Origin of the sequence: Paeniglutamicibacter sulfureus (genome assembly GCF_030512175.1) — a bacterium.
GTDB lineage: Bacteria > Actinomycetota > Actinomycetes > Actinomycetales > Micrococcaceae > Paeniglutamicibacter > Paeniglutamicibacter sulfureus.
Genome location: NZ_JAULBL010000001.1, coordinates 631997 through 688688 on the forward strand (window position 1 = coordinate 631997; position 56692 = coordinate 688688).

Below are 56692 nucleotides of genomic sequence, written 5' to 3' on the forward strand. Positions count from 1 at the left end.
CTGGTTGGCAAAACAGCCCGGTGCGGTCCTCTTAGCGGCAAAGTAGACCTCGTTGACCCGGCGGTCCAGGAATTCTCTCGATGCCTCGGCGAAGCACAATTGGTCATAGTTTTGTGTGAACAAGAACGACAAAACCTTGAGACTGCCCCATCGATTTTTTACGCCAAGAACTTCCAGCATTTGCTCATCTTGTTATTTTCGACTTGCGACAAGTTGCGCGTTTTCGCATTATTCCCGGTGACTCGAAACACTTAAGTTGCACCTAACAACCAATAGTGCAAAACTGCACTCTATGAAGAATAGTGCAATTGGGGTTGTCGGCGAGCCGGGCACCCCGCCGGGCCTCAGCGCCCGCATGCTGAAAACCCGGCTGTCCATCTCGCGGAACGCACGCGAGCTGACGGCGGAAAACGGCTTTGCGGGGTTCACCGTCGAGGAACTCTGCGCCCGCGTGGGGATCTCGCGGCGCACCTTCTTCAACTACTTCGCCACCAAGCTCGACGCCGTCTTCGGGCACGCCGAGGACGGGCTGCCAGCCGAGGCGCTCGAGCGGTTCATGAACGCCCGGCCCATCGGCACCGTGGGCATCTCCCCCACCCTGCTGGCCGACCTGGTGGCCTTGGTGCGGGAACAGCTGCGCATCGACGACGCCGAGATCCGCGGTGTCCACGGCTTCTTCACGATCCTGCACCGCGAGCCGGAACTGCTGGCACGCATGATCAAGGTCGGCCCGGAACGCCAGGCCGAATTCACCGCCATGGTGGCCAGGCGCGAAGGAGTCGAAGCCGACCACAGCGGCATCGGCATGCTGGCGCACGCCCTGCAGTTCGCCACCCACCGTGCCATCGAACGCTACCTGGCTTCACCCGACGGGCCATCGCTGGAGGAAGAATTCCTCTCCGTCATGCGCCAGACCCGGGAATTGTTCGGCCAGCCCCTGCTTCACGGGGAGCATCCCCCCGCCCCCTGACCTGATGGTCCGACCCGCCACTCATCTTTCCCATCACACCCAAGGAACCACCATGTCCACCACCACCGCGCCCCGGACACCCCCGGGCCCGGCGCCGTTGCTGCTGACGCAACGGCGCATCTGGATCATCTTCTCCGCGCTGATCGCCGGCATGATGCTCTCCTCCCTCGACCAGACCATCGTCTCCACCGCAATGCCCACCATCGTGGGCCAACTCGGCGGCGTCGAGCACCAGGCCTGGATCACCACCGCCTACCTGCTGGCCACCACCATCGTCATGCCGATCTACGGCAAGTTCGGCGACGTCTTGGGCCGGCGCAACCTCTTCCTGATCGCGATCGCCCTGTTCACCCTGGCCTCCGTCGGCGCGGCCTTTGCCGGGAGCTTCTGGATGTTCGTGTTCTTCCGCGCCATGCAGGGGTTGGGTGGCGGCGGCCTGATGATCCTCTCGCAGGCCATCATCGCCGACATCGTCCCAGCCTCTGAGCGCGGGAAGTATATGGGCCCGCTGGGTGCCATCTTCGGCCTTTCGGCCGTGGCCGGTCCGCTGCTGGGCGGATTCTTCGTCGACCACCTCACCTGGCAGTGGGCGTTCTACATCAACATCCCCATCGGCATCGGCGCCTTCCTGATCGCCTGGTTCGCCCTCACCATTCCGAACAAGAAGTCCACCAAGAAGATCGACGTGCTCGGGGTGCTGCTGCTCTCCATCGCCACCACCTGCCTGATCTTCTTCACCGACTTCGGCGGGAACAAGAACCACGGCTGGGCGGCCCCCGAGACCTGGGCCTGGGGCGTGGGAATGCTCGCGGCCATCGTGCTCTTCGTGATCACCGAGGCACGTGCCGAGGACCCGATCATCCCGCTCTCACTGTTCAAGAACCGGATCTTCGTCAACGCCACGGCCATCGGTTTCACCCTGGGCCTTGGCATGTTCGCGGCCATCGCCTTCGTGCCGACGTTCCTGCAGATGTCCTCGGGCACCTCGGCCGCCGTTTCCGGGCTGCTGATGCTCCCGATGATGCTTGGCCTGATGGGCACCAGCATCTGGTCGGGCATCGCGATCACCAAGACCGGCAAGTACAAGGGATACCCGATCGCCGGTGCCCTGGTCACAGCGCTGGCGATGCTCGCTTTCACCACGCTCTCGGCAACCACCCCGCTGTGGCTGATCTGCGTGTACCTGTTCGTGTTCGGTGCCGGCCTGGGGCTGATCATGCAGGTAGTGGTGTTGGTGGTGCAGAACGCCGTGGATCCCGCCATGGTCGGCACGGCGACCTCCACGAACAACTACTTCCGCGAGGTCGGTGCGTCCCTGGGCGTGGCGATCTTCGGTGCCATGTTCACCAACCGGCTCTCCGAGAAGCTCACCGACGTCTTCACCGGCGCCGGGGCCAGCACCGCGGATGCGGGCAACGCCACCGCAACCCTGGACCCGCAGACCATGGCGCAGCTGCCCGAGGGCGTGCGCGAGGGCATCGTCAATGCCTACGCCGACTCGCTGGCACCGGTGTTCTGGTACCTGATCCCGTTCATCCTCATCGCCTTCGTGCTGGCGCTGTTCCTCAAGCAGGTCAAGCTCTCGGACACCGCCGGCATGGTGGCCCGCGGCGAGGCCATCGGCGGCCAGGAAGCCAAGGCGCTGGAGGACGCGGCACGGTTCGGCGACAAGCTGCCCGCCGGCGCCTCCGGCAGCCCGGCAGAAACCGACGGGACCTTCGAGACGAAGCGTTAAGGTTCTTTCCCCGCCAAACAATGGTGCCCCGCAAGATCCTGCATTCCTTCCCGCGCGGGGGGATGCAGGGTCTTGCTGGGCGCTTTTTGCGTTCGTCGGGACGGCAGTGGATCAGGCGGTGCCCTGGGTGCCGGTGATGAAGTGGCCGGCTTCCTTCGGCTCGAGGGTCCAGTCGATGGCACGTTGGTGCTTGGGCGGCAGTGCCGGCAGCTGGCCCAGCACGAACCATCCGACCTCGAGGTTCTCGTCGTCGTTGACCTTTGCCTCCCCGCCCAGGTACTCGCCGGCCAGGATGATGTCCAGGTATTGGGCGCGGTCCCCGTTGGGATACACCGCCTCGTCGGTGGTTGCCACCCCGACCAGCCGGATGACGGCGCAGTGCACCGCGGTCTCCTCAAGCACCTCGCGCACCGCCGCGATGGCGGGCTCCTCGCCCGGCTCCAGGATGCCGGCCGGAAGCGTCCAGCGCCCGTTGTCGGCCCGGCGGACCAACAGCACGCGGCCCTCGTGGATCACCACGACCTTGACTCCGGGCAGCCACAGCGGATCGTTTCCGATCTTCCGACGCATTTGGACGATGAATTCTGGTGTGGGCATGGCGGTGTTCCGGTGTCTTTCGTGTCTCGTGGATTCCGGGCGCGGGCCTGGCTAGCCCGCCACGGCCAGGGCAAGGGCCGCGCCCGCCAGCATGAAGGGGCCGAAGGCAACGGAGGACCGCAGCGTGACCTTGCGCGCCAATAGCAACACCATCGACCAGAGGGCCCCGATGATAAAGGCAAAGGCGGTGGCCCACAACAGGTGGGTGTAGGAGAGGAAACCGAGGTAGAGTCCCAGCACGGCGGCGAGCTTCACGTCCCCCAGCCCCATGCCCGCGGGCGCAATCAGGTGCAGCACCAGGTAACCGGCGAACAGGATCACCGCTCCCAGCACCATGCGCAGCAGGATCATGGGTTCCCCGGCCAACAATGCGGCAGCGCCCAGCAGCGCCAGGGCGGCGATGAACCACGGGCCCAGGATGCGGTTGGGCAGCAGGTGCGACTTGAAGTCGATGATGGTCAGGCGCACGGCGTTGAACAGGTACAGCGCCAGGGCCAGCGTTGCCAGGATTCCCGCCACCGTGGCCAGGGCCGGGTCGGCGGCAAACCACTGCAGGATGAGTTGCGGCATGGGCCAAACCTTACGCGGTGCCCGCCGCCGCCGTCCGCGGCGGCACGCCACCGGCGGGACAATCCCCCGCAATGTGACTCCTCGCTACACTGAAGGCATGGACCAGCACCGTGGCGCCGACGTATTCCCCGACCCCGACAGGGCCCCGGGCAAGGAGCTCATGGGCCATTTTCGTCGGCTCGCCCGGTCCTCCCCCTGGCTGTGGAACACCCTCCAAATCCGGATCGGCGTCACCGACAAGGAACGGCATGCGCTGGCCTTTGCCGCCCCGAGCCTGCCCACGCACCTCACGGTGCTGATCAGGCGCCCCGACGCCATCCGTGTCGAGGACGCGGACGGTGCGGTGCTCTTCCGCACCGAGCACATCTACGATTCGCGCGATGCCGGCTTCGTGGCGGCCACCCGCAAAAGCTGGTTGTTGCCGCCTCAACTATTGGCCCCGGTATACGGGGACGACGGCCTGGTCTCCCGGCGGCCGGAGGCCGCCTATGGCAACGCATTGATGCCCGTGGGCCTGTGGAGTGCATTCCTCGATCCAGTCGAGATCGCCGGCTTCGCACCCGGTCCTGCCGACGTGGCCTTCCCCCATCCCAGCACCATCCACTCGCTGCGGGTGTTCAAGGACGAATCGGGCCGCGAATGCCTTGAGGCAGAACTCTCCCGCGGCCATTCCTACGCCCCGGTCATCGACGATGCGCCGCTGCTGGGCACCGGCCTCACGCTGATCCGCCTCGACCGGGCCACCGGCGTCTGCGTGCTGCGCCGGGTGCTCGACGGGCCGGATGCCGGGCTCGAACACCGGGCGGTCATCATCGCCGTGGACGAGTACATGATCGACGGGCTTTTCACCCAGCCACTGGCCTCGCTCAGCGACGTGCGGCATGCACCGGTGTGGCCCATCCCGGGGCTGGCCGACACCCCCGGGCCGCAGACTCCGGGCAGCGCACGGCACCGGGGCGGGCCGGCGGTCTAGGACCGCGGGCCCGCCCCGGAGTTGCACCCGGCTAGTGGATGCGGTCCTCAAGCAGCTCGGTGACCAGCGCGGCGATCTCGGAGCGCTCGGAGCGGGTCAGGGTCACGTGCCCGAAGAGGTGGTGGCCCTTGAGCTGCTCGACCACTGCCGCGACGCCGTCGTGCCGTCCCACCCGCAGGTTGTCGCGCTGGGCCACGTCGTGGGTGAGGATGACCTTGGAGTTCTGCCCGATGCGCGAGAGCACCGTGAGCAGCACGTTGCGCTCCAGCGATTGCGCCTCGTCGACGATCACGAACGCGTCGTGCAGCGAGCGCCCGCGGATGTGGGTCAGCGGCAGCACTTCGAGCATGCCCCGGCTCATGACCTCGTCGATGGCGTTCTTGGAGACGACCGAGCCCAGGGTGTCGAACACGGCCTGCGCCCAGGGGTTCATCTTCTCCGCCTCGGCGCCGGGGAGGTAGCCCAGCTCCTGGCCGCCGACCGCGTAGAGCGGGCGGAAGACCATGATCTTGCGGTGCTCGCGGCGTTCCATCACCGCTTCGAGCCCTGCACACAGTGCGAGCGCCGATTTGCCGGTGCCGGCGCGGCCGCCGAGCGAGACGATGCCGACTTCCTTGTCGAGCAGCAGGTCCAGGGCCAGGCGCTGTTCGGCGGAGCGGCCGCGCAGCCCGAAGGCCTCGCGGTCTCCTCGCACCAGGCGCACCAGGTGGTTGCGGTCAACCCTGCCCAGCGCCGAGCCGCGCGGGGAGTGCAGGATCAGCCCGGTGTTCACCGGCTGCTCGGCTGCTTCCTCAAGCTCAAGGGATTCATCGGAGTAGAGCGCGGACATGTCCTCCTGGCTCACGTCCATCTCGTGCACGCCGGTCCAACCGGAATCGGCGATCAGCTCATTGCGGTATTCCTCGGCGGTCAGGCCCATGGCCGAGGCCTTGATGCGCATGGGAGTGTCCTTGGACACCAGCGTGACGTCCAGGCCGCCGTCGAGCATGGCCTTGGCGACAGAGAGGATGCGGGTGTCGTTGTCCGCGTTGCGGAACCCCACCGGCAAGACGTTGGACGCAATGTGGTTCAGTTCGACCCGCAGGGTGCCACCCTGCTTGCCAACCTCCATGTCATTGGCCAGCCCGCCGTTCTTGCGGCCCAGCTCCTCAAGGGTCCGCAGTGCCTCGCGGGCAAAATAGCCCAGCGTGGGGTCGTTGCGCTTGTGCTCGAGTTCGGTGATCACTGTCAACGGCAGGACCACATGGTGTTCGGCAAAGCGCAACATGGCGTGGGGGTCTGCGATCAACACCGAGGTGTCCAGGACGAATGTCCGGGTACCTGCCGCCGATGCCGCCTGGGTGGCAGTCTCTGCCGAGACGGCGGGGGCGGTTGATGGGATTTCCTGTTTCGCTACCACTGTGGCTCCTCGCGGGGAGTGCTGCCCCGTTCAGCGGGCAATGACGGCTTCATCACCCGTTACGCTCAACATACGCCGAATGCTTCGGCCATACCTACGGTTTGGACAGTGCCGCGGTGAAGAGAAGATGAAGATTTGGCATCGCCCGGATGTCAGCGTGGGACGCGCCCCGGAAACCACGGATCAGGAGCCGAAGCGGCGTTGCCTGTCGGCGAAGTCGCGCAGGGCGCGCAGGAAGTCCACGCGCCTGAAATCGGGCCACAGCGCCTCGCAGAAGTAGAACTCGCTGTAGGCACTCTGCCAGGTCAGGAACCCTGAAAGGCGCTGTTCGCCCGAGGTGCGAATGACCAGGTCAGGGTCCGGCTGGCCCTTGGTGTAGAGGTGGGTGGCCAGTTGGTCGGGATCCAGGTCCGCGGCGATCTGCGCGGCGTCCAGCCCGTTGGCATGTCCCTGGAGCAGCAGCGCCTTGACGGCATCGACGATCTCCTGCCGGCCGCCGTAGCCGACGGCGACGTTGACGTGGATCCCGGTGACACCGGCGGTGGAGGCTTCCAGCTCGCGCAGTTTGTTGGCCAGGTAGTCCGGCAACAGGTCCAGCGCGCCCACCGGCTTTACGCGAACGGTCTTGGTCTCGCCCAACCGGTCCAGGGTGTTGGCAATGATCCCCATCAGGGCATCGAGTTCATCGCTGGAGCGGCTCATGTTGTCCGTGGAAAGCATGTAGAGCGTGACCAGGTTGATGTCCAGCTCCTGGCACCAGCCCAGGAATTCCAGGATCTTGTCCGCGCCGGCCTGGTGCCCGCTGGCCGTGGTTTGCCCTGACAGCTTGGCCCAGCGCCGGTTCCCGTCCACGAGCACGCCAATATGTGCCGGCAGTTTTTCCGGGGTCAACATACCCCGCAACTGCCGCTCATAGAGCCGGTAGACGAATCCCGGAAGTTCCACGGCGATACTCCTGCATAAAAATAGGGGGCCAACATGCGACCGCCCTCGGGTCGCGTGCATGGCTTAACGCTACCGGGTTCCGTCCCCGGTGGTGCGCCAAGACGCGGGCATGGCACGGTGCAATACCCCATACAACGGCCCGGTCCCCGGCGATCCCTGCGTTTTCCTCGGCACTCCGGCCACCGCTGCCACCTTGGCCTCGATCCATCGATGGTGATCACGGCAGGCGCCGGGGGGATTGAACCGGGAATGCCCGTCTTGTCAGCAAGGTGGGGCTTGCCACAGGGGCTATTCGCCTCTGCCACGAAGGGCACGACGCCCCGGCGAGCGCTGCCTCCGCAGGGGCGTCTGGTGAGGATGCGGGTTAGTTCTCCTGCATTTTTACCGTAGTCGCGGTTCCCAATGCGTTGACCTGGAAGACGATGGTGTCACCGGCATGCGCGAACCCTTTATTGTCGTCGGTTGATGCCAGAATCGCGGAACCAGCCGACGCAGCATCCCGCTGTGAAGTCCACGTGTACGACCTATTCTCTTCGGTCGGAGCCTCGAAGGTCCCGCCCAATAGATAGACGCCGTATCGCCGCCGCCAAAGCTACCGCGCGGTAGTTTAGGCTGGGGTCATGAGCCAAGCATCCGGGACCCCGTCACATCCCATGGTTCCAGCGCACCCGGCCAAGCCGTTGCTGCGCGGCTGGATCCATGCAGTCACCGCACCACTGGCCCTGGTCGCCGGTATCGTGCTGATCGTTCTGGCCCCTGCGGGCGCCGGCAAGATCGCCAGTGCCGTGTTCGCGTTCACCGGGGTTCTGCTCTTCACGGTTTCGGCTTTCTACCATCGCGGAAATTGGTCGCCGACCACCACTCGCGTGCTCAAGCGGATCGACCACACCAACATCATGCTGCTGATCGCCGGCTCCTACACGCCGCTGGCCTGGGCCCTGCTTCCGGCCAAGTCGGCCACCATTCTGTTGGTCTCGATCTGGATCGGGGCCCTTGCAGGGGTCGGCTTCCGGGTGTTCTACACCGACGCACCGCGTTGGCTTTACACCCCCGTCTACGTATTGCTCGGCCTGGCGTCCCTGCTGTTCATCGGGGAATTCTTCACCGCCAGCCCGGCCGCGGCAATCCTCATATGCGCCGGCGGTGCCTTTTACATTGCCGGTGCGGTGTTCTACGCGTTGAAGGCCCCGAACCCCATTCCGGAAATCCTGGGATTCCACGAGCTGTTCCATGCCTTCACGCTGATCGGTTTCTCCTGCCACTTCGCAGCCATTGCCATCGCGGTGCTCGGCGCCACCTAGTTCACCGGTCCGCTCACCGAAAGTCCCGGTGCGATGAGCGCGGCCAGCGCCGGCAGGTTACCGACCGGTGCGTGGCAAACCCCTCCGCGGCACACATAGAGCCGCAATTGCCCCTCGGGTCCCGCCGGGTAGACAGTGTCCCTGGTGCCCGCGTCGCCGGTCGGGCCCAGTTGGGCCACTGCCGCCAATACGCCGAGACGCACCGCTTCCCGGCGCTCGGGCTCGGTTCCTCCCGCCACGACCAGCTCCGTCGTGGAACCGTGGACGAATCGGGCAACCACTCCCAAGGCGCTCCCGGTGCCATGGGGTGCGCGCTCGGCAAGGGCCGGCACGAATCCCAGCAACATGCGCACCAACCCGAGGTCTTCTTCGCTGCTTTCGAACGCCGCCTCGGGGGCGCCCGCTCCCATGTCCAGCTGCTTGCGTCCGGCCCGGTTCAGCAGCGCGGCGGCCAGCAGCGAGGTCGCCGAGGGCACCGCGTCATCCAGTGCCTCGGCGCTGCCCATTCCCCCGCGCATGGCCTGGACTCGGGGGTCGTTCGCTGCGCTGTCCAGTGGCAATCCGCCGTCAAGGAAAAGTTCCAGGGCCGCGCTGAGCACTTCGTCGGCTCTGGCGAACCAGACCTGGTCCCCCGAGGCGGTACCCAGCTGCTGGAATCCCAGTGCCACGCCCGCATAGTCCTCAAGCACCGCGGAGATGGATGTGCTGGCCCGGCCCTGGTGGCTGATGCGGTGGAGCATTGCCCCGGCGCCACCGCTCGCCGTCACCCAATGCACCCGGTACAGGTACTCGGCCGTCTTCGTGGCGAGGTCAAGCATGAGCGGTTCGCGCACAAGCACCGCGGCCTCGGCCAGCGAGGCAATGGCCAGGCCGTTCCACCCGGCGACGACCTTCTCGTCGCGGCCCGGCTGCACCCGCGTCGCACGCTCGGCGGCCAGTTTCCCCAGGGCATCTGCGAGCCCCGGCCATTCGGCGAGCGTCGGGGTGCGGGACAGCGCAACGGTCATCGGCACGTCCCGCGGAAGGAGATCACCTTGCCCGGCGCCCTCGCCCGGCAGCGATGCGCCTGCCCACAATTGCAGGAAAACATTGCCGGAGGCCCGAAGCCCTTCCGTTCCCTGTTCCCCCAGGATCCTAGCGACCTCGCCCCGGCTAAAGGTGTAGGTGGCGCCCTCGTGGTGGGATCCGTCCGGCATGACGGTGTCGGCGTCAAGGGATGAGGCGAATCCCCCGCCGGGAAGCTGCATGTCTTCCTCCAGCCACTTGTGGATGCCGCGGGCGGATACGCGGCAGAGTTCGGCGACGTCCGCATCGGGCAACTGCACCGCCGCGCGGGCGTACAGTCCCAGCAGCTGTGCGTTGTCGTAGAGCATCTTTTCAAAGTGCGGGATCTTCCATTCAGGATCCACGCAATAACGCGCAAAGCCGCCGCCCACGTGGTCTGCCAGTGCACTGCAGGCCATGATCCGCAGCGTCTCCGATGCCAGCGCGGTGGCCTGCGACGCCTCGGGCCCCGAGCCCAGTGAAGCCCGCAGAAGGAAGTCCAACACGGAACTCGGCGGGAACTTGGGTGCCGGTGAAAAGCCTCCGGTGGGATCCTCCATGGCCGCCAACTTTCGCACGGCGGTGCCGATCACCTCGGCCAGCCCCGGTTCATTGCCGGCAGTGGGCAACGGCAGGGACCGGGAGAACATCTTGGCCTGTCCGCCGGCGACCGAACCCAGGTGGTCGGCGAGCGTCGCTGCCTGCAGTTCCAAGGCGTCTCGGCGGTTGTCCCAGGCGTCGGTGACGGCTTCGAGCACTTGCATGAAGGCGGGCATGCCCGGCCGGGGCACCGGCGGGAAATAGGTCCCGGCATGGATGGCGCGGCCGTCGGGGAGCGTGAATACGCTCATGGGCCAGCCACCGGCACCGGTGAGTGTTTGGGTTGCGGCCATGTAGGCACTGTCGACGGCAGGATGTTCCTCGCGGTCGACCTTGATCGGCACGAAGTGTTCGTTGAGGTAGGCGGCGATCCCGGGGTCGTCGAAGGATTCGCGGGCCATCACGTGGCACCAGTGGCAGGCTGCGTATCCGATGGACAGGAAGACCGGGACGTCGCGGGACGCGGCCTCGGCGAATGCCTCGTCCCCGTAGGGCCACCAGTCAACCTGCTGGTGGGCATGCTGCCTGAGGTAGGCGGAGGCGCTCGAGGCGATTCGTTGTCCCATGTTTCCAGTCTCCCCCACGAGCGTCCTTCATGGCAGAGCCCGGGACATCGAGCGCAGGCCAATCCCGACGACCGTCGTGTCTGGAGGTTCCAAGGCGGAGACATGTGGAACGTAGACATCGAGCTGACTGCCCAGTGGTTCGCTTCGTGGGACGCCAGCAGCAGCCGACTTCAGCTGTCCCGGCCCCGCAATGCCACATACCCGGCACCGAGGAACACCGTCGTCCAGGCTGCCAGAACGGCAACCGCGGTGACCGGGCCGTAGGGATGTTCCACTGCGGTGCCCAACACCGCCGCGGCATTGGTCGGCAGATAGGAGGCGGCTTCCTGCACCGCCTCCGCGGCGAACAGCGGCAGGATCTGCGGCAGCCCGAAGAGCAGCACGAACGCCGCGGTCACGGCCCCGGCGCTGCTACGCAGCACCGATCCGAGGCCCACCATCATCATGGCCAGCAGCCCCAGGTAGGCGCCGGCGCCGAGCATGGCCGTGGCCAGCTGGCCGGGCGTGAACTCTCCGTAGGATCCCGCGGCCGGTGCCGCCACCAGAGTGCCGACCCCCACCAGGGCGGCCCCGGAAACGAATCCGACCGCACCCAGCACCGCGGCCTTGGACCCCAGGAAGCTCAAGCGCACCGGGACCGCCTGCAGGGAGGTGGTGATGGTGCCGGAACCGTACTCGGAGGTGACGGACAGCGCCGCAAGAACGGCGATGAACAGCTGGGACAGCTGCAATGACACGAAGGCGACGAAAGGTGCCGGCATCGTCGTGTCATAGCCGTTCTCCCCGCTGGCCTGCGCCGAGGCGCCCAGCAGCCAGGCCAGGCCGACCTGCCCGAGCAGCGCCAGTGACAGGATGATCCAGGTGGAGCGCAGGGAGGCCAGCTTGGTGGCCTCAAAGGCCGCGGCCCGGCGGCCGCGGCCGCGGCGGATGGCGGCGGGCGGGGTTCCCTGGATGGCTCTCATGATGCTTTCCTTTCATTTTCGGTTGGCACGTATTCGAGGCTGGAGGAAGTCAATTCGGCGTAGGCCTGTTCCAGCGAGGCCTTGCGCAGGCTCAGTTCGTTGATCCTCAGCCCCAGCCCGTGGGCAATTCCCCCGACATCCTCCAGCGAGGCGCCGGTGACCCGCAGCGTCCCGGAATCCGTCAAGGTGACAGGGTACCCGGCGCGGGACAGCGCCTCGGCGAGCAGCGCGGCATCGGGGGTGGCGACGGTGATGGAGTTCAGCGCGCTTTCGGCGATGACGTTGTCGATGGAATCATCCGCGATCAGCCTGCCCCGCCCGATGACCACCAGGTGGTCGGCCGTGGACTGCATCTCGCTCATCAGGTGGCTGGAGACGAACACCGTCGCCCCGGCGGCCGCCTTGGCACGCATGAGCTCTCGGATCCACACCACCCCGTCGGCGTCCAGGCCGTTGACCGGCTCGTCGAAGATGAGCACCTGCGGATCGCCCAGCAGCGCACCGGCAATGCCCAGACGTTGGCGCATGCCCAGCGAAAAGGTGCCGATGCGTTGGTGCCCCGCCTCGGCGAGCCCGACCTCCTCCAGCACCGTCCCCACCCGGCGGGCGGGGATGGAGTTGCTGCGGGCCAGGCCCAGCAGGTGGGATGCGGCACGCTGCCCCGGATGCCCGATGCGCGAGTCGACCACGGCCCCCACGGTGCGCAGCGGGGTGTGCAGGGCCGCATAGGGTTTCCCGTTGATCAGCGCTGCCCCGGAGTCGGGGGTGTCGAGCCCCAGCAGCATGCGCATGGTGGTGGTCTTCCCTGCCCCGTTGGGACCCAGGAAGCCGGTGACTTTCCCCGCTTCGATGGCCACCGACAGCCCGTCCACCGCCCGCTTGCGTCCAAAGTCCTTGGTGAGATCCTCAAGCACGATCATGGTCCTGCTCCTTGCCCGGTTGGTGTTGCTTCCTTGCCTTCAACGCTAGGTTGGGTCCCGGGCCCACCGACACCGGCGTTCGTCGGGTCTTGGGCAGCGAACACCCCTGACTTTCGTCGGTGTTCCGGCGGGCGGCGGCTCGGTAGCATGGGGTGAATGAGGATCCGTTCCGGAGTCCGTTTCCGTCCGCAGCAGGCCGGCTGGGCCGTCGTGCTGTTGCTGGCCGCGCTCGTGATGCCTGCCCTGGGCCCGGGCAATGCCCTGGCCGCGGCGCTGGCGGTGGTTGCCGCCTATCTGGCCGGGCGCAGGCTGGATTCCCTCTCCGGTTCGGTGTCCATGTTGGGGGCCGGGATCCTGGTCGCCGGTGCGCTGCGGCTTGCCGCCGATCCTTCCGGGGCCGCCTCGAGGTGGCTGTTGGACGTGCTGCTGGTCTTTGCCGCGGTGGTGCTGCCATGGTGGTGGGGCCGCTACCGTATGCTGCGCACCGCCCAACGCCGACGCGAACACGAGGTCGTTGCCGCCAACGCCAGGCTGCTCGAACGCACCCGCATTGCCCAGGACATGCACGATGAGCTCGGGCACGAGCTGGCGCTCATTGCCCTGGGCGCCGGCGCGCTGGAGGTCGACGCAAACTCCACGGAGCACGGACGCCGCGCGGCGGCCGACATCCGCGAGCGAGCTGCCCAGGCCATCGATTCGCTGCACGCGATCGTGGCGATGTTGCGCCAGGACACGTCCAACGGCGCTGCCCCGCTGGTACCTGCCGGCGAATCGATCCAGGCACTGGTTGCCCGGGTGCGAACCTCCGGGCTTCAGACGGACCTCGAACAGGTGCCGGCCCCGCCCGGAACACCGAATCCTCCACGGGAGGTGCAGGCCGCCATGCACCGGGTGGTCCAGGAGGGGCTGACCAATGCGGCCAGGCATGCCCCCGGCGCCGAGGTGCACATCGGGATCGACGAAGGCAAGGACCCGGTGACCATCAAGATCGAAAACCGACGCACCTCACCGGCCCCGGCCGTGGGCACCGGAGGTTCCGGGCTCGCCGGGGTCGCCGAACGGCTGCGCATGCTCGGCGGCACCCTGGAGGCCGGAGTTCACGGGCAGGATTTTCGCCTGGTCGCACGCATCCCCCGGTCATCCCGGCTTCCCGAACCCGGACCCGGCACGCTGGCGCTCGGTCCTGCGCCGGTGGATGGGTCGGTGGCCACGGAGCTTGCCGATGTTCGTCGCACCACGCGCTCGCGGCAATGGGCCACCGCGTTGCTGCCGCTGGGGCTGGCGACGCTGTTGGCCGGCATCCTGGTGACGGTGCAGGTGCTCACGGTGGTGGACAACGCCCTGGCGCCGTCCGCCTACGCGCAGCTGCGGGTGGGGCAGGCCCGCGCAGAGATCGTACCGTTGCTGCCCGCCGGCGGCCTGGACGGCCCCACCCCGATGATTGCCGAGACCCCGGCACCAGGGAACACGACATGCATCTACTACCAGGCACGCAACGGCTTCCTGGATTTCAGCACCGACATGTACCGGCTGTGTTTCGGCCACGGGGTGCTCGTGTCCAAGGACCATCTGTTGCCGCGAAACGAAGGATGAGCCCTGTGCCCCTGCCCGAAGTTCCACGACCCGCCTCCGGCCCCGGGGACAGGCCCATCACGGTGTTGTTGGCCGATGACGAGGCGCTGGTCCGCGCCGGGGTCCGGGCGATCCTGTCCTCGGATCCGGGCATCGAAGTAGTGGCCGAGGCGGCCGACGGGCGCCAGGCCCTGGAACTTGCCGCCAGGTTCCGGCCTTCGGTGGCGCTACTGGATATCCGCATGCCGGTGCTCGACGGGCTCGCCGCGGCCCGCGAACTGGCCGTGCGCCTGCCCGGCACCGCCGTCGCCATGCTCACGGTCTTCGGCGAAGACGAGTACATCGACGCGGCGCTGAAGGTGGGAGTCAGCGGCTTTTTACTCAAGGCCTCGGCGCCGCAGGAGCTGATTGCCGGGGTCAAGGCGGTTGCCTCGGGCGCCGCCTATCTTTCACCGCGCGTGGCACGGCGGGTGGTGGACCGGCTGCGCGCCGTCGACGTCGGTGCCCCTCAGGTGGCCCGCGCGGCCGTGGCGCAGCTAAGTGCCAGGGAAACGGATGTGCTCATCCTGCTGGGGGCCGGTTATTCAAATGCACAGATCGGTGCTCGGCTGCACCTGACAGAGGGAACCGTCAAGGGGCATGTCTCGGCAATCCTGCTCAAGCTGGGGGCAGTGAACCGGGTGCAGGCCGCGGTGTTGGCCCACCATGCCGGGTTGGTTCCGCCCGGTTCCTGAACCCAGGGCCGCGGTCACTTCAAAGGCCCCCGTGAAGAAATTCTCAATTTCACGGGGGCCTTTGCAGGATGATGGTGAGCCTAACGCGCGGGCTTGTCGCCCGGCTCGTCGGGCTGGATGTCTTTACCCTTGTCCACCAGCTCCTGCTGACGTGCCTCGGGTCATGTCACGGATCAGGAAGATGGTCACAATGACGAGCACCGCCGTGGCCACAAACCCACGAATCCCCGGCCAATGCTCTGTGCCGCATCTCCGACGGGCGCTCCGTGAACCGGCGATGGACTAACGGAGGCGGTGTAAAGCAGGAACGAATACACGCGCGGGGCGCATTCTGAAAAAGTTGGCGGCCGGAATCATCGGCACATTACACCGGCAAACTGGTCGGCCTCTGGGAGTGTGGTGGGAACCGCGGATTCGATCAGGGTGCAGTCCTCCCATGGCCATGCCTTGGCGTAGATCGCCTCGGGCACGGCAAAGAAGAGTCCTGTCGGATCGATTTGGGTCCGGTGGGCCAGCAGCGCCCGGTCTCGGTGCTTGAAGAAGTCTGCGCAGTGGACCTGCGTGGTGGTTTCGTGCGGCGAAACCCGCCCGAATCGCTATTCGTCCGGGTGTTGCTCCCAGGCGGCAATTCGTTCGGCATAGGGCGATTCGATGCCGCCGTCCACCATGGCGTAGTGCAGTGTCTTGAATCGCTCGTCGGCAAAGGCGCGATCGTAGTAGAGCTTGGAGGTTTCCCAGGGCTCGCCAAGTTCCGGAGAGCTGGTGGACTTGGCAACTTCTGCAACGGCGTGCATGGCGATCTTGTGCGCCTAGACGTGGTCTGGGTGCGGGTAGCCGCCGTTTTCGTCGTACGCAATGATCACGTGCGGCTTGAATTCGCGGATCAACTTGATCAACGGGGCTGCTGCCCGGTCAAGGCCTCGTCCCCATAGGGCCACCAGTCCACCTGCTGGTGGGCATGCTGGCGCAAGTAGGCGGAAGCGCTTGAGGCGATTCGTTGTCCCATGTTTGCGGTCTCCCCCAAGATGGTTCTTTGGGTCACGGCCTGGGAATTTCGCGCATGCCAGCCCCTCCTGGTGACTCACGGGAGCATCCGCACTAGAATGCGGACATGAGCGGCTTGCATGTTTCGGTGCGGGCGTCAGCGGGCTCGCCGGCGGTGAGCGAATTCGTCATGGCGGTCGGATTTCCATGGCATGCCAGTACCGAAAACCCTCCCGTAGACAGGATGGTACGAGGCCGCGGGGCCGTGGACCGCGCTTCACGCACGTCTCGTCTTGATACTCATCCCGGTTCCCGACACTGCCGACCAAGTTGCTCTCCACGGGAGTTGACTCGTGCGCGTTGGTCAGGCCGCGCGGATCGTGACGCTCGCCGGAGCGGTCGGTACGCACGGACCATTTCTACCCGACATCGTGTTCCCTGCGCTTGCGGACAGAGCTCCGGGGCCTCTTGCGCCGGACAGTTCATTGGCGACTTGACCGCGGAACGACGCGGGCATCGTCGTGTTCGACTTGTGTTCGACTGCCGGCGTATCTGCCTGGCAATACCGGGTGCCGCTGGTGGACGCGGGGGCGCCTTCGGCCGTGCTCCCTGAAACTTGCTCGCGGTCAGTAGGCCGGCGTTCCCTCGAGCTACTTCTAACGTGAACCGACTCCAATTCCGAGCGAGAAAAGAAAAAGTCATGAAGACAACCAAAGGCAGGCCACCTATCGCCGGCAACCGAATGGCCTTGGCGGGCGCCGTGCTCTACCTCTTGGAGTGGGTCGCCATTTTTGGATCTGGTCTGGTGGGGGTAGAGATGATCGGCGGCGAGATCGGCGCCTCACCGCAAGAGGTCGTGGCCACCTATGCCGGATCCGAGAACGGAATGGCACTCATCGCCGGTTGGATGTGCCTCGTGCTCACCGGCCGGGTGTTGCTGCTCGTCGGCCTTCGGGCCGGCCTCCGAGACTCCGGCCGGGACCACCCCTTGATGGGATTTGCAGTATCGATCATGACCATCAGCGTCGCGCTGGAAATCGCAATCACCGCGATTTATGCCGGCGCCGCAACACTTGCAGCCGATTCGTCCGAGCAAGCGGTCCTGGCTCTGGACCGAGCCGGTACCGCCTTGTACCCTATGGTTTACGGCTCTGCAGGTCTGTCAGTCCTCTGCGCTGCTTGGTGTCTGTCGCGCTCAGGCCTCTTCCCCGTCGCACTGAATGTCCTCGGGTTCATAGGCGGTGCCGGCATGGTTCTGATACCGTTCTTTGCTGCTCCGGCCTTCAATGCGGTACTAATAGTCCTGGGTTTCATCCCGCTTTTCGTCTGGGTCTGGATGATCTGGGCCGGCATCCTCTTCTGGCGGAACGCACCCAGCCGGGCCGTCGAACCAGTCGACGCCGTGAACATGTCGGGCGGGCGACGAAACCGCTCGAAGCCTCCACTTTTGTGAAGTAGCTGCCGGAGCGCTCTTCCAACCGGTGTCTCGCGAGGTCTCGCAGATGGTAGGCGGAACGAGACGACGCACAACGCGGGACAATTCTGTGCTTCATCCCAACACGGTCCCGCTTAACCGATAAGCCCCGGTGCTGTTTCCCGATCCCAGTCTCACGACAGATATCCTTTGCACCGGACATCCTCGTCATCCGACACTCCGGCTCTCCGTCGCACGTTCAGAACAGATCTGTTCCACGAAGAGTACTCGACAGCGAGCTAGTGGAGTCCCATTGCCTGGGACCGTCGATCAAGGTCCGCCCGTGAATGCGGCCCGGGTCCAGGTCCGCCGATCAGACCGACCTGCCGACAGGGCACAGGGACACCTACGCTCAAGGCGACTTCAGGGTGCGGATTCACGCCAAGCGCCGAGTCCCAATGGCCAAGCCCACGGCGGCGGAGCCCCGAAAGCGACACCTGACACAAGAATCCATCCAAGCCATACTTTCAGGAGTCCGAGACGATTAACGCGCGGGCTTGTCGCCCGGCTCGTCGGGCTGGATGTCTTTGCCCTTTTCCACCAGCTCCTGCTGGCGGGCTTGGGCCTCGCCCTGGTAACGGACCCGGCGGATGCGGCGGGTCATGTCACGGATCAGGAAGATGGTCACAATGACGAGCGCCGCGGTGGCCACAAAACCCACGAATCCCGGGCCAATGGATTGTGCCGCGTCACCGACGGGCGCGCCGGGAACCGGCGAAGGACTAACTGATGCTGCGTACAGCAGGAACGAATACACGCGCGGGGCTCTTTCTGAAAAAGTTGGCGGCCGGTTTCACCGGCACGTTACCTATCTTAGACCGGCAAACAGGTCGGTCTCTGGGAGTGTGGTGGGAACCGAGGATTCGATCAGCGTGAAGTCCTCCCACGGCCATGACTTGGCGTAGATCGCCTCGGGCACCGCAAAGAAGAAACCGGCCGGATCGATCTGGGTCCGGTGGGCCAGCAGCGCCCGGTCGCGGTGCTTGAAGAAGACGGCGCAGTGGATCTGCGTGGTGGTCTCGTGCGGGGAGACCCAACCGAAGAGCTGCTCGTCAGGGTGTTGCTCCCAGGCGGCAATTCGTTCGGCATACGGCGACTCGATGCCGGCGTCCACCATCGCATAGTGCAGTGTCTTGAAACGCTCGGGGGCGAAGGCGCGGTCGTAGTACAGCTTGGAGGTTTCCCAGGGCTCGCCGAGTTCCGGGGAGCTGTCGGCCTTGGCCGCTTCCGTAAAGGCGTGCACCGCGACCTTGTGAGCCTGGATGTGGTCCGGGTGCGGGTAGCCGCCGTTTTCGTCGTACGCGATGATCACGTGGGGCTTGAACTCGCGGATCAACTTGATCAACGGTGCAGCTGCCCGGTCCAGCGGCTGCAGGGCGAAGGCGCCGAAGGGAAGTTCCGGCAGCGGGTCGCCCTCGGGCAGGCCGGAATCCACGAAACCCAGCCAGCGGTGCTCGATGCCCAGCACGGCAGCGGCCTCGGCCATTTCCGTGCGCCGCACCCCGGCCAGGTCCCGGTGTGCGTGGGCAAGTTCACCAACGGCCGCGTTGAGGATGTCTCCGCGTTCCCCCCCGGTGCAGGTTGCCACCATCACCGAAGCGCCGGCCGCAATGTACGCGGCCATCGTGGCCGAGCCCTTCGATGATTCGTCGTCGGGGTGTGCATGGACCGCCAGCAAACGCAGCCCCGTTGAATCAGCGATCTGCTCCACGTTTCGTTCTTCCACCTAGGTAGCTCCAACTTCTCATGCTCGGTGAAGGGTTCCCCTTGCCAAGGCTTAGACTGGTAGGGATGATTTCCCGGCCGCGACGCCCACGAATCGAAAGAGGCGCCAATGTCCAGCTTAACTAATAGGTACGGTTCGCCCAAGCGGGCCCTTCCCAAAAAGACCCGCAAGACGTTGATCATCGGGTCCCTGGGCGTTGGCATGCTGGCCGCACTCTACTTGGCCACGGCAACTCATTCGAACGTGCAGTTCAAGGACAATTCGTTCATCGTCCACTCACCCACGATGGCGACCGCGATTGTGGACATTTCCAAGGAGGCCAGCGCGACCGTGCAGTGCGAGGTGCGCGCCATGAGCGATTCCTACGCCATTGTCGGATGGAAGACGCTGACCGTGGGACCCAGCGAGGGCCAGGGCATGACAACCACGCGCTTTGATGTCGATCTGCGCACCGAATCGTTGGCGACCACCGCCGGCATCGAGGAATGCAGAGTCCTCAAGACCGCCTAGATTCCACACGCCCCGAGTGTCTCGGCCATTGTGAAGTCTCCGAGACGCGCCGATACGCCAAAAGCTCAAACCTTGGGCAATTAGCCAAATGACGGCTAATATCTTTCTAATACGTTAATGCCCCGCTACAGAACGTGACGGACAAAGTTCTTCACCCACTGTGCGGGGTCTTTGCTTGCAAGTTGTTCGTCGCATCATCGGGCGGGACCATCTCGGCCTGTTGTTCCCCTGGGGAGCAGCGGCCCTGATTACACAAGGAGTACCACGTGACCACGACCAATCATGAACCAGTAATCTGGCTGACCCAAGAGGCGTTTGACCGCCTGACCGTCGAGCTTGAGCACCTCGCTGGGCCGGGCCGCGCGGAAATCGTGGACCGCATTGAACAGGCACGTTCCGAGGGCGACCTCAAGGAAAACGGCGGCTACCACGCAGCCAAGGAAGAACAGGGCAAGGCCGAGGCACGCATCGCGTACCTCAAGGACCTTTTGCGCCGAGCCCACGTGGGCGAGGCACCTGCCGATGACGGAGTCGTCGAGCCGGGCATGCTGGTTCAGGCCATCATCGCAGGCGACAAGACCACCTTCCTGTTTGGCAGCCGCGAGGTTGCCGGGGACACCGACCTGGAGGTCTACTCCGAGCGGTCCCCGATTGGTGCCGCCGTGCACGGCGCAAAGTCCGGTGACACGATTAGCTACACCGCACCCAACGGCAAGGAAATCACCGTCGAAATCGTTTCCTGCAAGCCGTACAGCGCATAGTTACCTTCACCCGCGCCTTGGCGTGATCGGTGGCCCGGTGGCCGCCAATGCTTCACCCGTTTGGATGCCCATCTCCCCCTCGGGGGCGATGGCCCGGCGGGTTTCAGCATTGGCGGCCATCTGCTTTTGGCCAGTGTTTCCCGTTCGCCCGGGCAAAGGCAAGGCCCCCTTGTTCCATCCACCGCGCCGGTGGATGGAACAAGGGGGCCTTGATGCGGGGGTGTGGAGTTAGCCGATGATCATCGGCTGGAAGCCCTCGGCCCGCAAGTTGTTCAGCACGTATTCCGAATGCGCGTGCCCCTTGGTTTCCATGTCGATGGTGATCGCCACGTCGCCCATGGACAGTGAACCGCCGACGCGGGTGTGGTCCAGTCGGGTGACGTTGGCATCGGATTCGGCGATGACACGGGAGATCGTTGCGAGCTCGCCGGGACGGTCGTCCAGCATCATCCGCACGGTGAGGTAGCGTCCCGCCGCGGAAAGGCCGCGTTGGATGACCTTGAGCATCAGCAACGGGTCGATGTTGCCGCCGGAGAGGATCACCGCGGTCTTCGTCGGCTTCAGCCCCAGCTCCTCCAGCTTCCCTTCCAGCAGCGCCGCCACGCCCACCGCACCGGCAGGCTCGACGACCAGCTTTGAGCGTTCCATGAGGAACACCAGGGCGCGCGCCAGCGCGTCCTCGGAGACTGTGACGACCTCGTCGACGAGTTCACGGATGATCTGGAAGGGAAGTTGGCCGGGTCGTCCCACGGCAATTCCGTCGGCGATGGTGCGCACGGTGTCCAACGGGACCAGCGCGTCGGCGGCCAGCGAGGGCGGATAGGCGGCGGCATTCTCGGCCTGCACGCCGATGATCTTGATGTCGCGTCCCAGCTCCTTGGCGCGTGACTTGATGGCCACCGCGACCCCGGCCAGCAGTCCCCCGCCGCCCACGCCCATCAACACGGTGTCGACGTCTGGCAGCTGATCGAGGATTTCCAGGCCGATGGTTCCCTGGCCGGCAATGATGTCGGGGTTGTCGAAGGGATGAACGAAGACGGCACCGGTTGCGGTGGCGTAGCGTTCGGCCTCGGCAAGCGCCTCGTCGACGTTGTGACCGTGCAGGATGACCTCGGCGCCGTGGTCGCGAGTGGCGGTGAGCTTGGGCAGCGCCACTCCCAGCGGCATATAGATGCGGGCCTTGATGCCGAGCCGGCGGGCTGCCTGGGCGACGCCCTGGGCGTGGTTTCCGGCAGAGGCCGCGACGACGCCGCGGGCACGTTCCTCCGCGGTCAGCTTCGCCATCCGGACGTAGGCGCCGCGGACCTTGAAGGACCCGGCACGTTGCAGGTTCTCACACTTGAGGTAGACCTCGGAGCCGATGTCCAGCGACAGTGCGCGCGAGTGCTCCATCGGGGTTTGGACGCTGACGCCCTCAAGCAGGGTCCGGGCCTCTTCGATGTCGGACAGGCTCACCGGGAGTGTGGTCTTCTGGATCATGGGAGCGGCTTTCTTCTGGGCGTGTATGGACACGCAAATGCAATCGGGTCGGGAAGTCTTTCGGGCCAGGACCTTGTGCCGGGCAACTTGGGCGGCGTGCGGGATCAGGAACCTGGGTCTGGTTCTTCTCCGTCAAGGTCTGCGGGAGCCGGTTCCGTGGTGCGGACCGGCTTGGTAATTCGGGATTCTCCCACCGCGGCCATGGCCGCTGTCTGGGCACCGAACGGGTTCTCGTGTTCCCAGCCCCGGTTGGCGATGTACTTGACCACGGTGTTGGCCACTGCCAGCACGGGAACCGCGAAGAGCGCCCCGGCGATGCCGGCGACGATGGAACCGCCGGCCACGGCCATGACGACAGCCAGCGGGTGGAGGCTCACCGCCTTGCCCATGATCAGCGGCTGCAGGATGTGGGATTCGGCCTGCTGCACGAACAGCACCACCAGGAGCATGATCAGGGCATTGACCGGGCCGTTGGCCACCAGTGCCAGCAGCACGGCAACCGCGCCGGTGACCAAGGCGCCCACGACCGGGATGAAGGACCCGATGAAGACGAGCACGCCCAGCGGCAGTGCCAGCGGCACTCCGAGGATCAGCGCGCCGACGCCGATGCCCACTGCGTCGATGAAGGCGACGAAGAGCTGGACGCGAACGTACACGACCATCGAGGCCCAGCCCCGTCGGCCGGCTCCGTGGGCGGCCGCGCGGGCACGGCGCGGCAGGATGTTCACGAAGAAGCGCCCGATCCGCTGCCCGTCGAGCAACAGGAAAATCAGCGAGAAGAGCACCAGCAGCACACCGGTAATCAGGTGTCCCACCGTGGTGCCCCAGGACAGCGCGCCGGAAAGGATCGAGGAGGAATTGCTCCTGAGCTCGTTCAGGGCGTCCTGGACCAGCTGGTCGACATCCTGGTTGCTCAGGGCCAGCGGGCCGGTGGAGAGCCAATGCTGGATCTGGCCGATGCCGGTGAGGGCCTGGGACCACAGCGAGGCGAATCCAGTGGCCAGGCGCCGCCCGACGATCGACAGGCCGCCGACGACCAGGCCCAGGAACGCGATCATGGTCACCCCGACGGAAAGCCCCTTGGGGAAGCGCAGGGTGCGGTTCAGGAAGTTCACCACGGGACTCAGCAGCCCCGCCAGCAGGGCCGCGATCATCAGCGGGATCAGCAGCAGGGACACATGGGACAGCAGCCAGACGGCGATGCCCACGGCGATCACGATGACGATCAGCCGCCAAGACCACGACGCCGCAATCCGCACGCCGTAGGGCAGGTCGTCGGCGTGGGCATGTTCGGCGTAGGAGAGTGCGCTGGCCTCATCGATCACGGGATCGGCGGCCAGGCGATGGCGCGTGGCCTGGGCACTCTGTTGAACAGCTTCGGTGGCGTCAGCCAGGCGCTTGAGGGCACGCGACAGCTTCATGCCGCTCCCCCGCGGGAACCGGACCGGGGCTTCGCGTCCAAGCACGCATGCTTTCCGGTCAAATCCATGCTGCCTGAAAATGCCATGAACATACGTTATCCCTTGAGAGTTGCCTGTGCGGAATAGATGACGCACATATTGCAGAAAAACCGCGGGGCAGTACCCAAATCATAGGTACTGCCCCGCGGTCACACAGCAGATTGACTAGTCGTCGCCACGCAGGATGGCCAGAATGCGCAGAATCTCCACGTAGAGCCAGATGAGCGTCACTGTCAGGCCGAATGCAGCTGCCCACGCCATCTTGGCCGGTGCGCCCTGGCGCACGCCCTCGCTAATGTTGGTGAAGTCCAATACCAGCGCGTAAGTGGCCAGCAGCACGGCAAGCACGCCAATGCCCAGGCCGAGCAGGCCGCTGCGCATGCCGAACATGCCGTCAATGACGCCGAACATCATCAGGCCGAAGTTAAGCAGCGAGAACAGGCCGTAGCCGATCATCGCAATCATGAACATGCGGGTCATCTTCGGGGTGGCACGGTACTTGCCGGAGCGGTACAGCATCAGGGTCACGCCGAAGACCGAGAAGGTCGCAAGCACGGCCTGGACGGCGATGCCCGGGTACATGTTCTCAAAGACGCCCGACAGGCCGCCGAGGAAGATGCCCTCGAAGCCCGCGTAGAGCATGATCAGGATCGGCGAAGGCTGGCGCTTGAAGGCATTGACCAACCCCAGGACCAGGCCGACAAGTGCGCCGACAAGCATGAGCCCCGGGAACTGCCAGCCAATTGCGGCACCGATGACGACAAGGCCCAGCGTCAGCATGGTCTTGTTGATGACATCGGCATAGGTCATGCGGCCGGTGTCCTGCGGCGATGCGGACGGCTGCGTGTACAGGTCCTGCAGGGCTTGAGCGCTCATCGGCTGAGCATAGGTCGCGGACGCGGCACCCGTTGCGCCGGCCGCACGGGTCTGCTCGCGGTAGTTCTTGGACTTGAAGACCGGGTTTCCGCCCAGGGCCATGGTGTTTCTCCTCCGTAGGGTTGTTAGTAAATAGCCTACGTTGGTAGAACGCTCGATGCGGACCAATAAATCCCCAATTCACCACCTTTTTGCCGCAAAACGAGTGGTTTCAGATTTTTTGCCCGGAAAGCGGCAGCTCAGTTCATGCGCGCCGCCGCAATCCGTTAACCAGACCGTTATCAAATCCGGCAATCGGGGGAAGCCCAGTCATAGGACTTCAACCTGTCATGGCACTACGATGAGCACACGTGAGTGACATGTATCACACGCGGGCCCGGCGCTGGTGGTCGCGGGGCGGATAGCGACGAGAGGGCTCGTAACGTGCTTCGTCAAGGCAACGCAGCGTTGACCCACTTGGTGGGGGTCGCCGGATTCATCGTCTTTTTTGCGTGGCTGGCCATGGGCTCCGCAGCGCCCGCGCTGGCACAGTACGCGGCCCAGCCCGCCGGTCACATCCAGGTACCGCTGCAGCAACAGGAACTGACCATCCGCGGCACCCTCCGTGCCGCGTCTGAGCCGATCGCCGGCGTGCGCATTGTGGCCACCACCTCCGACGGATTCAGCGCCGAGGTGACCAGCGACGAGAATGGCCGCTGGGTCATCGTGGTTCCGGAAAAGGGAACCTACGAGGTCCTGCTGGATGTCGCCACGCTGCCGGCGGACAAGCCATTGGGCGAGGGAGAAGAGAATCCGCGCATCGTGGAGTTCGGCACCTCCTCGAATATGGGAGTCATTTTCAAGGTCGGTGAGAGCGCCGCGGTTGAAACCGCTAGCTTTGGTTCGATCCTGGCCGAGCGTGCCGTGGCCGGCCTGAGCTTCGGCCTGCTTCTGGCCCTGACCGCGGTCGGCTTGTCCCTGGTCTTCGGCACCACCGGCCTGACGAACTTTGCCCACGGTGAAATGGTCACCTTTGGTGCCGTCGCCACGTTCGCGCTCGCTGCGTGGGGGTTTCCGCTCTGGGCCGCGCTGGCGGTTGCCGTCCTGTTGGGCGGCGCGCTTGGATGGGTACAGGATTGGGGCCTCTGGAAACCGCTGCGGCACCGCGGCTCGGCGCTGGTGCCCATGATGATCGTCTCCATCGGGCTTGCCCTGGCCATGCGGTACATCATCCTGTTCTTCTTTGGCGGAACCACCGAGCAGCTGCCCTCGGCGCAAAGCCCGATCGTTGAGGTGCTGGGCGTCTCCACCTCCCGCAATACCCTGGTGTCCCTGGTGGTCTCGCTGGCGGTCATCATCGTGGTCGCGTTGCTGTTGCTCAAGACCCGGTTCGGCAAGGCGACCCGTGCCGTCGCGGACAATCCGGCGCTGGCCTCCGCCTCCGGCATCGACGTCGACCACGTCATTCGCATGGTGTGGGTGGTCGGCAGCATGCTTGCGGCGCTGGGCGGGATCCTGTGGGCCTACTACCGCCCCGGCGTCGCCTTCAACATGGGCCAGCAGATCCTGCTGATGATCTTCGCGGGCGTCACCCTGGGCGGCCTCGGCACGGTGTTCGGGGCGCTGCTTGGATCGGTGCTGGTCGGGCTCATGGTGGAGATCTCGACGATCTGGCTGGAAGCTGACCTGAAATACGTCGGAGCCCTGGCCGTCATGATCCTGGTGCTGCTGTTCAAGCCCCAGGGACTGCTGGGACGCCGCGAGCGTGTGGGCTAGGGGAAGGAACGAATCATGGACTTCGCCGCGATCTTCACCAATGCGCTGACGGAAATCGTCAGCCCAATCACCGCGTCCTACGCGCTGGCCGCGCTGGGGCTCGCCGTCCATTTTGGCTATTCGGGGCTGCTGAACTTCGGCCAGGCCGGCTTCATGGCGGTCGGCGCCTACGGCTTCTCGATCTCGACCCTGAGCTTTGGGGCCCCCTTGCCGGTTGCCGTGCTGACGGCGCTCGTGGCCTCGGTGCTGTTCGCCCTGCTGCTGGGCATACCCACGCTGCGCCTGCGCGCCGACTACCTGGCCATCGTGACGATCGCGGCAGCCGAGATCGTGCGCTACATCGTCACCACGAACTCGCTAACCAGCGTCACCGGTTCGGCCAACGGCCTGGCCACGTTCGAGCGCGGATTCTACGAGCTGAACCCCTTCCCGCCGGGCGACTACCCGATCGGCCCGCTGAACTTCAACGACCGCAGCCTTTGGGTGACGATCGTTGCCTGGTGCCTCGTGGTGCTCTGCGCCCTGATCGTGTGGGCGCTCATGCGAAGCCCGTGGGGCCGGGTGCTCAAGGGCATCCGCGAGGACGAGAACGCGGTCCTCTCGCTGGGCAAAAATGTCTTCGTGTACAAGATGCAGGCACTGATCATCGGCGGCCTGTTCGGTTCGCTCGCCGGCATCCTGTTCACCCTGCCCACGGGGGCGGTCCAGCCGGCCAACTACGGTTCCGAATTGACCTTCTTCTTGTGGACGGTGCTGCTGCTGGGCGGCATGGCCACGGTCTTCGGCTCGGTGCTCGGAGCCATGATCTTCTGGGTCGTGCTCTCGCTGACGCAGGGCATCCTGCTCGGACTCATCGAGTCCGGATACATCACCATCCTCTCAAGCGCCCAGGCCGGGCAATTGCGCTACATCCTGGTGGGGGTGGCCCTCATGCTGCTCATGATCTTCCGCCCGCAGGGAATCCTGGGCAACAAGAAGGAGCTGGCGTTCTCATGAATGATCCGCAGCAAATTCCGCCGGTGCAGGTCACCGGCCAGGGACCCGGATCCGTCCCGGCCACCATTGAAGGGCCCATCTCCGTGGGTGCGGCCACGCCCGGCTGCAAGAAGGTCGACCCCATCGTCGTCGCCGACGGCGTGCGCCGCACCTATGGAGCGCTCAAGGCGGTGGATGTGGACCATGTCGAGATCCCGCGACACCGGATCACCGCCCTCATCGGCCCCAACGGCGCGGGAAAAACCACGTTCTTCAACCTTCTCACGGGCTTCGACACCCCCGATTCGGGATCCTGGACCTTTGACGGGCATGCCCTCGCCGGCGTCAGGTCCCACCGGGTGGCCAGGATGGGCATGGTGCGCACCTTCCAGCTCACCAAGGTCATGGGCAAGCTCACCGTCCTGGAAAACATGCGCCTCGGCGGTGCCGAACAGCCCGGCGAGGCGCTGTGGCGGGCCATGTTCCCGTGGCTGTGGCGGACGCGCGAGGCCGAACTCACCCGCACCGCCGATTCCTTGTTGGCCATGTTCAAGCTGGGCGAGAAGCGTGAAGACTACGCGGCATCGCTCTCCGGCGGCCAGCGCAAGCTCCTGGAAATGGCCAGGGCGCTGATGGCGGACCCGAAACTCATCATGCTCGACGAACCCATGGCGGGGGTCAACCCCGCGCTGACCCAGTCGCTGCTCGACCACATCAAGAACCTCAAGTCCACGGGCATGAGCGTCCTGTTCGTGGAACACGACATGCACATGGTCAGGCACATCGCCGACTGGGTCATCGTGATGGCCGAGGGCCGCGTCGTGGCCGAGGGGCCGCCGCACGAGGTCATGCAGGACCAGGCCGTCATCGATGCCTACCTGGGGGCGCACCACGATGTCGACCTGGGATCGCCCGAGGGAGCCGCACGGCTGGAGGACGTCCTGAGCGAGGACGCCGAGTCCGTGGTGGGCACCGCGGACGCCGGGGAGCTTCTGACGGTGCACGAGGAACCGGACACCCCGGAACCGGGCGGGAGGGAATCATGAGTGTCGAGGCGGAGGTCGCGGTAGTCAGCGTCACCGATCTGGTCGCGGGCTACTTGCCCGGGGTCAACATCCTCAATGGCTGTAACCTGGAGGCGCGCCCGGGCGAACTCATCGGCATTATCGGCCCCAACGGGGCGGGTAAGTCGACGCTGCTCAAGGCAATGTTCGGCCTGGTGAAGGTCCATTCCGGACGCGTGGTCGTCCACGGGGCGGACTTGACCGGGCTGAAGGCCAACAAGCTGGTCTCCCGTGGGTTGGGTTTCGTGCCGCAGAACGACAACGTCTTCCCGACGCTGAGCGTGCAGGAAAACCTCGAGATGGGCATCTTCCAGCGACCCAAGGACTTCGCGTCGCGGTTCGAGTTTGTCACCTCTCTCTTTCCGGAACTGGGCAAGCGTCGGGGCCAACGTGCGGGTTCCCTTTCCGGCGGCGAGCGGCAAATGGTGGCCATGGGACGGGCGCTGATGATGGAGCCGGCAGTGCTGCTGCTCGACGAGCCGTCCGCCGGCCTATCCCCCGTGCGCCAGGATGAGACGTTCCTGCGCGTGCACGAGATCAACCGCGCCGGCGTGTGCGTGATCATGGTTGAGCAGAACGCCCGGCGCTGCCTGCAGATCTGCGACCGCGCCTACGTCCTGGACCAGGGCAGGAACGCGCACACGGGAACCGGACGCGAATTGCTGCACGACCCGAAGGTCATCCAGCTCTATCTGGGGAACCTGGCCGAAACCGTGGAACGCGAGGAAGCGGACCGCGAGACGCCGCCGCCGGCGGTATAGCGTGCTCCCTGCAAGGTTCCGGCATGGAAGAGGACCGGAGCGGGCGTCTTGCCGGCTTCGGTCCTCTTCACGATCCCTGCCGGGGCGGGTCGCTAGACGGCCCCGGACTCCTCGCGCAGCGGCTTGGGAACGTTGTTGCCGTCGTACTGGTAGACGCCCATGATCCCCTCGGTGATGTCACCCTTCTCGTCGTAGGTCACCGGACCGGCAATGCCGTCGTAGTCGATGTCCTTGCCTTCGTCGAGCAGCTTCTTGCACGCGGCAAAGTCGGCGCACTTCTCGCCGTCGCGGGAGACCGCCTGCAATTGCGCGGCGATTGCCGCGCCGTCATTCGACTTCGCTACCGTGGAGGCCAGCGCGATCAAGGTGGCGGCGTCGTAGGATTCCGCCGCGTAGTTCCAGTCCTTGAGCGAGTCGTTCACGGATTCAAGGCGACCCTTGAAGTCGTCCTTCGCGAAGGAGCCCGGTTGGGTTCCCATGGCGCCCTCGAGGGTTCCCTTGTCGAAGTCCTTCGAGTAATCAAGGATGTTGCCGTCCACGAAGTACACCGTGGAGGGATCCACGCCCTTTTGGATCAACAAGGGAATGATGGAACGCGCCTGGTCGAAACTGAGGACGGCGATGGCATCGGGATTGGCGCCCACCACCTCGTCGACCTGGGATGAGAACTGAGAGTCCCCTTCGTTGAACATCGATTCCGCGACGATTTCCCCGTTTGCCCCTTCGACGGCCGTCCGGATGTTCTTGGCCAGGCCGGTGCCGTAGGCATCGTTGAGTACGATCATCCCCACCGTTGCGGCGCCCTGGCCCACCATGACGTTGCCGAGGATCCTGCCCTGCATGACATCCGAGGGAGCGGTGCGCCAGTACAGGCCCTTGTCGTCCCAGGTGCTGAAGTCCGGGGAGGTGTTGGCCGGAGACATCATGAGTGTTCCGGATCCGGTGACCTGGTTGATGACCGTCTTGGTGACGCCGGAGGAAGCCGCGCCAATGATCGCGGCGACGTCCTGGCCGAGCATTTCATTGACCGATTGAGTGGCGATGTTGGTCGTGGTGTCGCCGGAGTCGCGGTGAATGACGGTGACGTCCTCGCCGTTCACTCCGCCGGCCTCGTTGATTTCCTTGACGGCAAGGTCAACGCCGGCGGTCATGGGCGGACCAAAGAAGGAGAGGTTGCCGGTGTTGGGCAGCAGCGTTCCCAGCTTGAGCGGCCCCTCCGCGGCGGGCGCCGCTCCGGTGGCCGTGGGCGAAGCGCTGGGCGCGTCGCCGCCCCCGCCGGCGCATGCGGTGGCGGTCAGTGCCAGCGCTGCTCCGACGGCCAGATATCGGCTTCCTCGAGTAAAACGCGACCGTGCAAGTGCGATCATGTTAATTCTCCTCAAAAGTGTGCCCGCAAGGCAGCGGCCCGATGGGCGGCCAAGGTACCTCGGCTATTAAGGAACGTAGCCCAAAAGACCCGAGAATATAAGGAGAAAACCATTACATCAAGATAACGGAGGCACCGGGAAGGCCACCCGATTAACGACCGAGGGGTGTGCCCGGACCTTCCGGTCCGGGCACACCCCTCGGTGTCATTTGTTGTACCCCCAGTGGGACTCGAACCCACAAGCCTTTCGGCAGCTGATTTTAAGTCAGCCGTGTATGCCAATTCCACCATGGGGGCCTACTGGACCAAGCGTACAAGATCGTTCCCTCGGTTGAGAAACGACTGGGTACGCGCCCCGGCATGAGGAAGGGCGGCGACATCGACATTCTCGGTTCCCGGGCCGTGGGCCTATCACTTCTGCGGCCCGGATCCGCGACGCGTTGTCACCGCCCCCCACTCGCTGTTGCTAGGCGCGCGGCTTTGGCGTGGCTGCCTCGACGAAGGTGGCGCGCGGGGTTTCGAGGTTGCTCAGCTGCAGGGTGTCGCGCTGGAAGAACAGTGCCACCATCCAATCACCCAGGACGCGGAACTTGCGCTCGAAGGTCGGCATGGCCATGCCGTGGTAGCCACGGTGTGCCATCCATGCCGGCCAGCCCTTGAGCTTGATGCCCATGACCTTGGCGACGCCCTTGTTGGCACCGAACCCGGCAACCGCGCCGAGGTTCTTGTGCTTGTAGTTCTTGACCTGGCCCACGCCGTAGCGGGTGGAGTACAGGTTGTGTGCCAGCAACTTGGCTTGGCGAACGGCGTGCTGGGCGTTGGGCACGCAGGTGCCGTCTGGCAGTCCACCGGTTACGTCGGGCACGGCCGAGACGTCACCCGCGGCCCAGGCGCCCTCGATGGCGATTCCGTCTTCACCGGTGATGCGCAGGTCGGTGCCGGTCATGACACGGCCGCGGGGCTCGATCGGGAAGTCGGTGGAGCGCACCATCGGGTTGGCCATGACGCCTGCGGTCCAGATCAGCGTGTCGGTCTCGAAGGTCCCGGCGTCGGACTTGTCCGGCATGTTGATCAGCGCCATGACACCTTCTTCGGCGTTGGCCAGCGAGGTGTTCAGCAGGACCTCAATGCCGCGGCTGCGCAGGTGGTCGACAACCCACAGCGCCTGGTCCTCGGTGACCTCGGGCATGATGCGGCCCATCGCCTCGACCAGCACGAAGCGCAGCTCGTCCTTGCCGATGCGGCCGTTCAGGTCCGCGGCGTGGCGGGCCATGTCCTCGATCTCGGCGATGGTCTCAATGCCGGCGAAGCCGCCACCGACCACAACAAAGGTCAAGGCGCGCTTGCGCTGAGTGGCGTTGGTCATCAGCGATGCGGATTCGATGCGCTCGAGGATCTTGTTGCGCAGGGCGACGGCTTCCTCGATGGACTTCAGGCCGATGCCGGAATCGGCAAGGCCCGGGATCGGGAAGGTGCGGGTGACGGCACCGGCGGCCAAGACGACGTCGCGGTACTCGAGCTCGAACGGCTCACCAACAGCCGGCACGACGACGGCCTTGTTGTTCTTGTGGTCAATGGCCGAGACACGGCCGGTGATCAGTTCGGCGTGCTTGAGGTGCTGGCGGTGCGAGACCACGGCATGGCGCGGTTCGATCTGGCCGCCGGCAACCTCGGGAAGGAAGGGCTGGTAGGTCATGTAGGGAAGCGGGTCCACCACGGTGACGATGCCGCCATGGTCCTTGACCTTCTTCTGCAGCTTCATTGCGACGTAAAGTCCAACGTAGCCGCCACCCACGACAAGGATGCGCGGGCGATCGGAAAATTGTTCAGTGATAGGCATGTAACCCATCCTATCCCCAGAAACGCTGTTTGTGAAAGTCTTCACTAGCTCGAAACGGGGTGGCAATTGCCACTTTTTGCCGGGAGTTGCTAGACGTCCCTGCCCGACTCCGGGAGCTCATCGAAAATATCCTTGGCCCCCGAGCGGTCATTGAGTTTCAGCGCCGCAACGGGTGCGCTCTTGGCCGATTCCGCCATTGCCGCGCGGTTCCGGATGCGGGTGACGTGCATGATCCCGCCCAGTATCGTGAGCACCAGCAAACCGCCGAAGCCAAGCACCAACAACGGGGGCAAGAAGCCGGCCTCGTCACCCGGAGCCACCGGAGCAGGTGCGGCAATGGGCTTGATGCTGGATTTCTCCGTGGAGATGCCGGGGTCCGCGGTGGGCCCGGTGAGGACCTCGGGGCCGCGGCGGTGCACCCGGATCCATTCGGTGATGGTGTTCATGGGGTTGGCCTTGACCTCGGAAACCGGTGCCGTGAGCGCCGCGTAAGCATCGAGGATGCCATGTCCGTACAGGTTGTCGACGCCAGCTGGCCCGGCGGGGCGCGCGGTGGACAGGATCCGGTTGATGACCTGTGGCGCCTTCATCTCCGGGTACTTGGAGCGGATCATTGCCGCGACGCCGGCAACCAGCGGCGCTGCGCCGGAAGTGCCCGACCAGTCGGCATATCCGCCGCCGGGCAGTCCACCCACCAGCGGGTCCGCGGGTGCGGCAACACCGATGCTGATGCCCTCTGTCGAGGAATCGACGCTTGCCTTGCCGTTGCGGTCGATTCCTGCCACCGTGAGCACGCCGGGGATTGTTGCCGGTGCCCCGACCTGCTTCATGCCGCCGGCACGGTTGCCGGCCGCCGCGACCACGACCACGTCGTTGTCCTCCGCGTACTTGAACGCGGTGTCCCAGCTGACCGGCCAGTCCGGCTGGGTGGAGCCCAGGGAGATGTTGATGACCGAGGCGCCGCTGTCCACCGCCCACTTCACGGCCGCGGGAACCTGGTCCTCCACGGAGATCCCCGCGGGGTTTTCGGTGCCCATCCACAACGACACCGAGAGCACCTCGGCCTCCGGTGCGACTCCCAGCACGCCGTCGGGCCCGGGACCCGGCTTCGGGATCTCGATCGCCTCCGGTGCCTTGGGCGGATCCTCCTTGGCCTCCTTCGCCGACTTGACTGCCCTGTCATAGGCGATCTTCTGGGCCGCCGCATCGGCCTTGGCCGCGGCGATCGCCGCCTTGTTGTTTCCGCGGCCGGCCAGCAGCGTTGCCACGAGGGTGCCGTGCTCGGGCAGGGTTCCCAGCGGCTTCGAACCGTCCGGATTTCCGGAACCGGAAACGTCCTTGCCGCCGGTCACCACGCCGCGCAAATCCGGGTGGCTGGTGTCAATGCCGGTGTCAATGACGGCGACCTTGACCCCCGCGCCCTTGGAAACCTCCCAGGCATTGGAAATGCCGGAGGCCTTGAGCCACCATTCCCCGTCGCGGGCCGCATCGGCCTGCGCGGCCCCGGCGGTGCCCAACACCGCGGAGAAGCAGAGTGCCAGGCTCAGGAGCATGGCGGCGGCGCGGCGCAGTCTGTGGCTCAAGTGTTCTCCTAGCGTGGTGCGTTCAGGGGGGTCCGGCGGTGGTTCTCAGTGGCCGGTGCCAAGCCCCAGGGCAATTCCGTCAAGAATATCGTGTTCAGAGGCCGTGGCGGTGGTGATCCGTCCCGAGCTCGCCTGCGCGACGCGTTCCAGGATGCATCCGTAGATGAGCGCCCCCGCGGCAATGACGTCCACCCGACCCGGGTGCATGAACCCAAGTGAAGCGCGGGTTTCCCGTTCAGCCTCGAGCATGAACGCGACGGTGGATTCGAGTTTGTCGATGTCGACCTCGGAACCGTGGATGAGTGTCGAGTCATACTTGTCCAGGCCCAGCGCGGCGGCGGTGAGCGTGGTGATGGTTCCGGCGACACCCACGATCCGGTCCACCAGTGAAAAGTCGACGTCTCGTTGGACCTCGTCGAGCACCGCGTTGACCTGGGCGCGGGCAGCTGCGATCGATTCGGGTGTCGGCTTTTCCAGGCGCCAGAACCGCTCGGTCAGCCTGACGCAACCCATGTCCATGCTGCGCGAGGCCACCGGGCCAAGCCCGTTGCCCAGGACGAACTCGGTGGATCCCCCACCCAGGTCAACGACCAGGATGTGGGTTCCGGGGGCTGCCGGTGCCACGGAGGAGGCACCGGCATAGGACAGCGCAGCCTCGACCTCGCCGGGCACGACCTCCGGGTCGACGCCCAGGCGCTGACGCACGCCGGCGGCAAATTCGTTCCTGTTTTTCGCATCCCGCGTCGCGGAGGTGGCAACGAAGCGGATCGAGGTGGCCCCGTGTTCGCGGATCAGCTGCGCGTATTCGTCGATGGCGGCGAAGGTGCGCGTCAGTGCCTCCGGCGCAAATTCACCGGTGGCGTCGACGTCCTGGCCCAGGCGCACCACGCGCATCTGGCGCAGCACGTCGGTGAGCGACGGCCCGTTGGGGGTTTCCACCAGGTCGGCAATGAGCAGGCGGATGGAGTTGGTTCCGCAGTCGATGGCGGCGACGCGTGTCATGCTCCCGGGGCTTCCTTCGTGTCGGCGGAACCGTCGTTTGCTGCGGCCTCGCGGGCGGCACGGGCGGCTGCGCGTTCGGCCTTCTTGATGGCCGGGTCCACGGCCTGGGTCTTCACGTGCCGCGAGCGGTCCTGGCTCGGCGCCGGGGCCTGCGTGTCCCAGGCTCCGGCGCAACGGCAGGTGTCCTTGGTCCACCATTCGGCGATGGCTTCCAGTGCCCTGTCCCCCAGCGGGTTCACGCCCGGGCCGGCGGCCAGCGAGTGGCCGACCAGCACGTGCAGGCACTTGACGCGGGTGGGCATGCCGCCGGCGGAGACACCGGCGATTTCCGGCACAGCGCCGGTCCCGGAGCGCTCGCCAATGGCGTCGCGCACGGCAAGGTAGTGTTCGTGGGCCTGGACGTACTCGGCGGCCAGCGCCGGGTCCTGCTCCAGTTCGGCGTTCATCTCATTCATCACGCCGCCGGCCTCGAGGCGCGACACCGCGGCGGTGATCACCGGGTGGGTCAGGTAGTACGTGGTCGGGAACGGGATGCCCGAGGACAGCCGCGGCGCGGTGGTGGCCACAAGCGGGTTCCCGCAGACGCAGCGCGCGCCGATTTCCACGACATCGCGCACCGGGCGGTTCAGTTGGCGGGAAAGCGTCTCCAGGTCGGCGGCGCTGGGCACCCGGGCGGCAGCATCGAGTGCTTCGTGGTTTTGGTTCGCGGCGTCCACGGTTGGGAGCATCTCCTCGCGTCGGTGGGTCAGGTGGTGTGTGTGGAGCAGGCTCAGTCGGTGGCGGCGCGCTGCACCGAGTCAAAGAGTGCATCGACCCAGGGAAGGTCCGTGCGGACTTCCTCGGGGCTTTGGTTGGCCTCGCCGGGAGCTTCTTCGTCGGGCCGTTCGCCGACGACCATGTAGTTGCGTTCGCCGGGCATGACCAAGTTTATCCGGTCGCGGGCCTGCTGCTTGATGTACAGCGGATCGTCCCAGCGGGCGATCTGGTCCTTGAGCGCTTCCTGTTCCGCTTCCATGGCCGCGATCGAGGTGCGCAGGTCCGAAATTTCGTCGCGCTGGCGCGCATAGGTGCCAATGCTGGGGATCAGCAGGACGGCGAACACCGACAGCGCAATGCTCAGGGCCAACAGGCGGCCCGAAAAGCTGCGCGCCGGAATCGGCACCTTGGGCCCGTCATCGCCCTTGCGCGGGGTTTTGCGTGCTGCCGTTTCACCCTTGCGCACCGCTCCGGAAAGGAGATTCCGGTCTTCGATGCGCCGCTGCGAGGCGGTGGCCTTGGACGTGGGCTTGGGCTTCGCGCTGCCGCTGGCGTTCGCCTTGGACTTGGGTGAGGCCTTGGAAGGCGAGGCCTTTGCTGTGCTTGCCTTGGAGGCGGCAGGCTTTGGCTTGGCGGTGCCGGACACGGGCTTGCCCGAGGCGTTCACCTCACCCAGCGGCACGACCTTGGCGCGCGGTGCCGCGGGGCGCACTGGTCCGCGCGGGGCCGCGGTGCGGTGTGCCGCGGGAGCGGCTTCGGGCGGGGATTCGCGGTATGGGCGCGGTCGCTTGGGCGCTTCGTCGGGTGCCGGCAAATCGGCGCCGTGGCGGGAATTCGCCGTGCCATTGCGCGCGGGGTCATTGGCGGAGGACCCGGAGCGCGGCATGGGGGGACGTCGCGTGGCCATCTGACTCCTTGCCCGGTCATGCCGGAGCCCTTTTCAGATGGCCCCGGAAGGTTCGTGGTGGCGAGCTTTCGGGGGTTAACACAAAAACTCGTGGGGGAACCAAGAATAGTTCCCCCACGAGCCTACGTGTAATTACGGCTTGCTATGCACCGAAACGCGGGAAGGCACCGGCACCGGCGTAAACCGCCGCATCGCCGAGTTCTTCCTCAATGCGCAGCAGCTGGTTGTACTTAGCAACGCGCTCCGAGCGGGCCGGGGCACCGGTCTTGATCTGGCCGGCATTGGTGGCAACGCAGATGTCGGCGATCGTGGTGTCTTCGGTCTCACCCGAGCGGTGCGAGGTGATGGTGGTGTAGCCGGCACGCTGGGCCATGGACACCGCGTCCAGGGTCTCGGTCAGCGAACCGATCTGGTTGACCTTCACCAGCAGCGAGTTGGCGGTGGCCGTCTCGATGCCGCGGGACAGGCGCTCCGGGTTGGTGACGAACAGGTCGTCGCCCACCAGCTGGACCTTGTCGCCGATGGCGTCGGTGAGGGTCTTCCAGCCTTCCCAGTCGTCCTCGTCCAGCGGGTCCTCGATGGACACCAGCGGGAAGTCGGCAACCAGCTGGGCGTAGTAGTCGCTCATCTCCTGCGCGGTGATCGACTTGCCCTCGAACTGGTAGGTGCCGTTCTCGAAGAACTCGGAGGAGGCAACGTCCAGCGCCAGGGCAATGTCCGTGCCCGGGGCGTACCCGGCGCGGGTGATGGCCTCGGTGATCAGTTCCAGTGCCGCACGGTTTGACGGCAGGTTCGGGGCGAAGCCGCCCTCGTCGCCCAGGCCGGTGGACAGGCCCTTTTCCTTGAGCACGGACTTGAGGTTGTGGTAGACCTCAACGCCCCAACGCAGGCCCTCGGAGAAGGTTGCGGCGCCGATCGGGGCGATCATGAATTCCTGGATGTCGACATCGGAGTCGGCGTGCGAGCCGCCGTTGAGGATGTTCATCAGCGGAACCGGCAGCACGTGGGCGTTCGGGCCGCCCAGGTACTTGTACAGCGGCAGGTTCGCGGACTCGGCGGCGGCGTTGGCCACTGCCAGCGAGACGCCCAGGATGGCGTTGGCGCCCAGCTTGGACTTGTTGGACGTGCCGTCCAGGTCGATCATCGTCAGGTCGATGGCGCGCTGGTCGGTGGCATCCATGCCCTCGATGGCCTCGCCGATGTCCTCGATGACCGCTGCGACGGCGCCGAGAACACCCTTGCCCTGGTAACGCTTGGGGTCCTCGTCGCGGCGCTCTGCTGCCTCAAAGGCACCTGTGGATGCACCGGAAGGAACTGCTGCGCGGCCCATCGAGCCGTCGGACAGCAAAACCTCAACCTCAACGGTTGGGTTGCCGCGCGAATCGAGGATTTCGCGGGCGTGAATGGCTTCAATCAATGCCATGGGAAGGTACTCCTTCAAGGGGTGTGGATGTTGGTCAAACGTGAACTGCATCATGCAGGCGCCGTTGCCTGCCCCTAGCCTAGCTTGGGCGAGACCCAGTTCACGAAGTTGTTTCCTGCGTTTCGGCCCCGGCCTGCGCAATGCGCTGTTGCACGACGTTGCGCAGGGCCCGTTCGGCGTCGAGCCCTTGGGTCTGGGCCTGGGCGCACAGGGCGAGCAGGTGCTCGCCCAATTCCTGTTCGCTTTCCGGGACGCCGCCTTGCAGCGGTTCCCCCAAGCGGACAGAATCCTGGATGTCCCGCTTCCCCGCGGCGCCGGGTTCGTCCCGGGTTTCGGTAATCGCGGCGTGGCGGGCGGTGCGGGAGAGAAATGACTGGGCGTAGAGCAGCGCCGGCAGGTTGGAGGGCAGGCCTGCGGCGGCCGATTCGTTCAGCGTTTTTTCCGCCCGCTTCGCCCGGTCCCAGGACTCTATGATCTCGCCAATCGAGTCGGGGAAACTGTCCTTGAGGCTGCCATCGGCATGGAAGACGTGGGTGTTGCGGCGAATCATTTTCTCGCCCAGGTAGGCCGCTATCGACTCCAGGTCGAAGGCCCGCCGTTCCTCCCCGATGGCCGCATGAAGGACTACCTGAAGAAGGATGTCGCCAAGCTCGGCCTCGAGTTCGGCATCCGGTGCGTGGGTCTCGATGGCCTCGGTGAGTTCGTAGGACTCCTCGAGCAGGTATTGGACCAGCGACTCGTGGGTCAGCGCCGCGGTCCAGGCGCAGTGCTCGCGAAGTTGGGAAATGATCTCGACGAGACGGTCGACCTGCTCACTCACTGCTGCTTCTCCCCCTGGTCGGCGAAGGGCCCGGTGCAACCCGTGCCGGCGACGGCACGGTGCGTGTAAGACCCCTGGGCGGCGTTGCCCGCATCCAACGATATCCGAATCCCGGGTACCCCCTTCGCGCGGCAGGAACCGGTGTCGGTCACATCCGCGCCACGAAGGCGGATGTCCGATTGAAGCCTTAAACGCCAAGACCGGTGCATCAATGCTCCAAGACGAGCATTGATGCACCGGCGTTCGGTGGCGGGGTCCGGCCGCTGCCGGACCCCGCGTGGGGTTCTCCCTTAGTCTTCGTCCTCGTCGTCAAGGTCCTCGTACTCGAGGTCATCGTCGTCGTCTTCGTCGTTGAGCGCGTCGTAGGCCTCATTGATGAAGTCGACCAGGGCCTCGCGCTCCTCCAGGGGAAGGAAGGCGGCCTCGGCGGCGTTCAGCGTGAGGTCCATCAGGTCCTCGAGGTCGTAGTCGAAGGCCTCGACGAGCAGTTCGAACTCGTCCGAGAGGGTGGTGCCGCTCATCAGCCGGTTGTCCGGGGAGATGGTGACGTTGAAGCCGGTCTGGATCAGCAGGTCCACCGGGTGGGACTCGATGCCCTCGCCAAATGCTGCGGTGGCGCCGGTCTGCAGGTTGGAGGACGGGCAGATTTCCAGGGCAATGCCGCGGTCGCGCACCCAGTTGGCCACCGGACCCAGGTTCACCAGGCCGGTGTCCTCACCGACTTCCTCGCCGTCGTCGTCGAGTCCGCCGTACTGGATTTCGATGTCCTCGGCAATGCGCACGCCGTGGCCCAGGCGCTGTGCACGTCCGGTGATCAGTGCGTCGCGAATGGATTCCAGGCCCGCTGCCTCTCCTGCATGCACGGTGGCGGGGAAGAAGTTTTCGGCCAACAGGTCGAACGCCTTCTTCATGCGCGAGGGTGGGAAGCCTTCCTCAGCACCGGCGATGTCGAAGCCGACGACGCCGCGGCTGCGGTGGCGCAGTGCGAGTTCGGCGATTTCGACGCCGCGGTCGGCGTGGCGCATGGCGGTGAGAATCTGGCCGACCTGGATCGGGGTGCCTGCCTCGGTCAGCCGGGTGCTGGCCTCCTCGATTCCCGCCTGCACGGCCTCGACGGCGTCGTCCAGGGACAGGCCCTCGCGCTGGTGTTGTTCGGGTGCCCAGCGCACCTCGCCGTAGACCACGCCGTCGGCGACGAGGTCCTCGACGAATTCGATGGCCACGCGCTTGAGCGCGTCCTTGGTCTGCATCACGGCAATGGTGTGGTCAAAGGTTTCCAGGTAGCGATCCAGCGAACCGGAATCGGCCGAGGCCCGGAACCAGGCTCCGAGCTCCTCTGCGTTGGTGGAGGGAAGCGCGTGGCCGGCCTCTGCCGCCAACTCGATGATGGTTTGCGGACGCAAGCCCCCGTCGAGGTGGTCGTGCAGCGATACCTTGGGCAGGGCCCGGAAGTCGAAGGAAGGGTCATAGGCAATGTGGATCATCTCGTCAGTCACCTGCCCAGCCTAGCGGTGTGCCGCAGGTTCCAACAGTGGGTGCAGGTGACGTGGGGGCAAATGTTCACCCAACGCTTCCAAGGAGTTCTAGTTGCCGTCCGACGCCATTGGTTCGGGCTCCGGTTCCTGCCCGGGAACGCGCACCGGGCGAGGCGCATCGATGGCGATTGCCTGGGCATTGGCACCGCGCATTTCACGTTCGGAAATGCGGCGCCCGGTCCGCACCAAGATGGCGTGGGAGAGCTTGTCGATCAGGTAGCCCATGATGATGGCCAGGGCGACAGAGAGGACGATCCCCAGCAGCTGGTTGTCGTGGAACCAGGCACCGGCAACCACGCCGATGGCCACCGAATAGCTGGACCAGGTCAAACACCCGGCGACATCCAGCACGGTGAAGCGCCGGTGCGAGAAGCCGGTCGCTCCGGAACTGAGGTTCACCACCACCCTGCCAATGGGAACGTAGCGGGCGGTGAAGATCAGCATGGCCCCGCGCATATTCAGTTCGCGGCGGGCAAAGGCAAATAGCTTCTGCATGCGCGGGCGCCTCATCCAGCCGAACCGCTCGGTGCCGATGCGCCTGCCCAGCAGGTAGGCCATCTGGTCCCCGGTGATCGCCCCCACGGCCCCGGCAAGGATCAACAGGTAGACGTTGGGGATCCCGGTGCCTGCAGCCACGACGCCCAGGGCGACGAGCAGCGTCTCCGAGGGAAGGATGGGCAGGAAGCCGTCGATGAAGCAGAAAAGGCAAACGATCGGCAGGATCCACCACGCGTTTGCCGCGTGAACGATGGCCTCGTTGATCAGGTCCACTGGGAAACCGTCTTTCATTTGCATTGGCGGCGCACCGCTGGAAACCCCAAGGCGCGGCAACTCGTGGCCCCAAGAACCACTTGGCTCCCATTCTCCCGCATTTCACCGGCCACGTGAATCATTCCCCGGGTTGAATACTGGGTTCCGCGCATCGTCCGTTCGGACCATGCGCGCCCGGGACGGGGACGCCTCAGGAAGCGGTGATCTTGTCGATGACCAGTGCCATGTCCGGACGGCTTCCGGCCGGTGCGATGGTTGCCGCTCCCTCGAGCAGGGCGCGTGCGCGCTCGAAGCGTTCGGGGGTGTCGGTGAGCATGGTGGCCAGCGGGGCACCCCGGCGCACGAGGTCGCCGGGCTTGGCATGCAGGCGCACGCCGGCTCCTGCCTGCACCGGGTCCTGGCGGCGGGCCCGTCCGGCACCCAGGCGCCAGGCGGCAACTCCCACATCCATCGCGTCGAGTGAGGTGAGGACGCCGTCTGCTTGCGCGTAGAGGGTCTCCGACTCCTTCGCCACCGGCAACGGCGCGTCGTTGTCCCCGCCCTGCGCGGCGATCATGGCGCGCCACTTGTCCATCGCCCTGCCGTCCTTCAGCGCAGCCGCGACGTCCACGTCGCGGACACCCGCCCCGGCAAGCATCTCGGTGGCGAGCGCGAGGGTCAGCTCCACCACGTCGGCGGGCCCGCCCCCGGAGAGCACCTCGATGGATTCCTCCACCTCGATCGCATTGCCGGCGGTGAGCCCCAGCGGGGTGTCCATGTTGGTCAGCAGCGCCACGGTGTGCACCCCGGCGTCGGTGCCCAGGTTCACCATGGTGGCGGCAAGTTCCCGGGCATCGGCGAGGTTCTTCATGAACGCACCGGATCCCACCTTCACGTCCAGCACCAGCGCCCCGGTGCCCTCGGCGATCTTCTTGCTCATGATCGAGGAGGCAATCAGCGGGATCGACTCGACGGTGCCGGTGACGTCGCGCAGCGCGTAGAGCTTCTTGTCTGCCGGGGCCAGGGAAGCGCCGGCGGCGCAGATCACCGCGCCGACCTCCGAGAGCTGGCGCATCATGGCCTCGTTGCCCAGCTCGGCCCGCCACCCGGAAATCGCCTCGAGCTTGTCCAGTGTGCCGCCGGTGTGCCCCAGCCCGCGGCCCGAGAGTTGCGGGACGGCAACGCCGAAAACGGCTACGAGCGGTGCCAGCGGCAGGGTGATCTTGTCCCCCACCCCGCCGGTGGAGTGCTTGTCCGTGGTGGCCATCGCCAGTCCGGCGGGGGTGCGGAGCGTGGAGAAGTCCATGCGCTGCCCCGAGTTGATCATCGCGGTGGTCCAGCGGGAGATCTCCGCCCGGTCCATGCCGTTGAGCAGGATCGCCATGTTCAGCGCCGCCATCTGTTCCTCGGCGATCACCCCGCGGGTGTAGGCGTCGATGGTCCAGTCGATCTGCTCCCCGGACAGGGTGCCGCGGTCGCGCTTGATGCGGATGATGTCAACGGCGTCAAAGTTCTCGGTGCTCATCTGTCTTCCTTGATCCGGACGCCGGCCCCGCGGGTGCGGGGTTCGCGGCCTAGAGGTTGTGCTTGCCGAAAGCGTCCGGCAGCACCTGGTCCATGGTCTGGATGCCGCGCGGGGTCATCAACTGCATCCGCTCCCCGCTGTGCTCGAAGAGCAGCTGCCGGCAGCGCCCGCAGGGCATCAGCGGGGTGCCGGAGGCATCCACGCAGTAGAAGGCATGCAGCTTGCCGCCGCCGGTGGCAAAGAGTTCGCCGACCATATTGCATTCGGCGCACAAGGTGACCCCGTAGGCGGCGTTTTCCACGTTGCAGCCCGAGACGATGCGCCCGTCCTCGGTCAGCGCCGCGGCGCCGACCTTGAAGTTCGAGTACGGCGCGTAGGCCCGTTCCATGGCGGCGACGGCGGCCAGCCGCAGGGCCTCCCAATCGGCCTGGCCCACCACGGGCAGGGCAGCGGGGGAATCAATCATCGTTTCCCCCCTCCCTAGCCCTTCACGTAGGGCTGGCCGGTGGCAGCCGGTGCCCGTGACTTGCCGACCAGGCCGGCCACGGCAAAGACCGTGACCACGTAGGGCAGCATCGCCATGAACTGGCTGGGCACCGGGGTGCCGATGATGGTGAGGATCGACTGCAGATTGTCGGCGAAGCCGAAGAGCAGTGCGGCGAAGAAGGCCCCGATGGGGTTCCAGCGTCCGAAGATCACCGCGGCCAGGGCGATGAAGCCGCGCCCGCCGGAGATTTCCTTGGTGAAGGAGTCGATGGCCACCAGCGTGAAGAAGGAACCGCCGATGCCGGCGATCGCCCCGCCCATGATCACGTTGACGAAACGCGTGGCGTTGACCTTGATGCCCAGGGTGTCTGCGGCCTTGGGGTGTTCGCCCACGGCGCGCACGCGCAGCCCCCAGCGGGTCTTGAAGAGCCCGATCCACACCGCCGCCACGGCGATGTACATCAGGTAGCCCACGATGGACTGGCGGAAAAGGATCGGGCCGATGATCGGGATGGCCGAGAGCACGGGGATCTCGATGACCGTCAGGCGGCCCGGGGAGTTGTAGAGTTCCGGGTCGGTCTGCATCACGGTGGTGAACAGGAACCCGGTAATGCCCGAGACCAGCACATTGAGCACCACGCCGACGATGATCTGGTTGACCACGTACTTGATGGAGAAGATGGCCAGCACCACCGAGACCAGGGCGCCTGCCACCGCTGCGGCGAGCAGGCCGAGCAAGGGGCTGCCCGTCACCGAGGCGATGATCGCGGCGCTGAAGGCGCCGCCGAGCAGCTGGCCCTCGATGGCGATGTTGACCACGCCGGCGCGCTCACACAGGACCCCGGAAAGCGAACCGAAGACCAATGGCACCGCCAGGGTCACCGACCCTGCAATCAGCCCGGCCAGGGAGATCTGCGGGGTGCGGGCGCCGGAGACGACCCAGACCAGGAACGCGAAGATGAACAGCGCCGCGAAGACCATGGGCACCCAGCCCGGGGTGGGTCGGTGCTCGCGCGTCATGAAGATCGAGTACCCGGCCAGCACGCACATGGCCAGGCCCAGCACGATTCCGGTGGCAATGCCAGGGACCACCACGTTTGGCAGGGTGAACACGTCGCCGCCGGTGGAGATCCCGAAGGTGGCGGTTTGCGCGGAGCCGCCGAAGCCGAAGAACACCAGTGAGAGTAGTCCGATGACCGAGAGCATGATGGGGGTCTTCCAGCCCACCGGCGCATGTACCAGGGACTTGGCGGACAGGGTTGGGGCCGGCGCGCTCATGCGCCACCTCCTTGGCTGGCAGGTGCAGCGGGCGCTGGCGCCTCGTGCCTGGGTTTCTTCGGTGTCTGGTGCTTCGACTTGCGGTTCAGCCCGAACATGGCGCGAACCAGGGGCGGTGCGGCAATGAAGAGCACGATCAGCGACTGGACCACCAGGACGATGTCGATGGGGGTCCCGGTGGAAATCTGCATGGTCACCGCCCCGGCACGGAAGGCGCCGAAGAGCAGGCCGGCAAAGAAGGTGCCCCACGGGGTGGAGCGTCCCAGCAGCGCCACCGTGATCGCGTCAAAGCCCAGGGATGCGGCGATGCCGGCGGTGAGCACCTTTTCGGTGCCCGCCACCTGGGCCACGCCAGCGGCTCCGGCCAGGGCGCCGGCGATGGCCATCACCAGGATGGTGGAACGCGCGACGTTGACCCCGGCGGTGCGAGCGGCAGCGGCATTGGCTCCCACGGCGCGGAACTCGAAGCCGATGGTGGAGCGCTTCAGGATCCAGGCAACCAGGACTGTCAAGGCGATGGCCATGACGAAGCCCAGGTGCAGGCGGGATCCGGGCAGCGCCGGGAAGACGGCGCTGGGATCCAGGATGGGGGAAATCGGGTTGGTCTCCCCCGGGCGCTGGAAGGCCTCGGTGTTCAGCAGGAAGTCAAGGAAGTACAGGGCCACGTAGTTGAACATGATCGTGAGGATCACTTCGTGGGCACCGGTGCGTGCCTTGAGCAGGCCCACCAGACCGCCCCAGACCGCTCCGCCGAGGATGCCCATGAGGATCACCAACAGCAGGTGCAGGCCGAAGGGCAGGTGCCAGGCAAAACCTGCATAGGAGGCCATGACGGAACCAATGATGATCTGGCCCTGGGCACCGATGTTGAACAGCCCGGCGCGGAACGCCAAGGCAACGCCCAGGCCGGCGCAGATCAGCGGGGTGGAAACCGTGAGGGTTTCCAGGAAGGGAGCAAAGCCCTGGCGCGAATTGTAGATCGAGCCCTGGAAGAGCGAGACGTAGGAGTCGGTTCCCGCCGCCCACAACGCCTGGAAAAAGTCCGAGGGACGCGAGAAGAGGTAGCCGGCGGTGGTGGCGACCTTGGGGTCGGTAACGGCAATCAGCAGCCCGCCGAGCACCAGTGCCACGATGACCGCCAGGATCGAGACGAGGCCCGGGCCCTGGGTGATTCGCTCCCAGGTGCTGCGCTGCTTCACTTCGGTGGTTTTGGCGTGCAGCGGTGGAGGGCTGCCGGGGGAAAGTTCGCTCTGGCTCACGCGAAGTCTCCTTCCATGTCGTCGGGGGAATCCTTGTGGGCGCTTTCGGCTTCGGTCGGCGAGACGCCGGCCATCATCAGGCCCAGGACATCTCGCGGGGTGTCCGCATCCACGATGCCGATGAGCCTGCCCTTGTAGATCACGGCGATGCGGTCGGCGAGCTGGAGCACCTCGTCGAGTTCGGTGGACACGATCATCACCGGGGTGCCGCCGTCGCGTTCGGCAAGGATGCGCCGGTGCAGGAATTCGATGGAGCCCACGTCGACACCGCGGGTGGGCTGGGAGGCGATGAAAAGACGCAGCGGGCGGGAGAGCTCGCGGGCCATCACGACCTTTTGCTGGTTGCCGCCCGAGAGGGAGGAAGCCAGGTTCTCGGCCGATGGGGTGCGCACATCGAACTCGGCGACCCGGGACGCCGCATTCTTCGCGACCTGGGCCGGGCGCATCGAGATGCCCTTGGCGAAGGGTGCCTTGTCGTAGAGGTCCAGGACCAGGTTTTCGGCAATGCTGAAATCCGAAACCAACCCATCGGCGGTGCGGTCCTCGGGAACGAAGCCGATGCCCGCGCCCAGGACCTGCTTGACGCTGCGACCCAGCAGTTCCTTGCCCTCCAGGGTGATGGAGCCGGAGACCCGGTCCTGGATGCCAAGGATCGCCTCGGTGAGTTCGGTTTGTCCGTTGCCCTGGACCCCGGCGATGGCCAGAATCTCGCCGCGGCGGATCTCGAAGCTCAGGTCATCGACCACGTGTTGGCCGGTGATGGAGGTGACGGTGAGGTTCTTGACCTTGAAGGTCGCCTCGCCCGGGTTGGCCGGGTCCTTGTCCATGGTGAGCTTGACCTCGCGGCCGACCATCATCGAGGCCAGCTCGGTGGTCTCGGCATCCGGTGCGGCATCGCCCACGACGCGGCCGCGGCGGATCACGGTGATGACGTCCGAGACGGCCTTGACCTCGCGCAGCTTGTGCGAGATGAAGACGATGGAGGTGCCGTTGGCCTTGAGCTGGCGCATGATGTCCAGCAGCTCGTCCGTTTCCTGCGGGGTCAGCACGGCCGTGGGCTCGTCGAGGATCAGCACCTCGGCGTTGCGCACCAGGGCCTTGATGATCTCCACGCGCTGCTGCACGCCCACCGGCAGGTCCTCGACCAGCGCGTCGGGGTCGACGTGGAATCCGTATTTGTCGGAAATTTCCCGGATCTTTTTCCGGGTGACCTCCAGGTCAAGGAAGCCGCCGCCCTTGGTGGACTCTGCCCCCAGGGCGACGTTTTCGGCCACGGTGAAGACAGGGACCAGCATGAAGTGCTGGTGCACCATGCCGATGCCCGCGGCCATGGCATCGCCGGGGCCGCGGAAGGTCACCGGTTTGCCGTCCACCAGGATGCGTCCGGCCGTCGGTTCGTAGAGGCCGTAGAGCACGTTCATCAACGTCGACTTGCCGGCACCGTTTTCGCCGAGCAGGCAGTGGATCTGCCCTTCGTCGACGACGAGGTCGATGTCCTCGTTGGCGTAGAACGATCCAAAAGCCTTTGAAATTCCTTGGAGTTCGAGTTTCACGACACCACCATTCTTGCTTGTCAGATAGCGGTGGTGGCCCCAATGGGGCCATCCCTCCGCATTGCCCGTGCCAGCTGGTTCCAAGACTATGCAGGCCAACGGCGCACCGCCAGCCCCCACTGCCACCTCCACGTGTTGCGGGAGGTGCAAGGGGGCAGGCAGCGCGCCGTGTGGTGCGGTGTCCGGAACCCGCCGGATATGCGGGGTGCTAGGCCTTCGGGCTGGCCTGCGATTCGACCTTGATCGAACCGTCGATGATTCCGGCCTTCAGGGCCTCGAGCTCGGCCTTGGTCTCGGCCGAGACCTCGGAGTCGAAGTCGTGGAACGGAGCCAGCGCGACGCCGGTGTTCTCCAGGGTGCCCACGTATGCCTCAGAATCGAAGGTGCCGGCCTGGTCCTCGGTGATGACCTGCTCCACCGCGGTGTCCATGGTCTTGATGACCGAGGTCAGCATGATGTCCTTGTAGTCCGGTGCGGTGAGGTAGCCGTCGGAGTCGACCCACACCAGCAGGGCGTCCTTGCCCGCTGCGTTGGCTTCCTTCACGGCCGCACCGGCGCCCTTGCCGACCGGGCCTGCCACGGGCATGACGATGTCGGCGCCCTGGTCGAGGAAGTTCTTGGTGACCTGCTTGCCCTTGTCCTGCTTCTCGAAGTCGCCGGTGAAGGTGCCGTCCTGCTTGTCCTTGTCCCAGCCCAGCAGCTTCACGTTCTCGTTCTTGTCGGCGTTGAACTTGTCGACGCCGTCGGCAAATCCGTCCATGAAGATGGTCACGGTCGGGATCTTGATGCCGCCGAAGGTGGCGACGGTTCCGGTCTTGGACTGGGCCGCAGCCACGTAGCCGGCCAGGTAGGCAGCCTGGGCCGTGTCGTAAATAATCGGCTTCACGTTTTCGATCGGCTCGTCGTAGGCGAAGTCGACGATAGCGAAGTGCTTGTCGGGGTTGGCCTCGGCAGCTGCCTTGGTGGCATCGCCGAGCAGGAAGCCAACCGTGATGGTGAGGTTGCAGCCCGCCCCCATCATGCCGTTGAGGTTGGTGGCGAAGTCGGAGTTGGCCTTGGACTCGGCGGTCTTCGGCGTGAAGCCCAGCGCCTCAGCGGCCTTGCTCAGGCCGCGGAAGGAAGATTCGTTGAAGGACTGGTCGTCGAATCCGCCGGAGTCGGAAACGATGCAGCCCAAGTAGTCCGATGCCGCGTCCGGGCCGCCGTTGCCTTCCTCGGGGGCAGCGCCACAGGCCGTCAGGACGAGTGCAGAAATGCCGAGCACGGCAGCAGCCATACCGGTCTTGCGCTTGATGTTGCGCATAGGGAGTTCCTCCATATAGTTACGAGCTACAAGTACCGTGGCCCGGATTCCCGGGGCTACCCGGCAAAGAATCCATGCCCACGATTGGTGGGGCACTGCCGCCGGCAACTTGCCGCGCCGGCATGAATCCACTGCTTCCCACGACGACCCGGGCCCCCACGATTGTGAGCGGGACGCGTTCGGAAGGAACGGCTTCACAACCACATAGCCTAACCTGTAAAACGCTTGACGCATTATGGAAGAAGGTTACAACCAGATAACGCTACGGATCGGACCTACTCCTCGGTAGCCAACCTCAGCTGTTCGATGGCCCGGAGGGCTGCCGAGGCCATGACCGTCACGCCCACCTCGATGGCCGATTCGTCGGGAATGTAGTCCCCGCGGTGCAGGTCGTAGTTTTCCCCGCCCCGGGTTCGCGTGCCCAGGCGCATCATGGCGCCGGGCACCTTGCTGGTCATCCAGGCGAAATCCTCCCCTCCCATGGATTGCGGGGTGAGCACGATGGATCCGGAACCGAACTCGGCGCGCGCCGAATCCTCAATGAGATCGGTCTCCTCTTCGGTGTTGATCACCGGGGGGACGCCGCGGATGTGCTCGAGCTTGACCTCGACCCCGTAGGGGCTGGCCACCTGGCGCACCACTTCGTCCAGTAGGTCCCCGGCACCCTTCCACGCTTCCCCGTCGAGGCAGCGCATTGTTCCGGCCAAATAGCCGGTGGCAGGGATCGCGTTGGGAGCGCTGCCGGCATGGATTTGGCCCCAGACCACGGAGACCGCGCTGCGCACGTCGATGCGCCGGCCCAGGACAGCTGGCACGTTCGTGGCGATCTGGCTCATCGCGAAGACCAGGTCCTCGGTCAGGTGCGGGCGGGAGGTGTGCCCGCCGCGGCCGACGAGTTCGATCTTGATGGTGTCGGACGCGCTGGTGATCGCGCCGATTCGGGTGCCGATCTTTCCGGCGTCGATGCGCGGCTCGCAGTGCAAGGCCACGATGCGCGGGACGTCGTCCAAGACGCCGGCGGCAATAACGTTCAGTGCGCCGCCTGGCATCTTTTCCTCGGCGGGCTGGAAGATCACGCGGATCCTCGCGCCCAGCGGCGACTGGTCGTCGATGGCCTTGAGCACTTTGGCAACCCCGAGCATCACGGTGGTGTGGATGTCGTGGCCGCAGGCATGCGCAACCCCGTCCACCACCGAGGCGTAGTCCAGGCCCGTCTCCTCCAGGATCGGCAGCGCATCGATGTCCGCGCGCAGCGCCAGGGCGATGGGCCCCTCGCCGATGTCTACGTACGCGCCGGTGTCCTCCAGTGCGACAGGGGCCAAGCCCACCTCGCGCAGCCGGGTGAGGATCCGTTCGGTCGTCTTGTATTCCACGAACGAGAGCTCCGGATTCGCATGGACCTCTCGACGGAATGCCACCAGCTCGCCAACCATGGGCTTCACCCAGGGCTTGACGGAGGGGATCTTCAGGTCTTCATTCATACTCGTGCGCACCTTACCGACAATACGCGCTGGGACCTGAGCTTGCGCTGTTCGCTTCCAATTGTTGCCTCGCTCACTTTCGCCTCCTTTTCAATGCGGACGCTGATGCGCAACCGTTTTCGCCGAATGAAAATGCCCCGCGGCAAACGCTTCTTCAGCACTGCCGCGGGGCATCGGAAGGTGCCGGTGGCTTCCGGCCCCTGCACCTACAGCACGTCGACGGCGCCCTCGGCCTTGAGCTTTTCCACGGTGCCCTTCACCGACTGGGCATGTTCCTTGGTGGTGACCAGCAGCGCGTCGGGAGTGTCCACCACGACCACGTCGTGGATGCCGATCAGGGCAATCACGCGCTTGGAGTCGGTGACCACCACGCCGGTCGCGTTGTCCGAGTACACGCGCGGGTTCGCGCCCACCACGGTGACGCCTGTCTTCTCGCTGGCCGGATTCAGCCGGCCGATGGCGGCAAAGTCTCCGACGTCGTCCCAGTTGAACACCCCGGGAATCACGGCCACGTCCCCGGCCGCGGCGGCAGGCTCGGCCACTGCGTAGTCGATGGCGATCTTGGGCAGCGTTGGCCAGATCCGGTCCATGGTCGCCACGCGATCGCCGGTTTCCCAGGCGGCTGCGATTTCCATGAGGCCGGCGTGCAGCTCCGGCTGGCTGCGCTGCAGGTGCTCGAGCATCAGAGACACCGGGGCCACGAACATTCCTGCGTTCCACAGGTAGCCGCCGTCGGCGAGGTAGCGGCGGGCGGTGTCCTCGTCGGGCTTCTCCACGAACTCGACCACGTCGCGCGCGGTGGGTGCGCCGGAGATGTCCATGCGCTCCCCGGCCCGGATGTAGCCGAAGCCGGTGGACGGCAGGGTCGGACGGATGCCGATGGTGACGATCTTGCCGGTGGCAGCGGTGTGGATCGCCTCGCGCACGGCCTCCTGGAAGACCTCCACCGGGACGATGACCTGGTCCGCGGCGAAGGAACCCATGATGGTTTCCGGGTTGCGCAGGTACAGGATCGCCGCGGCCAGGCCGATGGCTGCCGCGGAGTCCTTGGGATCCGGCTCAAGGACCAGGTTCAGGTCGCCGAGCTCCGGCAATTGCGCCAGCACCGCGGTGCGGTGCGCGCGACCGGTGACCACCATGATGTTGTCGCCCGCCAGCGGGATCAACCGCTCGTAGGTGGCCCGAATCAGTGTTGATCCGGAGCCGGTCAGGTCGTGGAGGAATTTCGGGGCGGCGGCGCGCGAGAGCGGCCACAGACGGGTGCCGACACCACCTGCAGGGATGACCCCGTGGAATCGTGCCATGAGTTCAGCGTTCATCCGACTAAGGCTAATGGATGAACCTCGGGAAAGCGGTGCCGGCCCCCATGAAATACAGCATTGGAATCTAATGTATTTCGCGCATTTCCCGGATGTTTAGCCGATCAGCCCCGTGTTCCGGTGAGGCTACTCACACGGATAGCCGAAAGAATGGGCACCCTTGTCGATGGTGGTCTAAGATCGGGCAAGGAACGCTCGCACCAAGGCGTCAATTTATTGTGTGGAAAATACACATGCGCCCTTGCGAGTCATGGAGGTTAATTCAGTGTCGAAGGCTTCGTCAGGCACCCTCTACCGCGGCCATGAAGGCATGTGGTCTTGGGTGGGGCACCGCGTAACGGGTGTCGTAATATTCTTATTCCTTTTGGTACACGTGCTCGATACGTCCCTGGTCCGGGTCTCCCCCGGCGCCTACGACGCGGTCATGTCCACGTACAAGAACCCGCTGATGGCCCTGGGTGAAACCGCCCTCGTCGCTGCCATCGTCTTCCACGCGTTCAACGGCTTGCGCCTGATCCTGGTCGACTTCTGGAAGTCGGGAACCAAGTACCACCGCCAGATGCTCTGGGGCGTTTTGGCCCTCTGGGTCATCACCATGGTGGCATTCTCCATCCGCCACCTGTCACTCGCCTTTGGAGGTCACTAACCCATGTCGGCAGAAATCGCTGCACCCCGCAGCCAACGCATCGATCCGAAGTACAACCGCGCCCGCAAGTCGCGCGGCAGCTTCGAAATGGTCGCATGGCTCTTCATGCGCCTCTCCGGCGTCGCACTGGTCGTCTTGATCTTCGGACACCTCTTTGCGAACCTCATGGTCGGCGACGGCATCAACGCCATCGACTTCGGCTTCGTCGCCGGCAAGTGGGCCGATCCGGTCTGGCAGTTCTGGGACCTGGCAATGCTCTGGCTGGCCATGCTCCACGGCACCAACGGCGTGCGCACCATCATCAATGACTACGCCGAGAAGCCTGCCACCCGCGTGTGGCTCAAGGGCATCCTCTACGTTGCGACCATTGTCATCGTCGTCATGGGCACCCTGGTGATCTTCACCTTCGATCCCTGCATCGCCGGTAACACCATCGCGGCTTGCCAGTAATCTTCGGCTCCCCGTTCGTTCGCTGAAGCAGAGAATTCAAGAAAAGAGAGCATCAGGTATGCAGGTACACAAGTACGACGTCGTGATCGTCGGAGCAGGCGGCGCAGGCATGCGCGCGGCCATTGAATCCGGCCAGCGCGCACGTACGGCCGTTCTCACCAAGCTTTACCCAACCCGCTCGCACACCGGTGCGGCACAGGGTGGCATGTGTGCGGCCTTGGCCAACGTAGAAGAAGATAACTGGGAATGGCACACCTTTGACACCGTCAAGGGCGGGGACTACCTGGTTGACCAAGACGCAGCCGAGGTCATGGCGAAGGAAGCCATCGACGCTGTGCTCGACCTGGAAAAGATGGGTCTTCCGTTCAACCGAACCCCGGAAGGCAAGATCGACCAGCGCCGCTTCGGCGGCCACACCCGCGACCACGGCAAGGCCGCCGTGCGCCGCGCGTGCTATGCAGCCGACCGCACCGGACACATGATCCTGCAGACGCTGTACCAAAACTGCGTCAAGCACAACGTTGAGTTCTACAACGAGTACTACGTCCTGGACATGCTCATGGTTGAGGAGGATGCCTTCCGCGAGGACGGCACCGCCTACAAGCAGAAGCGCGTTGCAGGCGTGGTTTCCTACGACCTGGCCACCGGCGAACTCCACGTCTTCCAGGCCAAGTCCGTCATCTTCGCCACCGGCGGCGCCGGCAAGGTCTTCAAGACCACCTCGAACGCCCACACCCTGACCGGCGACGGCATGGGCATCGCCTTCCGCAAGGGCATCCCGCTCGAGGACATGGAATTCGTGCAGTTCCACCCGACCGGCCTGGCCGGCCTGGGCATTCTGCTCTCCGAAGCAGCCCGTGGCGAAGGCGCCATCCTGCGAAACTCGGAAGGTGAGCGCTTCATGGAGCGCTACGCCCCCACCATCAAGGACCTCGCACCGCGTGACATCGTCGCCCGGTCGATGGCCAACGAGGTGCGCGAAGGCCGCGGCTGTGGCCCGAACAAGGACTACGTGCTGCTCGACCTGACCCACCTGGAGCCGGCACACATCGATGCCAAGCTCCCGGACATCACCGAGTTCGCCCGCACCTACCTGGGCGTGGAGCCGTACACCGAGCCGGTGCCGGTCTTCCCGACCGCGCACTACGTCATGGGCGGCATCCCTACCAACATCGAAGCCGAGGTCCTCCAGGACAACGACACCGTGATCCCGGGCCTCTTCGCCGCCGGCGAGGTTGCCTGCGTTTCGGTGCACGGATCCAACCGCCTGGGCACCAACTCGCTGCTGGACATCAACGTGTTCGGCAAGCGCGCCGGCATCTCCGCTGCCAAGTACGCCCTGGGCGCCGAGTTCGTTGAGCTTCCAGAGGATCCGGAGGCATTCACTGCCAACCAGATCGATGCCATGATCAACTCCACCGGAACCGAGCGCGTTGCCGTCTTGCGCAAGGAACTGCAGGACATCATGGACGCCAACGTCCAGGTGTTCCGCGACAAGGACTCGATGAACCGTGCACTCGTGGTCATTGAGGAACTGCGCGAGCGCTACAAGAACGTCTCGGTCCAGGACAAGGGCAAGCGATTCAACCTCGACCTGCTTGAGGCCATCGAGCTTGGCTTCCTGCTGGACATGGCCGAGGTCATGACCGCGGCCGCCATGTACCGCAAGGAATCCCGCGGCGGTCACTACCGCGAGGACTTCCCGAACCGCGACGACGAGAACTTCATGAAGCACTCGATGTCCTACCGCGATGCAACGGCCACCACCGAGGGCATTTCCGGCATCCGCATGGAAACCAAGCCCGTCATCTTCACCCGTTACCAGCCGATGGAGCGTAAGTACTAATGAGCACGGAACTTCCGGAACCAGCATCGAAGATTGAGCTGAAGCCAGGTGTTGGCGGCGGCGGAGAAATCCCGCAGTTCAACATCACCTTGCGCGTCCGCCGGTACCTGCCGGAGACCACTGCAGACGCGTACTGGGAAGACTTTGAGCTGACCATGTACGGCACCGACCGCGTGCTGGATGCCCTGCACAAGGTCAAGTGGGACCACGACGGTTCGCTGTCCTTCCGCCGTTCCTGCGCCCACGGCGTCTGCGGCTCCGATGCCATGCGCATCAACGGCCGCAACCGCCTGGCCTGCAAGACCCTGCTCAAGGACCTGGACCACTCCAAGCCGATCACCGTTGAAGCCATCAAGGGCCTGCCCCTTGAAAAGGACCTCATCGTCGACATGGAGCCGTTCTTCCAGTCCTACCGCGAGATCATGCCGTTCCTGATCAACAAGGGCCACGAGCCCTCGGCGGAGCGCTACCAGTCGGCAGAGGACCACGCCAAGTTCGAGGACACCACCAAGTGCATCCTCTGCGCCGCGTGCACCTCTTCCTGCCCGGTCTTCTGGACCGATGGCCAGTACTTCGGCCCGGCGGCAATCGTTAACGCACACCGCTTCATCTTCGACTCGCGCGATGATTCGGGCGACATGCGCTTGGAGATCCTGAACGACAAGGAAGGTGTGTGGCGCTGCCGCACCACCTTCAACTGCACCGAAGCATGCCCGCGCGGCATCCAGGTGACCCAGGCAATCGCCGAGGTCAAGCAGGCCATCCTGGCCCGTTCCATCTAGTTTCCAACTAGGCGCCCGTGTGGCCCGGCATCCCTTCGAGGGGAGGCCGGGCCACACTGCTTTAACGCAGTATCTGGGGGTGGGCGGGCGACGGGACGGCCATCCGCGCAGTCCATTCTCATGCCATGGGGCAGGACCCCATGCGCGGGCCCATGTGGGGGTGTCCAGGGAAGGCGGAAGCCCTGCTTTGCCGGTCAGGCGCGTTTGGCGCGAGCGCGTTCCACGTCCGCCGAGCGAACGGCCACGACGGCCGCCGAGAGCAGGTACACGTGTCCGAGCAGGTTGAACCAGACGAACAACCCGAGGATCACGGCAAAGGGCGCCAGCACGGCATTGTTGGTCAAGGAGGCCAGCAGCATGGCGGAGAGGAAGCGCAGGATCGTTGCACCGGCTCCCGCCAGCAGGACGCCACCCGCCAGTCCCCCGTCAATGACCTTGGCCCGTGAAGCCACCCGCAAGAGCACCCATGCGGTGGCGCAATCCAGGCCGAACATCGCCACGACGAAGCCCACCCTGCTCAACGCGTTGGTCCACCACCCATTGAGGTGGAGTACTGCCGACAGGGATTCAACCATCGAGGAACTGGCAATGGCCAAGGTGCTCGAGGCAATCAGGGCCACTGCCAGGACCAGCAACAGCAATGCGTCGCGCAGCTTGGACACCACCGGGTTGGAGCGGTCCCGATGCAGGCCAAGGATGGTGCGGATGCCCTCGCGAAGGCCGGACAGCCAGCCCAACGACGTGAAGACCAAGGCGCCCAGGGAAACGGCAAGGGTGAGCCCGAAACTGCGAAAGCCCAGGAGTTGTTCCGGGTTGGCCAGTCCCCCGTGGCCGGTGTCAAGCAGTCCGGGTGTGCCGGCCGCGACCATGGCGATCACGCCGTCGCGCAGCACCGGGTTCTCGCTGGCAAACATTCCCAGCACGGCGAACCCCGCCACGAGCATCGCGGCGATCGAGAAGAACATCCGGTACGCGCTGCCGGCGGCCAGCAACGGTCCGCGGCGCCTGACGTAGAGGTTCCAGACCCTCAGGGGGTAGAGCGCGTAGAACCTGGCGGTGAGCAGGAGGCAGAAGGCCTTGAACCGCAGCCACGGCGTGCCGGAGGCACGCGCTTGGTAAAGTTCCTGCGCCTTCAGCCGGATGAAGGCGTGAAGTGCCCGCGGGTCCAGAGGGGAAGGCGGGGCCACGACCGGAGCGCCGACAAAGCGGCGGGCCACCACGCCTGGGGCCCGGGTTCCAAGTTCCCCGGCAACGGGGTCAATGGACGTACTCGCCGAAGCGGCCGGCTCAACGTCGTCGGCCGTGTCCCAAGCCGGCGCCGTGGTTCCCTTAGCTCGACGGCCCGCCAAGACCCAGCTCCTCACGAAGCGACCAGGCACCGGTGGCATCGAGGGCAAAGAGACCAATTCTTTGGACCGTGAAGCTCAGGGATTCGCCCTTGAGTTCTTCCTGGGCCAGGTCCATGACAGCCTCTTCGACCTCGTGGGCGATCGTGAGGTGCGGGTGGTAGCCGTAGGCCACCTCGTGCCGCATGGGACCGTCAACCAACGCGTCGTGCAGTTCACTGCACGAATCGGCGCCGTTCTCCACGTTCAGGAACACCACCGGAGTGATGGGCCTAAACGTCCCGGTCCCGCGCAGGCTGACCTCGAAGGGCTCCGCCTGGGCAGCCACCTTGTGAACATGCTCCACCGCGGAATCCCAGTCGGTGGTGGAGCCGGAGACCAGGGTGATGTGTGGGGCGACGGCCGCTGCCGCCACGCCGCCGTAGCGACGGAGCCACGTGCGCAATGCTGCGTCGTGCGGTGCAGGGATCTCAATGACCACCCCGAGGGCCGTCGCCTGCGCGACGTCGGTGCCGGTCGTTTCCCCTGCATTGGTGCCCATTGCTAGCGGATCTCTCCCAGGGGAGCCATGAAGCCAACGCGCTCGTACACGTCTGCCAGCGTCTTGGAGGCAACCTCGCGGGCTTTGAGGGCGCCGGCGGCAAGGAGCGAATCCAACTCTGCCGGGTCCTGGAGCAGTTCAAGGGTCCGGGCCCGCACCGGGGTCAGCGCCTCGACGACCGC

The 56692-nt window shown here is 65.5% G+C and carries 53 protein-coding genes and 1 tRNA gene (1 of these 54 only partly in view); 17 read left to right on the forward strand and 37 right to left on the reverse strand.

All coding sequences use genetic code 11. From position 1 onward, the window contains the following. Positions 1-292: 292 nt before the first annotated feature. Entirely contained in the window at positions 293-970 is a 678-nt protein-coding gene (locus Q2T94_RS02750) for a TetR/AcrR family transcriptional regulator (RefSeq protein ID WP_302262786.1), read from the forward strand. Between the two features lie 52 nt (positions 971-1022). Then, entirely contained in the window at positions 1023-2705 is a 1683-nt protein-coding gene (locus Q2T94_RS02755) for an MDR family MFS transporter (RefSeq protein WP_302262787.1), read from the forward strand. 111 nt (positions 2706-2816) lie between these two features. On the opposite strand, the gene Q2T94_RS02760 is transcribed toward Q2T94_RS02755, so the two are convergent. Both Q2T94_RS02760 and Q2T94_RS02765 read right to left on the reverse strand, forming a co-directional pair. Then, positions 2817-3302 (reverse strand): NUDIX hydrolase, encoded by a 486-nt coding sequence (locus tag Q2T94_RS02760; RefSeq protein ID WP_302262788.1) that lies wholly within the window; start codon positions 3300-3302, stop codon positions 2817-2819. Positions 3303-3353: 51 nt separating this feature from the next. Beyond that, positions 3354-3872, reverse strand: a complete 519-nt coding sequence (locus Q2T94_RS02765; RefSeq protein ID WP_302262789.1) for a prepilin peptidase — start codon at positions 3870-3872, stop codon at positions 3354-3356. Here Q2T94_RS02765 and Q2T94_RS02770 point away from each other — a divergent pair. Then, complete coding sequence (locus tag Q2T94_RS02770; protein ID WP_302262790.1) at positions 3871-4845, forward strand: hypothetical protein; 975 nt, start codon at positions 3871-3873, stop codon at positions 4843-4845. The two genes, Q2T94_RS02765 and Q2T94_RS02770, sit on opposite strands and share 2 nt — an antisense overlap. 31 nt (positions 4846-4876) lie before the next feature. On the opposite strand, the gene phoH2 is transcribed toward Q2T94_RS02770, so the two are convergent. Both phoH2 and Q2T94_RS02780 read right to left on the reverse strand, forming a co-directional pair. Then, positions 4877-6244: an RNA 5'-3' helicase PhoH2 gene (gene phoH2, locus Q2T94_RS02775; protein WP_436836811.1), complete on the reverse strand. Its 1368-nt coding sequence runs from the start codon at positions 6242-6244 to the stop codon at positions 4877-4879. 183 nt (positions 6245-6427) lie between these two features. Then, positions 6428-7189: an isoprenyl transferase gene (locus Q2T94_RS02780; protein ID WP_264268262.1), complete on the reverse strand. Its 762-nt coding sequence runs from the start codon at positions 7187-7189 to the stop codon at positions 6428-6430. A gap of 620 nt (positions 7190-7809) precedes the next feature. On the opposite strand from Q2T94_RS02780, the gene trhA reads away from it, so the two are divergent. After that, a complete protein-coding gene (trhA, locus tag Q2T94_RS02785) occupies positions 7810-8490 on the forward strand; it encodes a PAQR family membrane homeostasis protein TrhA (RefSeq protein ID WP_302262791.1) in 681 nt (226 codons plus the stop codon). On the opposite strand, the gene Q2T94_RS02790 is transcribed toward trhA, so the two are convergent. The 3 genes from Q2T94_RS02790 to Q2T94_RS02800 all read right to left on the reverse strand — a co-directional run bounded on the left by Q2T94_RS02790 (position 8487) and on the right by Q2T94_RS02800 (position 12582). Then, positions 8487-10700: a thioredoxin domain-containing protein gene (locus tag Q2T94_RS02790; protein ID WP_302262792.1), complete on the reverse strand. Its 2214-nt coding sequence runs from the start codon at positions 10698-10700 to the stop codon at positions 8487-8489. The two genes, trhA and Q2T94_RS02790, sit on opposite strands and share 4 nt — an antisense overlap. A gap of 170 nt (positions 10701-10870) precedes the next feature. Then, on the reverse strand, positions 10871-11662 hold the full coding sequence (locus tag Q2T94_RS02795) for an ABC transporter permease (protein ID WP_302262793.1): 792 nt from the start codon (positions 11660-11662) through the stop codon (positions 10871-10873). Beyond that, positions 11659-12582: an ATP-binding cassette domain-containing protein gene (locus Q2T94_RS02800; RefSeq protein WP_302262794.1), complete on the reverse strand. Its 924-nt coding sequence runs from the start codon at positions 12580-12582 to the stop codon at positions 11659-11661. Before Q2T94_RS02800 ends, Q2T94_RS02795 begins: the two co-directional genes overlap by 4 nt. 156 nt (positions 12583-12738) lie before the next feature. Between Q2T94_RS02800 and Q2T94_RS02805 the strand changes: the two genes are divergently transcribed. Both Q2T94_RS02805 and Q2T94_RS02810 read left to right on the forward strand, forming a co-directional pair. Beyond that, positions 12739-14175 (forward strand): sensor histidine kinase, encoded by a 1437-nt coding sequence (locus Q2T94_RS02805; RefSeq protein WP_302262795.1) that lies wholly within the window; start codon positions 12739-12741, stop codon positions 14173-14175. A gap of 5 nt (positions 14176-14180) precedes the next feature. Then, a complete protein-coding gene (locus Q2T94_RS02810; RefSeq protein WP_302262796.1) occupies positions 14181-14888 on the forward strand; it encodes a response regulator in 708 nt (235 codons plus the stop codon). Positions 14889-15484: 596 nt separating this feature from the next. On the opposite strand, the gene Q2T94_RS02815 is transcribed toward Q2T94_RS02810, so the two are convergent. Genes Q2T94_RS02815 through Q2T94_RS20500 form a run of 3 tightly spaced genes read right to left on the reverse strand, consistent with a single transcriptional unit; the run spans position 15485 to position 15894 of the window. Continuing rightward, complete coding sequence (locus tag Q2T94_RS02815; protein WP_302262797.1) at positions 15485-15682, reverse strand: hypothetical protein; 198 nt, start codon at positions 15680-15682, stop codon at positions 15485-15487. A gap of 15 nt (positions 15683-15697) precedes the next feature. Beyond that, positions 15698-15826 carry a hypothetical protein gene (locus Q2T94_RS02820; protein WP_302262798.1) on the reverse strand — a complete coding sequence of 43 codons (129 nt, stop codon included), beginning with the start codon at positions 15824-15826 and terminating at the stop codon, positions 15698-15700. Next, positions 15781-15894, reverse strand: coding sequence for a DUF255 domain-containing protein (locus Q2T94_RS20500; RefSeq protein WP_367281514.1), 114 nt, complete (start codon positions 15892-15894; stop codon positions 15781-15783). The genes Q2T94_RS02820 and Q2T94_RS20500 overlap by 46 nt, the downstream gene beginning before the upstream one ends. A gap of 678 nt (positions 15895-16572) precedes the next feature. On the opposite strand from Q2T94_RS20500, the gene Q2T94_RS02825 reads away from it, so the two are divergent. Further along, on the forward strand, positions 16573-17325 hold the full coding sequence (locus Q2T94_RS02825; RefSeq protein WP_302262799.1) for a hypothetical protein: 753 nt from the start codon (positions 16573-16575) through the stop codon (positions 17323-17325). A gap of 505 nt (positions 17326-17830) precedes the next feature. Here the strand turns inward: Q2T94_RS02825 and Q2T94_RS02830 are convergent. Together Q2T94_RS02830 and mca are read right to left on the reverse strand one after the other, a co-directional pair. Next, positions 17831-18103: a hypothetical protein gene (locus Q2T94_RS02830; RefSeq protein WP_264268268.1), complete on the reverse strand. Its 273-nt coding sequence runs from the start codon at positions 18101-18103 to the stop codon at positions 17831-17833. Between the two features lie 51 nt (positions 18104-18154). Then, positions 18155-19072 carry a mycothiol conjugate amidase Mca gene (gene mca / locus Q2T94_RS02835; protein ID WP_302262800.1) on the reverse strand — a complete coding sequence of 306 codons (918 nt, stop codon included), beginning with the start codon at positions 19070-19072 and terminating at the stop codon, positions 18155-18157. Between the two features lie 108 nt (positions 19073-19180). Between mca and Q2T94_RS02840 the strand changes: the two genes are divergently transcribed. Together Q2T94_RS02840 and greA are read left to right on the forward strand one after the other, a co-directional pair. Then, on the forward strand, positions 19181-19582 hold the full coding sequence (locus tag Q2T94_RS02840) for a DUF4307 domain-containing protein (RefSeq protein WP_302262801.1): 402 nt from the start codon (positions 19181-19183) through the stop codon (positions 19580-19582). Positions 19583-19848: 266 nt separating this feature from the next. Continuing rightward, the gene (gene greA, locus Q2T94_RS02845) at positions 19849-20343 is read left to right on the forward strand and encodes a transcription elongation factor GreA (RefSeq protein ID WP_264268271.1); all 495 of its coding nucleotides are present in this window, start codon (positions 19849-19851) and stop codon (positions 20341-20343) included. A 228-nt stretch (positions 20344-20571) separates the two neighbouring features. Here greA and ilvA read toward each other — a convergent pair whose 3' ends face one another. The 3 genes from ilvA to Q2T94_RS02860 all read right to left on the reverse strand — a co-directional run bounded on the left by ilvA (position 20572) and on the right by Q2T94_RS02860 (position 24260). Further along, positions 20572-21822: a threonine ammonia-lyase gene (ilvA, locus tag Q2T94_RS02850; protein WP_264268272.1), complete on the reverse strand. Its 1251-nt coding sequence runs from the start codon at positions 21820-21822 to the stop codon at positions 20572-20574. A gap of 104 nt (positions 21823-21926) precedes the next feature. Further along, positions 21927-23243 carry an AI-2E family transporter gene (locus tag Q2T94_RS02855; RefSeq protein ID WP_302262802.1) on the reverse strand — a complete coding sequence of 439 codons (1317 nt, stop codon included), beginning with the start codon at positions 23241-23243 and terminating at the stop codon, positions 21927-21929. 204 nt (positions 23244-23447) lie between these two features. Continuing rightward, complete coding sequence (locus Q2T94_RS02860; RefSeq protein ID WP_302262803.1) at positions 23448-24260, reverse strand: Bax inhibitor-1/YccA family protein; 813 nt, start codon at positions 24258-24260, stop codon at positions 23448-23450. Between the two features lie 399 nt (positions 24261-24659). Here Q2T94_RS02860 and Q2T94_RS02865 point away from each other — a divergent pair, with 399 nt between their 5' ends. The 4 genes from Q2T94_RS02865 to Q2T94_RS02880 are packed head-to-tail and all read left to right on the forward strand — an operon-like array spanning position 24660 to position 28713. Further along, the gene (locus Q2T94_RS02865; RefSeq protein ID WP_436836819.1) at positions 24660-25913 is read left to right on the forward strand and encodes a branched-chain amino acid ABC transporter permease; all 1254 of its coding nucleotides are present in this window, start codon (positions 24660-24662) and stop codon (positions 25911-25913) included. A 15-nt stretch (positions 25914-25928) separates the two neighbouring features. Then, complete coding sequence (locus Q2T94_RS02870) at positions 25929-26909, forward strand: branched-chain amino acid ABC transporter permease (protein WP_264268275.1); 981 nt, start codon at positions 25929-25931, stop codon at positions 26907-26909. Beyond that, complete coding sequence (locus Q2T94_RS02875; protein ID WP_302262805.1) at positions 26906-27934, forward strand: ABC transporter ATP-binding protein; 1029 nt, start codon at positions 26906-26908, stop codon at positions 27932-27934. Before Q2T94_RS02870 ends, Q2T94_RS02875 begins: the two co-directional genes overlap by 4 nt. Further along, the gene (locus Q2T94_RS02880; RefSeq protein ID WP_302262806.1) at positions 27931-28713 is read left to right on the forward strand and encodes an ABC transporter ATP-binding protein; all 783 of its coding nucleotides are present in this window, start codon (positions 27931-27933) and stop codon (positions 28711-28713) included. The genes Q2T94_RS02875 and Q2T94_RS02880 overlap by 4 nt, the downstream gene beginning before the upstream one ends. Positions 28714-28805: 92 nt before the next feature. Here Q2T94_RS02880 and Q2T94_RS02885 read toward each other — a convergent pair whose 3' ends face one another. From Q2T94_RS02885 to Q2T94_RS02975, 19 genes are all read right to left on the reverse strand, one after another. Further along, complete coding sequence (locus tag Q2T94_RS02885; RefSeq protein ID WP_264268278.1) at positions 28806-30080, reverse strand: ABC transporter substrate-binding protein; 1275 nt, start codon at positions 30078-30080, stop codon at positions 28806-28808. A 214-nt stretch (positions 30081-30294) separates the two neighbouring features. Then, positions 30295-30376 (reverse strand) — tRNA-Leu (locus tag Q2T94_RS02890). A 169-nt stretch (positions 30377-30545) separates the two neighbouring features. After that, the gene (locus Q2T94_RS02895) at positions 30546-31919 is read right to left on the reverse strand and encodes an NAD(P)/FAD-dependent oxidoreductase (protein WP_264268279.1); all 1374 of its coding nucleotides are present in this window, start codon (positions 31917-31919) and stop codon (positions 30546-30548) included. An 89-nt stretch (positions 31920-32008) separates the two neighbouring features. After that, entirely contained in the window at positions 32009-33472 is a 1464-nt protein-coding gene (locus tag Q2T94_RS02900) for a S8 family serine peptidase (protein ID WP_302263350.1), read from the reverse strand. Positions 33473-33547: 75 nt separating this feature from the next. Continuing rightward, positions 33548-34504: a Ppx/GppA phosphatase family protein gene (locus Q2T94_RS02905; protein WP_302262807.1), complete on the reverse strand. Its 957-nt coding sequence runs from the start codon at positions 34502-34504 to the stop codon at positions 33548-33550. Continuing rightward, positions 34501-35220 (reverse strand): DUF501 domain-containing protein, encoded by a 720-nt coding sequence (locus Q2T94_RS02910; protein WP_302262808.1) that lies wholly within the window; start codon positions 35218-35220, stop codon positions 34501-34503. The genes Q2T94_RS02905 and Q2T94_RS02910 overlap by 4 nt, the downstream gene beginning before the upstream one ends. A 53-nt stretch (positions 35221-35273) precedes the next feature. Next, positions 35274-36167 (reverse strand): FtsB family cell division protein, encoded by an 894-nt coding sequence (locus Q2T94_RS02915; protein WP_302262809.1) that lies wholly within the window; start codon positions 36165-36167, stop codon positions 35274-35276. A gap of 142 nt (positions 36168-36309) precedes the next feature. After that, on the reverse strand, positions 36310-37590 hold the full coding sequence (gene eno, locus Q2T94_RS02920) for a phosphopyruvate hydratase (RefSeq protein ID WP_264268283.1): 1281 nt from the start codon (positions 37588-37590) through the stop codon (positions 36310-36312). A gap of 100 nt (positions 37591-37690) precedes the next feature. After that, positions 37691-38410 carry a MazG nucleotide pyrophosphohydrolase domain-containing protein gene (locus tag Q2T94_RS02925; protein WP_302262810.1) on the reverse strand — a complete coding sequence of 240 codons (720 nt, stop codon included), beginning with the start codon at positions 38408-38410 and terminating at the stop codon, positions 37691-37693. 290 nt (positions 38411-38700) lie between these two features. Further along, positions 38701-39894, reverse strand: coding sequence for an adenosine deaminase (locus tag Q2T94_RS02930; RefSeq protein ID WP_302263351.1), 1194 nt, complete (start codon positions 39892-39894; stop codon positions 38701-38703). A 99-nt stretch (positions 39895-39993) separates the two neighbouring features. Then, complete coding sequence (locus Q2T94_RS02935) at positions 39994-40716, reverse strand: DedA family protein (protein ID WP_302262811.1); 723 nt, start codon at positions 40714-40716, stop codon at positions 39994-39996. A 190-nt stretch (positions 40717-40906) separates the two neighbouring features. Beyond that, positions 40907-42220, reverse strand: coding sequence for a thymidine phosphorylase (locus Q2T94_RS02940; RefSeq protein WP_302262812.1), 1314 nt, complete (start codon positions 42218-42220; stop codon positions 40907-40909). Positions 42221-42269: 49 nt separating this feature from the next. Beyond that, on the reverse strand, positions 42270-42686 hold the full coding sequence (locus Q2T94_RS02945) for a cytidine deaminase (protein WP_264268287.1): 417 nt from the start codon (positions 42684-42686) through the stop codon (positions 42270-42272). 14 nt (positions 42687-42700) lie between these two features. After that, positions 42701-43984 carry an ABC transporter permease gene (locus Q2T94_RS02950; RefSeq protein WP_264268288.1) on the reverse strand — a complete coding sequence of 428 codons (1284 nt, stop codon included), beginning with the start codon at positions 43982-43984 and terminating at the stop codon, positions 42701-42703. Beyond that, positions 43981-45204 (reverse strand): ABC transporter permease, encoded by a 1224-nt coding sequence (locus Q2T94_RS02955; RefSeq protein WP_302263352.1) that lies wholly within the window; start codon positions 45202-45204, stop codon positions 43981-43983. Before Q2T94_RS02955 ends, Q2T94_RS02950 begins: the two co-directional genes overlap by 4 nt. Positions 45205-45239: 35 nt before the next feature. Next, the gene (locus Q2T94_RS02960) at positions 45240-46796 is read right to left on the reverse strand and encodes an ABC transporter ATP-binding protein (protein ID WP_264268289.1); all 1557 of its coding nucleotides are present in this window, start codon (positions 46794-46796) and stop codon (positions 45240-45242) included. Positions 46797-47004: 208 nt separating this feature from the next. Beyond that, on the reverse strand, positions 47005-48099 hold the full coding sequence (locus tag Q2T94_RS02965; protein WP_302262813.1) for a BMP family lipoprotein: 1095 nt from the start codon (positions 48097-48099) through the stop codon (positions 47005-47007). A 275-nt stretch (positions 48100-48374) separates the two neighbouring features. Beyond that, on the reverse strand, positions 48375-49580 hold the full coding sequence (locus Q2T94_RS02970; RefSeq protein WP_264268291.1) for an amidohydrolase: 1206 nt from the start codon (positions 49578-49580) through the stop codon (positions 48375-48377). Positions 49581-49786: 206 nt separating this feature from the next. After that, the gene (locus Q2T94_RS02975) at positions 49787-50899 is read right to left on the reverse strand and encodes a mannose-1-phosphate guanylyltransferase (RefSeq protein ID WP_264268292.1); all 1113 of its coding nucleotides are present in this window, start codon (positions 50897-50899) and stop codon (positions 49787-49789) included. A 250-nt stretch (positions 50900-51149) separates the two neighbouring features. On the opposite strand from Q2T94_RS02975, the gene sdhC reads away from it, so the two are divergent. Genes sdhC through Q2T94_RS02995 form a run of 4 tightly spaced genes read left to right on the forward strand, consistent with a single transcriptional unit; the run spans position 51150 to position 54623 of the window. Beyond that, complete coding sequence (gene sdhC / locus Q2T94_RS02980) at positions 51150-51545, forward strand: succinate dehydrogenase, cytochrome b556 subunit (protein ID WP_217388615.1); 396 nt, start codon at positions 51150-51152, stop codon at positions 51543-51545. 3 nt (positions 51546-51548) lie between these two features. After that, entirely contained in the window at positions 51549-51995 is a 447-nt protein-coding gene (locus Q2T94_RS02985; protein WP_264268293.1) for a succinate dehydrogenase hydrophobic membrane anchor subunit, read from the forward strand. Between the two features lie 58 nt (positions 51996-52053). Next, positions 52054-53841 (forward strand): succinate dehydrogenase flavoprotein subunit, encoded by a 1788-nt coding sequence (gene sdhA / locus Q2T94_RS02990; protein ID WP_264268294.1) that lies wholly within the window; start codon positions 52054-52056, stop codon positions 53839-53841. Continuing rightward, the gene (locus Q2T94_RS02995; protein WP_264268295.1) at positions 53841-54623 is read left to right on the forward strand and encodes a succinate dehydrogenase iron-sulfur subunit; all 783 of its coding nucleotides are present in this window, start codon (positions 53841-53843) and stop codon (positions 54621-54623) included. The genes sdhA and Q2T94_RS02995 overlap by 1 nt, the downstream gene beginning before the upstream one ends. A gap of 194 nt (positions 54624-54817) precedes the next feature. On the opposite strand, the gene Q2T94_RS03000 is transcribed toward Q2T94_RS02995, so the two are convergent. The 3 genes in view from Q2T94_RS03000 to trpS are tightly spaced (at most 2 nt apart) and all read right to left on the reverse strand, a layout consistent with a single transcriptional unit that may run on beyond the window. Beyond that, positions 54818-55972 (reverse strand): YihY/virulence factor BrkB family protein, encoded by a 1155-nt coding sequence (locus Q2T94_RS03000; RefSeq protein ID WP_302262815.1) that lies wholly within the window; start codon positions 55970-55972, stop codon positions 54818-54820. Further along, entirely contained in the window at positions 55953-56510 is a 558-nt protein-coding gene (locus Q2T94_RS03005) for a 2'-5' RNA ligase family protein (RefSeq protein WP_264268297.1), read from the reverse strand. The genes Q2T94_RS03000 and Q2T94_RS03005 overlap by 20 nt, the downstream gene beginning before the upstream one ends. A 2-nt stretch (positions 56511-56512) precedes the next feature. Continuing rightward, positions 56513-56692: the end of a tryptophan--tRNA ligase gene (gene trpS, locus Q2T94_RS03010; RefSeq protein ID WP_302262816.1), read on the reverse strand. 858 nt of this gene lie beyond the right edge of the window; 180 of the gene's 1038 nt are visible here — the last part of the coding sequence; its start codon lies off the right edge, out of view; its stop codon occupies positions 56513-56515.

Coding starts and splice junctions, on each gene's coding strand:
- Q2T94_RS02750 (WP_302262786.1), top strand. CDS start 293: ATGAAGAATAGTGCAATTGGGGTTGTCGGCGAGCCGGGCACCCCGCCG.
- Q2T94_RS02755 (WP_302262787.1), top strand. CDS start 1,023: ATGTCCACCACCACCGCGCCCCGGACACCCCCGGGCCCGGCGCCGTTG.
- Q2T94_RS02760 (WP_302262788.1), bottom strand. CDS start 3,302: ATGCCCACACCAGAATTCATCGTCCAAATGCGTCGGAAGATCGGAAAC.
- Q2T94_RS02770 (WP_302262790.1), top strand. CDS start 3,871: ATGGGCCAAACCTTACGCGGTGCCCGCCGCCGCCGTCCGCGGCGGCAC.
- Q2T94_RS02765 (WP_302262789.1), bottom strand. CDS start 3,872: ATGCCGCAACTCATCCTGCAGTGGTTTGCCGCCGACCCGGCCCTGGCC.
- trhA (WP_302262791.1), top strand. CDS start 7,810: ATGAGCCAAGCATCCGGGACCCCGTCACATCCCATGGTTCCAGCGCAC.
- Q2T94_RS02790 (WP_302262792.1), bottom strand. CDS start 10,700: ATGGGACAACGAATCGCCTCGAGCGCCTCCGCCTACCTCAGGCAGCAT.
- Q2T94_RS02795 (WP_302262793.1), bottom strand. CDS start 11,662: ATGAGAGCCATCCAGGGAACCCCGCCCGCCGCCATCCGCCGCGGCCGC.
- Q2T94_RS02800 (WP_302262794.1), bottom strand. CDS start 12,582: ATGATCGTGCTTGAGGATCTCACCAAGGACTTTGGACGCAAGCGGGCG.
- Q2T94_RS02805 (WP_302262795.1), top strand. CDS start 12,739: ATGAGGATCCGTTCCGGAGTCCGTTTCCGTCCGCAGCAGGCCGGCTGG.
- Q2T94_RS02815 (WP_302262797.1), bottom strand. CDS start 15,682: ATGCACGCCGTTGCAGAAGTTGCCAAGTCCACCAGCTCTCCGGAACTT.
- Q2T94_RS20500 (WP_367281514.1), bottom strand. CDS start 15,894: ATGGGACAACGAATCGCCTCAAGCGCTTCCGCCTACTTGCGCCAGCAT.
- Q2T94_RS02825 (WP_302262799.1), top strand. CDS start 16,573: ATGAAGACAACCAAAGGCAGGCCACCTATCGCCGGCAACCGAATGGCC.
- Q2T94_RS02840 (WP_302262801.1), top strand. CDS start 19,181: ATGTCCAGCTTAACTAATAGGTACGGTTCGCCCAAGCGGGCCCTTCCC.
- ilvA (WP_264268272.1), bottom strand. CDS start 21,822: ATGATCCAGAAGACCACACTCCCGGTGAGCCTGTCCGACATCGAAGAG.
- Q2T94_RS02855 (WP_302262802.1), bottom strand. CDS start 23,243: ATGAAGCTGTCGCGTGCCCTCAAGCGCCTGGCTGACGCCACCGAAGCT.
- Q2T94_RS02860 (WP_302262803.1), bottom strand. CDS start 24,260: ATGGCCCTGGGCGGAAACCCGGTCTTCAAGTCCAAGAACTACCGCGAG.
- Q2T94_RS02865 (WP_436836819.1), top strand. CDS start 24,660: ATGGGCTCCGCAGCGCCCGCGCTGGCACAGTACGCGGCCCAGCCCGCC.
- Q2T94_RS02870 (WP_264268275.1), top strand. CDS start 25,929: ATGGACTTCGCCGCGATCTTCACCAATGCGCTGACGGAAATCGTCAGC.
- Q2T94_RS02875 (WP_302262805.1), top strand. CDS start 26,906: ATGAATGATCCGCAGCAAATTCCGCCGGTGCAGGTCACCGGCCAGGGA.
- Q2T94_RS02880 (WP_302262806.1), top strand. CDS start 27,931: ATGAGTGTCGAGGCGGAGGTCGCGGTAGTCAGCGTCACCGATCTGGTC.
- Q2T94_RS02885 (WP_264268278.1), bottom strand. CDS start 30,080: ATGATCGCACTTGCACGGTCGCGTTTTACTCGAGGAAGCCGATATCTG.
- Q2T94_RS02895 (WP_264268279.1), bottom strand. CDS start 31,919: ATGCCTATCACTGAACAATTTTCCGATCGCCCGCGCATCCTTGTCGTG.
- Q2T94_RS02900 (WP_302263350.1), bottom strand. CDS start 33,472: ATGCTCCTGAGCCTGGCACTCTGCTTCTCCGCGGTGTTGGGCACCGCC.
- Q2T94_RS02905 (WP_302262807.1), bottom strand. CDS start 34,504: ATGACACGCGTCGCCGCCATCGACTGCGGAACCAACTCCATCCGCCTG.
- Q2T94_RS02915 (WP_302262809.1), bottom strand. CDS start 36,167: ATGGCCACGCGACGTCCCCCCATGCCGCGCTCCGGGTCCTCCGCCAAT.
- eno (WP_264268283.1), bottom strand. CDS start 37,590: ATGGCATTGATTGAAGCCATTCACGCCCGCGAAATCCTCGATTCGCGC.
- Q2T94_RS02930 (WP_302263351.1), bottom strand. CDS start 39,894: ATGATCCACATTGCCTATGACCCTTCCTTCGACTTCCGGGCCCTGCCC.
- Q2T94_RS02940 (WP_302262812.1), bottom strand. CDS start 42,220: ATGAGCACCGAGAACTTTGACGCCGTTGACATCATCCGCATCAAGCGC.
- Q2T94_RS02945 (WP_264268287.1), bottom strand. CDS start 42,686: ATGATTGATTCCCCCGCTGCCCTGCCCGTGGTGGGCCAGGCCGATTGG.
- Q2T94_RS02950 (WP_264268288.1), bottom strand. CDS start 43,984: ATGAGCGCGCCGGCCCCAACCCTGTCCGCCAAGTCCCTGGTACATGCG.
- Q2T94_RS02965 (WP_302262813.1), bottom strand. CDS start 48,099: ATGCGCAACATCAAGCGCAAGACCGGTATGGCTGCTGCCGTGCTCGGC.
- Q2T94_RS02970 (WP_264268291.1), bottom strand. CDS start 49,580: ATGAATGAAGACCTGAAGATCCCCTCCGTCAAGCCCTGGGTGAAGCCC.
- Q2T94_RS02975 (WP_264268292.1), bottom strand. CDS start 50,899: ATGAACGCTGAACTCATGGCACGATTCCACGGGGTCATCCCTGCAGGT.
- sdhC (WP_217388615.1), top strand. CDS start 51,150: ATGGAGGTTAATTCAGTGTCGAAGGCTTCGTCAGGCACCCTCTACCGC.
- Q2T94_RS02985 (WP_264268293.1), top strand. CDS start 51,549: ATGTCGGCAGAAATCGCTGCACCCCGCAGCCAACGCATCGATCCGAAG.
- sdhA (WP_264268294.1), top strand. CDS start 52,054: ATGCAGGTACACAAGTACGACGTCGTGATCGTCGGAGCAGGCGGCGCA.
- Q2T94_RS02995 (WP_264268295.1), top strand. CDS start 53,841: ATGAGCACGGAACTTCCGGAACCAGCATCGAAGATTGAGCTGAAGCCA.
- Q2T94_RS03005 (WP_264268297.1), bottom strand. CDS start 56,510: ATGGGCACCAATGCAGGGGAAACGACCGGCACCGACGTCGCGCAGGCG.